Source organism: Nocardioides sp. WG-D5, assembly GCF_054031175.1.
This window is the reverse complement of record NZ_CM132928.1, coordinates 5588921-5646591: the sequence shown is the minus strand read 5'-3', so window position 1 is coordinate 5646591 and position 57671 is coordinate 5588921. Positions and strand designations below refer to the sequence as shown.

Sequence of the window (57671 nt, the reverse complement as noted above, 5' to 3'; positions counted from 1 at the left end):
GCCTCCACACCGGACACGAAGGCGTCTGTGAACTCAGCCGCGACGGCCTCGCTGACGATGAACCGCTTCGCGCACACACAGCTCTGACCGGTGTTGTGGAACCGTGCGCGTACGGCGGCAGCCGCGGCTGCAGGCACGTCGGCGTCGTCCAGCACGACGAAGGCGTCCGAGCCGCCGAGCTCGAGGACCGACTTCTTGGCGGCCCTGCCCGCCGCCGCCCCGACGGCAGCACCGGCGCGGTTGCTCCCCGTGAGGGTCACCGCGGCGATGCGGTCGTCCGCGATCAGGGCCTCGGTTGTCACAGGGACGTCCGGCTCAGCGATCACGAGCGTGCTCACCAGACCCTCGGGGAATCCCGCGCGCACGAAGAGATCCTGGATCGACAGGGCGCACCCGGTCACGTTCGGCGAGTGCTTGAGGAGCACCCCGTTACCGGCGGTGACTGCGGGAATGGCGAAACGCATGACCTGCCACAGCGGGAAGTTCCAGGGCATGACCGCGAGGAGCAGCCCGAGCGGCTCGTAGGACACCCAGGCCTGGGCGCTCCCGACTTCGACTCGCTCCCGCGCAAGGATCGCCGGGGCGTTCGCGGCGTAGTACTCCGCGGTCAGCGCCGACTTGTCAACCTCACCGACCGCCTCGGCGACCGGCTTGCCCATCTCCCTCACGATCTGCCCGGCGAGCTCGGCACGATCGGCGCGGAGCTGCTCCACGAGCCGCTCGACCACATGGATCCGGTCCGCGAGCGGCACGTCTCCCCAGACCGCAGCGACCTCCGAGCCCGTCGCCACCAGGACCTCGACCTCCTCGGTGGTGTGCGGCCGGTAGGTCGCGAGGATCTCGTCGGTCGCGGGGTTGCGGACCGTGATGGTGTGCTGTTCGGCGTTCACTGGTCGCGAGCCCCCTTGTCGTTCTCCGAGAGGTGCTCGAAGGTCTCCCCCGTCTCGGTCATGGTGCGGGTGACGTACCGCCCGCCGTAGACCCAGTAGATGCGCATGACGTCGTCGCCGCGATTGAAGAAACGGTGCGGCACCCCGGCAGGCACCCAGGAGGCGTCTCCGACCTCCATGTCGAAGGTCTCCTCGCCGATCTGCGCTGTGGCCTGTCCCTCGAGGATCAGCACCGATTCCTCGACGTTGTGGCTGTGCAGCGGCAGGCCGCGGCCGACCTGGAAGACGGTCTGGCCCGTGGTGACCAGGTTCCGGTCACTGTTCCACTTCCCGACATACGGGATGGTGACGACTCCCCCGCCACGGTCGAACGGCTCGACCTCGTTCGGGCGGATGATCATGTTCGGGGCTTCGGGATGCTTACACATGAGGGTTCCTTCGGAGCGGATCAGGCGTGGTGGAAAAGCCGGTCAGCGAGGCAATTCACCTGCGAACCGGGGACGACGTAGGACTCGGCGGCCGCACGCCAGGCCTTGAAGTGAGGCGCCGCCCGGTGCGCGTCGACAGCTGCCGCGTCGGCGTACAACTCGTAGAAGAAGAAGTGATGGTCGTCATTCTGGTCGCAGACGACATCGAAGTAGAGGCAACCCGGCTCGTCAGAGAAGGACGCGTGGGCGTTCGCCTCGATGGCGGCAAGGAAGTCCCGGCGGGCTCCAGGCTTGACCTGGACGGAGACGACGAGAGCGATCATGCAAGCTCCTGGGAGTACGGGCGAGACTGATTTGTGTACATGTATACATGCACGCAGGCAGTATTGCCAAGGCGAAGTCGAGGGTTCTGGGACCCCGAGTCGGGTAGCCTCGACCCCGAATCGCCATGACTGAGAAATCCATGGCTCGCCAATCGGGCGGGCAATACGCCTATGAAGAGCTCAAACGACGCATCCTCGAGCTCGAGCTCGAGCCCGGGACACGGCTCTACGAGCCGCAGCTCGCCACAGAGCTCGATATCTCGCGAACACCTCTACGCGAGGCCCTACGGCGCCTGATCGCCGAGAACCTGCTGGACCAGCACGCCACCGGCGGCGTCTTCGTCCCCAAGCTCGACGCACGCGACATCGCCGAGCTCTACGAGGTCCGAGCGGCGCTCGAGTCAATGATGGCGGCCGCCGCGAGCACCAAGGCGACACCCGAGGACATCACCGAGCTCGAAGGCATCGTGGCGCGAAACGCCGCGCTTGTGAGCTTTGCCGACGACGCGATGAACCTCGGCAAGGCACTGCACGCCAAGGTCGGCACCATCGCCGACAATTCCTGGGCGCTCCGCCTGCACGACCAGGTGGCGAACCAGATGACGCGCTACCGCCTGTTCACGAACCACACCCAGGAACGACGAGACCAGGCCCTCGCCGACCACCGGACGATCTTCGAGGCCATCCGCGATGGCGACGCCGAGCGCGCCGCCGCCATCGCCCACTCACACGTCCTGGACGCCAGAGACGAGGCACTGCGAGCGATCGGCACCAGGTTGGCCTGACGTCCGGCCCAGACCTCGCGAAGGGTTTCAAGCCCTCCCCCGGCGACCTCGCCGGGTACTGTCAGCGTCGGGCCCCGATCCGACCTCGGCAGAGGCCGGATCAAAGCCAGCGCGAGCCCCCGGCCGTCGACACTCGCACACGGCGTTTCACTACGCCCACCTAAGGGACGGCACAATGGCGGTGTGAGCCACGACTATCTGCCCCCTGAGGCCCTCGAGCGTCCTGCTGGTCGGCGTAAGGTCGATGAGCAGCGTCGCCTCGACCTGCTGGCGCAGATCGAGGCGATCCTGCTCGAGGAGGGCTTCGCCAAGCTCAGCATGGACGAGCTGGCCACGCGGCTGCGTTGCTCGAAGTCGACGCTGTACGGGGTGGGTGGCTCGAAGAACGATCTGGTCTCGTTGGTGGTCAAGCGGTTCTTCGAGAGCGCAACGGCGCGGATCGAGGAGGAGTCCGCGGCCGAGAGCGACCACCGACGCAAGATCAAGGTCTATCTCCACGGAGTCGGCCGGGAGATGGGGCGGCACTCGGCCGCCTTCTATGACGACATGGTCACCTACCGTGCAGCGGCCGACATCTACGCCTTGAACTCCGCCGCCGCCGCACGCCGCGTGCACGAGATGATCGAGGATGGCGTACGTGTCGGCCAGTTCCGCGCCGTCGACGCCGCCCTCGCCTCCGAGCTCGTAGTCCTCGCGATCGATGGCGTCCGCTCGGGTCGGCTGCTGCGACGCACCGGCCTGAGCGCCGGCCAGGCGTTCGCCGAGATCGGCGACATCTTGCTCGACGGACTCCAGTACCAGTCGGAGTAGCCGCAATTCCTGTGCGCCTGCCTCACGGCAGGCGCACAGAACCCGTGCTCAGCGCTCGATGATCGGCAGCACCAGGCGGCTGGGCCGCGCGCCGCCGTGGTGGACGGTGTTGTCGGCGACGATCATGTCCTCCAGGGCCTCGGAGGAGATCACTCCGCCGGTGTTGGAGTTGCGGTCGTAGTGGGGGAAGTTGCTGCTGGAGATGTCCAGCCGGATCCGGTGGCCGGGCAGGAACACGTTGGAGGTCACCGACATCGGCACAGTCACCTCATAGACCTCGCCGGGGGTCATGAGCTCCGGCTCGGAGAGGCTGTTGCGGTAGCGCAACCGCAGGATGCCGTCGCACAGGTTGATGGCACGGCCGTCGGGGAAGACGTCGACCAGCTTGGCGGTGATGTCGGTGTCCACCGCTGTGGAGGAAACGAAGACCTTGAGCTCGACGAATCCGGTGACCTCGACCGGCTCGGTCAGGACGGGGCCGGTGTAGCACAGGACGTCGTCACGACCGTCGACCACGCTCTGGTCGACCGGACCGATGAACCCGGGCACCGCGGGCAGGAGCGCGCCGCCCGCGGTGGGGGCCGGGTTGCGCGGGTCGTACCGGAACCCGTCGCTAGCCTCGGCTGACGGCACATCGAGCTCGAGGGTGCCATCGCCGTCGCGCGTGTTGGCCGAGCCGCCGCTGGCCAGGTGGTAGTCGGTGTAGCGGGTGTCGGGCAGCGGCCAGTCGGTTTCGTCACGCCACTGATCGATGCCCATGACGAAGATCCGCACCCGCGGAGTGGGGTCTGCCGGCGCCACGCCCTTGAGGTGCTGGTCGAAGAACTCCACGTGCGAAGGGGTCAAGTCGCCGGCGGCCTGGATACCGAAGTATCGGTCGGGGTACTCCCCGGTCAGCTTGGTGTGGTCCCATGGGCCGATCACGAGCCGGGATCCGTCACGAGCGAGCTCTGAGCCGCCCTGGGTCCGGACCCGGACGAAGTCGGCGACCTGCTCATGGACCTTCAGGTCGTACCACGCTGTCGAGGCGAGCACCGGAACGGTGACTGACGACATCGACTGCGACCAGTCCTGGGCCTGCCAGTAGTCATCGAAGTCGGGGTGGGCGAGCCAGTCGTCGAACCAGCGGCCCTTGCCGTGCACCGGCAGGTCAGCGACGGGCGTCGCATCATTGACAGGCAGAGGATCCATCAGCGCTGCCCCGAGCCGCATCAGCGATGAGGCGTCCGACGACTCGCCCCGCTGTAGCGCCCGCTGCTCCTCGGCGGCGTACATCATGGAATTCCAGAGGGTCGTCAGACTCAGGCACAGTGCACCGCCCTGGGAGTACCAGAGTCCCGAGTACCAGTTCGCCGAGGCCACGGCGGGGGCGATGGCCCGCAGACCCGGGGTGTCAGAGATGGCCAGCGCCCACTGGGTCATGCCCAGGTAGGAGGCGCCGTACGTCCCGACGGTCCCGTCGCTCCAGGCCTGCTCGAGGATCCAGGCGACGGCGTCCTGGCCGTCGTCGATCTCGTTGACTTTGGGAGTGAACGAGCCCTCGGAGGTGTAGGTGCCTCGGACGTCCTGCCAGACCACCGCGTAGCCGGCGTTCAAGAAGGCGATCACGGAGGGCAGCGGCTGGCCGGCTCCGCCTCCAAAGGCGGTGCTCGCCTTGTCGTAGGGGGTACGCATCAGGAGGGTAGGCGCCTGCCCCTCCAACGGTCGCCAGACGTCGGCGTGCAGGATCACTCCGTCCCGGGTCTTCATGGGGACGTTGCGCTCGTAGACATGCTTCATTGGTGTCTCCTAGTTGTGATGTTAAGTGACGCCCGGGGATGGCTCGCCGTGCGGGTCTCAGCTCTGCGGTACCCGCAGGATCAGCGCGTCTCCTTGGCCGCCGCCGCCGCACAGTGCCGCCGCTCCGAGACCGCCGCCGCGGCGTCGGAGCTCGTGGGCGAGGTGGAGCACGATGCGGGTTCCGGAGCAGCCAAGTGGGTGGCCGATCGCGATCGCGCCGCCGTTGACGTTGACCTTCTCCTCCGAGAGTCCGAGGGCGCGCATGGACTCGATGCCGACGGCGGCGAAGGCCTCGTTGAACTCGACCAGGTCGAGGTCGGCGGCGGTGATGCCCTCCTTGTCGAGGGCCTTGGCGGTGGCGTTGGCCGGTTGCAGCTGGAGGGTGGAGTCGGGGCCGGCGACCATGCCGTGGGCGCCGATCTCGGCGAGCCAGTCCAAGCCGAGCTCTTCGGCCTTGGACCTTGCCATCACGACGACGGCGGCGGCGCCGTCGGAGATCGGTGAGGCGGATCCCGCGGTGATCGTTCCGGTGCTGGAGAAGGACGGGCGGAGCTTGGCGAGGGTCTCGGTCGTGGTGTCGTCGCGTACGCCTTCGTCGGCGGTCATGACGATCGGGTCGCCCTTGCGCTGCGCGATGGCGACCGGGACGATCTCATCGTCGAAGAGGCCGTTCTTCCGAGCCGTGGCGGCACGCTGGTGGGAGCGGGCAGCGAAGGCGTCCTGTTCCTCTCGGGTGACGGCCAGGTCGCGATCGGCGTTGACGGCCTCGGTCAGGCTGCCCATCGCCTGCGCGGTAGCCTGGTCGTAGAGCCCGTCGTAGGCCATGTGGTCAACGAGGGTCATGTCGCCGTACTTGGTGCCTTCTCGGCTTCCCGGCAGCAGCCGCGGAGCGTTGGTCATCGACTCCATGCCGCCGGCGACGATGATCTCGGCCTCGCCGGCGCGGATCATCTGGTCGGCGGTCGCGATCGCGTTGAGACCGGAGAGGCAGACCTTGTTGATGGTGATCGAGGGGACGTTGCCCGGAAGCCCGGCATTGAGTCCGGCGGTTCGCGCAGGGTTCTGGCCGGCACCGGCCTGGAGGACCTGGCCCATGATCAGGTAGTCGACTCGCTCCGGCGAGACACCTGCCTTCTCGAGGGCGCCCTTGATGGCGATGCCACCGAGGTCGGTGGCCGTGAGCGATCGCAGGCCACCGAGGAGCTTCCCGATCGGCGTACGGGCGCCCGCGACGATGACGGTCGGCTCTGTTGACATTCGGGGAGTGTTCATCGGATCGAGGATCCGATCCCGATGCCGCCATCGACGTCGAGCACGACACCGGTGATATAGCGGGCCTCCGGCGATCCAAGGAAGGCCGCGGCTGCGGCGATGTCCTCGGGTTCGCCCGGGTGCTTGACCGGGACCTTGCCGATCAGCAGCTCACGCGCGGGGCCGTTCATCGAGGCGAGCATCGGGGTCTGGATCAGGCCGGGCGCGATCGCGTTGGCGGTGATCCCGTGCCGCGCGCCCTCCAGGGCGATCGTTCGGGTGAGCCCGACGATGCCGGCCTTGGCCGCGACGTAGTTGGCCTGGCCGAAGTTGCCTCGCCAGCTCATCGAGGAGAACGAGATGATCCGGCCATAGCTGCGGCTCTTCATGTGCGGCATGGCCGCTTGGATGCAGTGGAAGGAGCCGGTCAGGCTCACATCGATGACCGCGTGCCAGTCCTCGACCGAGATCTTCTCGACACGGTTGTCGCGGATGATCCCGGCGTTGTTGACCAGGACGTCGACGCGCCCATCGCTCTCGGCCACGCCGTCGACCCAGGCGGTGACGGCCACGGGGTCGGTGACGTCCACGACGTGCGGCACCGGCGGGACCGGCGCGTCCGCGGCAACTTTCCCGGCTGCCTCCTCGACGGCGTCCGCGTTGACGTCGGCGAGATGGACCCGGGCGCCTTCGGCGGCGAATCGGTGGACCATCGCCAGTCCGAGCCCTTGGGCTCCACCGGTGACGAGGACAGTCTGGTCTGTGAACCGGTCAGGCAACGGTTCGCTCCTTCTTAGCGGTCGACCGCGGTGTGGAGCGGCCGAGGAAACGGATGAGATCAGTGGCCACGTCGGAGCCGTTCCAGTGCTCCTCGAACATGTCCAGCTCCCGTGTCAGCGCGGCCGCGGTCACGGCGGGATCGTTGACGATGAGCCGCTTGTAGCGGTGCTGGGCACCGGCGGGGCGGCTCGTCAGGACGGTGGCCATGGTGTGGGCGGTGTCGAGCAGCGCGTCGGGCGCGACCACGTCATGCAGCCACCCCGTCCTGCGCGCGAGGTCCTCTGCGGGCACGAGCTCGCCCGTCAGCGCCAGCCACGCCGCCATGCCGCTGCCGAGCTTCGGAGGCAGCCTCACACTGGCTCCTCCCCCGGCGATCAGGTTGTTCTTCACATGCCCATCGCCGATCCGAGTGCCGGCCGCGGCGATCACCAGGTCGCACGCCAGCGCGATCTCAAGGCCCCCCGCAACGGCGAACCCATGAAGCGCGGCGATGAAGACGATCGGGCTGGCCTCCATCGCGAGCGTGAGGTCGCAGATGTCGCGCAGGTGCGGACGAGGCGAGTCACCGCTGTGGGCACATTCGAGCAGGTACGCCAGGTCGGCTCCCGCGCAGAAGCCCGCCCCCGCACCGGTGAGGATCACGACCCGGATCCTGTCGTCCTCGGCACGCGAGACCTGCCGGTTCAGCGCGCCCACCAGCTCAGGGTCCAAGGCATTGCGGGACTCGGGCCGATTCAGCGTCCAGGTCTCGATGTCACCGGTCCGCCTCGTATGAAGGACGTCGCTCACCGGGCGCCACCTGCCTCGGCGAGCTGCTTGCGCAGCACCGCGCGCTGCACCTTGCCGCTAGGTGTCTTGGGCAGCTCCGCCACGAACTCGATCTGGCGGGGGTAGGCGTGGGCGGCGTACTCCTTCTTCACCCAGTCCTGAAGCTCCTTCACCAACACATCGGAGCCCTCGCCCCCTGGGCTGAGGACGACGAAGGCTTTGATGATCTCGCCCCGCATCTCGTCCGGCGCGGCCACGACCGCGCACTCGCTCACGGCCGGGTGCGCGCCCAGCGCGCTCTCGACGTCGAACGGGCCGATCCGGTAACCGGCCATCAGGATCACGTCGTCGTCGCGGGAGGAGAAGTGGATCAGACCGCTGGCATCGATCGTGATCAGGTCGCCGCTGAGGTAGAACTCCCCGTCGGCGCTGAACCGGTCACCCCGGTGATCACGGCCCTGGCCGTACCCGGTGAAGGTGAAGAACGGACTCTCCGCGATACGCACCGCCAGCCGCCCGACCTCGCCGGGCTCGGCAGGTACGTCCTCGTCCAGCCTGAGCGCGGTCAGGGACCATCCGGGGAAGCTGCGGCCCATCGCCGCCGGCTCGACCTGGGTAGCCGCCTGGGGGTGGTGGGCGAAGCCGGCAGGCATGCCCAGCTCGGTCTGCCCGAAGTGGTCGTGGATCTCCAGCCCCCACTGCTGCTGCGCCCAGGCGAAGACATCGGGGGTGAGCGGCTCACCGGCGCTGGAGAGACGCCTCAACGCCGGAAGCTCCGTCCGCGTCTTCGCACCCCGCAGGCCCCGGAAGATCGTCGGCGCCGCCGCCAGATCGGTCACCTCGTACTTCTCCAGGATCCGCCAGGTGGTCTCGGCATCGAACTTCGCCGTGCTCACGATGTTCGGAACGCCCACGCACATCGGCGCGACCACCCCGGCATACAGGCCATAGGCCCAGCCCGGATCGGCAGCGTTCCAGTAGACCGCGCTCTCGTCGACGCCCAGCCCGACCTCGAGGTAAGCCTGCCAACCAGCCACGTAGGTGAGCGGGTGGATGACGGTCTTGGGCTTGCCCGTCGTGCCGGAGGTGAACATGTGCGTCAACTCGACCTCGGGCCCGGCAGGCGCCGCCTCGTCCCACAGCGGCGCGGCCTCGGCCGCCGCCGCCAGGTCGACGCCGCCTGCCGGAGGCGCCCCAGCCGCGTCGAGCCCAGCCACCAGCCGGACACGGTCCTCAGGCAGCTTGCCGAACTGGTCGCTGTCGGTGACCACCACACGTACGCCGCCCTGATCCAGGCGGTCGGCCACCGCCGATGCCGCGAAAGCTGTGAACAGCGGCATGTAGACCGCCCCGATGCGCCAGATGGCCAAGATCACCGCAGGCAGGTCGACATCCTTACCCATCAAGGTGGCGACCCGATCGCCGGCCGCCACGCCGTGCTCACTCAGCACCGACGCGATCCGCCGAGACCGATCGGCGAGCTCGCCATAGGTGAGCGACACCCCGTCGAGGTTGCCGTCGACGAATCGGAACGCCACGTCGTCGGAGGGGTGCCGATCGCACATCAGATCAGGCGCACTCGCGGTGGGCGAGTAGAACTCACGAAGGATCTCTGTTACTCGTTCTTGGAGTTTCATGTTCCTGTCTCTCCTGAGAGGGCAATTGGTCTTGGATGGATCAGCGCCATGGGAGGTCGACCCAGGAGCCGATCGCGCCGTTGGCGATCGTCACGGTGCTTCCGGTCGTCGCGTCCGGCAGCAGGAGCGGAACGTCGCCGCTCGTGACCGCGATACGGAGCCGATGCTCCTTCTCGAAGCGCCAATGGGTGGGACGGATCGAGATCTCGTAGTCGTTGAACTGACCCGGTGAGACCTTCACCTCGTGGTCGTGGCCCTCACGATGGCTCGCCTTCAGGTACCCATCGGTCACCGCGACGACCTTCCCGTCAGGTGCGACGTCCTCGACCTTGACCACGAACCGCCCGTCGGCCGCGTTCAGCGCCGCCCGAAGATGGACGCGTGCCGCGCCGGCCAGCTCGGCGTCATCGGTCAACGGATCCGTCGTGAAGGTCAGCCTCTGACGATCCGCGATGCTCTGGTCCGCAGCCGGATCCTCGGGATGGTTGGCCGCGAAGTCTCCGAACCAGGATCGGGCAGGCCCGTCGAGCGGGTTGACCGGGTACTTCGTGACAGCGTTGGCACCACGGTCAGCCGAAAGGCTTCGGTCACCGTTCAGATACATACGCTGGGAGCGGACCGCGGCCGGCGGCCACTGCGAGAGCTCCTTCCACGCACCTCCCGATGTGGGAGCCACGAAGCTGGTGACACGTGCCGAGGGCAGCGGCGCATCCGGCAGCCGCATCAGCCAGTGATCCCACCAGGCCAGCTGTGCACCCATCGGGATCGGCGCCCGCATCTCGAAATGGGGCGGGGTGTGCTGGCCAGGCCCCATCACCAGCCACGTTCGATCCGGGCGCCCGGCAAAGCTCTCGACCGTTCCATTCGTGAACAGGTCCTGCCAGCCACCCATCAGCAGAGTCGGCACGCGGATGTCGTCGAGGTCGTCGGAGATGTCGATCTGACGCCAGTAGTCGTCGTAGAGCGGGTGATCGGCGAAGGTCTTCTCGACCTGGACCGGGTTCACGCGGCCGAGCGATAACGCTGACACCATGGCAGCCCACGTGGCGCCTTGGGTGGACGGGATCCCTCCCGGATAGATCCATTCGTAGATGCTGCTTGGTGCGATCTGGGGGATGATCGCCTTCAGATGCGGCGGGTTCAGCGCGGCCACGCGCTGGGAGGTGAGCGATCCATAGCTGGCGCCGCCCTGCCCGACCCGTCCGTTCGACCATGGCTGACGTGCCAGCCACTCGACCAGGTCGTAGTTGTCTCGTGCCTCGACCGGACGGAACCAGGTCGGGAAGTCACCACCGGAGGCTCCGGTGCCACGTACGTCGCAGACGGCCACGGCGTAACCGCGGCCCGCCAAGTACTCCGCGGGGTACGCGCCCATCCGGACCGCCCACGCCGGGAACGACCTCAGCGTCGTCTCGGTCCCTGGGAAGAAGTCCTCGACGCCGGCGAGAAGGTCCTCGGCCGCAGATTGATGGGTCGCCGCATAAGGGGTGAACTCCCAGATCACGACCGGGAAGCGTCCAGAAGCTACCTTCCCGTCGTGGCCGGGCCGGTAGATCTGGCATCCGAGCTGAGTCCCGTCGCGGGTAGGGACCTTGATGCTGGTCTTCAGCGGTTCGTACGTTGCGGGGCGCTCATAGTCGAACCACGCCGGCGTTCTGGCCGGCTCCTCTGCCGCTGCGGGCACTGCCGGCAGTGCGGCCGCCCCGCTCGCTGCCATGCAGACTCCGAGCAGCTTCGCCACAAACCGTTTGTTGATCCGTTGGCCACGGGCAAACATCGGACCCTCCTCGTCCCCCGGCCCGGGGGCTCGATCGATCGGTGATTGGTGCAAGTGATGGGGGGATGGTGCGTCCTAGTAGCCCACTTCTGGGGTGGGCACCTGGCTCGCTGCGGTACGTCTCCTGCTCGTGAGGCCGAGGCCGACACCGGTCAGGAGGACCAAGCCAGCCAGGTAGGCGAAGTACCAGTCAGCTCGCCCCTGGCCGGCCAGCCAGGTCAGCAGGAACGGCGCGGTGCCGCCGAAGATCGCCGTCGCCAGGTTGTAGGGCGCGCCCACTCCCATGGCACGCATCCGGCTCGGGAACAGGTCCGTCATGATCACGGCCAGCACCGAGAAGATGCATGCGGTCAAAGCGAGGAACGCCAGGTCGACGGCGAGGCTGACGTACCAGCGCTCAGAGAACGCCAGACTCAGCGGGTAGATCGCAACGCCGCCACCGATGGCGAACACAAAGCCCAGCGGACGCCGACCGATGCGGTCGGAGAGCATCCCGAATGTCGGGAGAAGCACCATAAAGATGACCAGGGCGACCGTGTGCAAGCCGAACGTCGTCGCCGGCGCCAGCCCGACGGAGTTGATCAGGTGGGTCGGCATGTAGCTCACGAACGTGTAGAAGGCAGTGGCCGCTCCGGCCATGAGCAGGATCACTCGCAACGTCTCCCGAGGAAACTCCGAGAGCAGAGTGCCGAGTCCCGCGGGTCGCGACGCCGCTGTGCCGTCGACGACGGCATCGCTGGTCTCGACCATCGCGCGCCGGACCCACAGCGAGAGCAGCCCGGCGACACCACCAACCAGGAACGGGATCCTCCACCCCCACTCCCCCATCGCCTCTGCGGCCAGGAGCCGGGTGAGCACGAAGCCGGTGAGACTTGCCAGCACCATGCCCAGCACGACCGTCGTGTACCACAGGCTGCTGTAGAGACCCTTGCGATGCTCGGGCGCGATCTCCGACAGGTACGCCATCGCACCGCCGGCCTCACCGCCTGCCGCAAAGCCCTGCAGCATACGAGCCATGATCAGCACGACCGGTGCGAGGATCCCCACCGCGGCATAAGTGGGCGCGATGCCGATCACGAACGCCGGCGCGGTCATCAGGACAATGGTGAGCAGCAGGGCCTTACGCCGCCCCTGCCGGTCGGCGTACGCACCGATCAGCCAGCCCCCGAGCGGACGGACGAAGAACCCGACCGCGAACACGGCAAACGTCGACAGAAGCGAAGCCGTCGGATCAGCGGACGGGAAGAAGAGCGGCGAGAAGTAGACGGCGAATGTCGCATAGATGGTGAAGTCGAACCACTCGACGATGTTGCCCACGGCGGCTGCCAGCAACGGCCGCAGGCGGGACCGCGAACCGGTCACGAGGGGGGATGTTGCCGACACAGCACACTCCTGGGTACGACTTAGGATACTTACGTACCGTGACTGTAGTCACAAACCGTTGGAGATGGAAGGGGTACACAAGAACCAATTTTTGTACCCGGCTCGAAGGAGGCCCAGGCGGTGCGCACCGGCGAGCGCGGCGGACTCCCGCTCGATGACGCGACGCGCGCTGTCGGCCTGAGCGCTAGGTGTTCTGACCACGGACGTTAGGTACGGCGGGCCGACTGGACGATGACGAAGACCTCCGGGTGAGGTGTGGAGCTACCACGCACCCACATCCACCACGGAGGTCTTCGTGTCCCACGCTAACGCCACCCTCACACCAGCGGGACGTCTGCGCCTAGCCAAACTCGTCGTCGACAAGGGCTGGTCCTACGCCAGGGCCGCTGAGCGGTTCTCCGTCGGTGTCACGACCGCGCGGCGCTGGGCCCAGCGCTATCGCGAGCTCGGCAAGGCCGGGATGGTCGACCGATCCTCGCGTCCGCACCGCTGCCCGAACCGGCTGCCGCAGCGGACCGAGCGACGGATCGTGAAGCTGCGGGTGACGCGGCGCTGGGGACCAGCCCGGATCGCCTACCACCTCGGCCAGAACCCCTCCACCGTTCACCAGGTCCTTCGACGCAACGGCTGCCCGCGACTGAAGTGGACCGACCCGGCCACCGGCGCCCGGATCAAGACCTCCTCACGAGACAAGCACCGCTACGAACACCCAGCACCCGGCGACCTGATCCACGTCGACGTCAAGAAGCTCGGCAAGATCCCCGACGGCGGTGGGTGGAGGGTCTTCGGTCGGGACTCGGCACAGGCGCGAGCAACTCACGCGGCCCGCGACCGGGCAGGCCGAGCCGGTGCCGCGTCCTCGCGCGGCTACGTCTATCTGCACCACGCCGTCGACGACCATTCCCGGCTGGCCTACTCCGAGATCCTCAGTGACGAGCGTAAGGAGACCGCAGCAGCGTTCTGGAAGCGCGCCAAGAGGTTCTTCGCCGCCCACGGCATCACCGTCAAGGCCGTGCTCACCGACAACGGTTCCTGCTACCGCAGCCGGCTCTGGGCCAAAACGCTCGGCCGGCGGGTCAAGCACCGACGCACGCGGCCGTATCGACCACAGACCAACGGCAAGGTCGAACGGTTCAACCGGACACTGCTCGAAGAGTGGGCCTACGCCACGACCTACACCTCAGAAGCCGACCGAGCAGCCACATACCCCGCATGGCTGCATCACTACAATCACCACCGCGGCCACACCAGCCTCAAAGGCAAGTCACCAATCGACCGCGTACCCAACCTCCCCGGCCAGAACAGCTAGGGAGGAGCTGCTTGGAGACGGCCCGCGATTCCAGCGGATGGCATGCGAGCTCGCGCGAATGCTCGAGGGTGACGTCGAACCACTCGCCACGGAGCTGACGCGGTGAGGCTCGGAGAGGTCACCGGTTTCACTCGCTCCCGGGTACCCCGCGGACCTGCTCATCTTGGACGCCAACGCGTTCGAAACCTCGGCATCCTGGATCTCGAACTCGACCTGGTCCGGTACTACGACCGCAGCAATCTACGCGGCGTGTACGTCGACGGTCGCCTCATGGTCGAGTGGGGTCAGCCGACCACGTTCGATGCGGAAGAGTTCATCGCCGCTGAGGCAGTCGCCGGGGCGGCAGCCATCGGCAAACACACCCCTGCACAAGGTGCACGCACCGCACAGGCTCGCGAACGGTCGGGCGTTGACAGTCACAGATGCGTGACCCAACGAAGGGCCCGCGCCCCTGCCCGCGGGCCCTCGTTGTGTCCGAGAGCATGCGTCATCGTCATGGCCACCCCCTGGTCGCGCTATGACCTACCGGTGTCCCTGGGGCTGGGAGTGACGAAGCAGGCGAGGGCACTCCGTCTTCCCTTGCGTCAACGGCTGAAGCCGTTGACAACCGACGGTCCCGCTCCACCCCAAACGATCCGCGGGAAGTTCAACGGTGGTCGACCCGTGCCCGGATGTCGCCCGGGGCAGGACCAGCGGCGTGAGTTCGCCGTGGCGACACATTCAGGGTCGTAGCAACATCGCCGAGCGTCGCGGACACTGCCGGAAATTCCCGACCGACCTGCGCCCCAGCAAGCTTGCCTCGTTCATGGCCCACGCGGGCGGCACAGCGGTCGAGATCATCACACCGCTGGTGCTGCTCTTCTCGACCGACCGCACGGTCACGCTCATTGCGGTGGGCCTGATGGTCGCCTTTTCACCTCGTCATCGCTCCACCTTCCCCATCGCGGTACCGCTGGAGTGGAACACGCTGTTCGCGTTCGCCGTGATCGTGCTGTTCGCCGGCTTCCCCGCCCAGGACGGGTTCGCCGTGACCGACATGAGCTCGCCACTGCTCACCGCGGCGATCATTGCGGGACTGCTCTCCTTCCCGGTACTCGGGAATCTGCGTCCCGATCTCGTCTCGTTCCTGCCCTCCATACGTCAGTACGCCGGCAACTGGGCCACTGCTACGTAGGCCTTCAAGCCGGGAGCGCAGGCCAAGCTCAATGGCGTCACGCGACCGACGACCAACCATGTCGACCAACTGCAGGCTCTCGGATATCCCTACGAGCTCGCAGAGATCACCATGCAGCAGACCATCGCCTGGCGTTCCATGCACTCGCAGGGCAGAGGACTGTCCTCTATCTTCCACCGCTACCTGCCGGACGTGGACAACTGGACCATCCGCGAGGGCGAGTTCGCGTGCAACTCGCTGCTGGGGGTCAACTTCGGCGACGGACACTTCCACGACCAAAACCTGATCGCGGCTCTGCAGCGACACTGCAACTTCGAGCCCGGAGAGTTCATCGTCGCCTGGGTCGAGTCGGAGGCGTTCGGCTCGGGAGTCCAGCACTACAAGGTCATCGATGCGGCGCTGGGTGTCGTCGAGCGTGGAACCTGGAAGGTCAGCGACGCCGTCGCCGAGCAGCCCTGGCTGCCGAACGGCCCCATCCCGCTGAAGGTCACCTGGCGGGATCCGAACTGGACGGTTTCGGCCCCCGGCCGCGATTCCAGCCCACGTTCTTCGCCGATAGCGAGGCCGGCGAGCCCGCCGATGGCAGGGTAGGGGCATGACCTCTGGCGTCGTGGTCGGCAGCGGGCCCAACGGGCTCGCTGCCGCCCTCACCCTGGCCAACGCTGGGGTCTCTCGGTCACAGTGCTCGAGGCGGCAGAAGTACTCGGGGGCGGCACGAGAACGAGTGAGCTCACGCTGCCGGGGCTCCTGCACGACGAATGCTCCGGATTCCACCCGCTAGCTGTGGACACGCCCCTCAGCCGAGTAGTGGACTTGAGAGCCCACGGCTTGGAGTGGCTCCGGCCCGAGGTGCAGTACTCCCACCCACTCGATGGCGGGCGAGGGGCCGCAGCATTTCGATCGGTCGCCGACACGGCGGTCGGCTTGGGCAGTGACGGCCAACGCTGGCAGAGCATGTTCGGCTGGCTCGACGAACGGTTCGACGACATCGCCGAGGACTTTCTGCGGCCGATGCTTCAGGTGCCCTCCCACCCGTTCAAGCTGGCTCGCTTCGGGCTCTACTCCGCTCTCCCGGCAGCGCTCTTGGCCCGACGATTCTCGTCGGCCGAAGCGCGCTTTGTGGGGCGGTGTAGCAGCTCACGCCATGCGGCATTTCCGGAGTCCGATCTCTTCGGCGATCGGGGTGGCGCTGGGCACCGCAGCACACCGTACGGGTGGCCAGTTGCCAAGGGCGGTTCCTCGTCGATCAGCCGGGCCATGATCAGTGCATGCGAGGAACGTGGTGTCCGTTTCGAGACCGGAGTTCGAGTCACCTCGCTCGACCAGGTGGGCGAACCCGACGTGCTGATGCTGGACCTGACGCCCCGCGCAGCCGCCGACCTGATCGGCGATCGCATGCCGAACCGGGTGTCGCGGGCCCTCCGTCGCTATCGACATGGGCCAGGAGCATTCAAAGTCGAATTCGCCGTCGAACGCGGGGTCCCCTGGGAACACGAACCGTCGCGTCGGGCCGGAACCGTGCACGCCGTCGGCGGATTCGCGGAACTGGCCAGCGCTGAACGAGATGTCGCGCGAGGACGGATGCCCGAAGGGCCGTTCGTTCTGGTGGGCCAACAGTCAGTGGCCGATCCGAGTCGTGCGAACGATGGCGCCCATCCGGTCTACTCGTATGCGCACGTGCCTGCCGGCTGGGCAGGCGATGCGACCGCGTCGATCGAAGCCCAGATCGAGCGGTTCGCGCCGGGATTCAAAGACCGAATTCTGGCTCGACACGTCCGCTCGGTCGCCGACATGGAAGGTCACAACGCCAACTACGTGGGCGGCGACGTCGTCACCGGTTCCAACGATCCGCTTCAACTTGTGTTTCGACCGCGAGCTGCACTTGACCCCTACTCGCTCGGGTTGCCGAGGTCTACTTGTGCTCGGCGGCGACGCCACCCGGCGCCGGAGCGCACGGCATGTCGACTACGCGCTCCGCTTGGCGCAGCGCGGGGTCCCCGGCAACGCGCTGGTTCGCGCGTACGCCTTGGGCAAGGATTACTTGGTCTCTACAGTGATTCCGGCCGTTCAAGGTCTCGACTGCAGCGCTGAGCAGAAGTCCGAGACCTTGCAGCCCATGTCCGCACTTGTCGGTGAGTACATCGACTGGATCAGCCAGTTCATCTTCGACGTCTATGAGCGCGAGCGTGAACGCTGGGTCAGCGCGGAAGGCAACGTTCGGGCCACGCTTGTGCACGACCTGCTCGGACTCGGCGCCAGGCCGCGCGAGTTCGAGGCCGGCACAGGTTACCGGCTGGCAGGGCGACACCTCGCTCTGGTGGTGTGGGCGACTTCGACTGACTCGTCGCCAGAGGAACAGCGTCTGCTGAACCGCGTCATCGCTCGCGTGGCGTCAGGTTTGGATGCGTTGACGCTCCATTGGTCAGCGCAGTCGATGTGGCCACCGCCTGGGCATGGCTCCCGCTCCAGGCGAGAGGAGGAGAACCTGACTGTGCCCGGCTGGCGAACTCGGTGATGGACGAAGGCGGATGCCGGGTCGCTGTCGGTCTGACCGGTATCGGCGTCGACGGCTTCCGTCGTAGCCACGAGCAGGCACTGGCTGCCCGCAGAGTCGCTTCATCGGTCGATGTTCCCGTCATGAGCTACGGAGACGAGGGCGTTGCGGTGACCGCCATGCTCAGCACAGATCTCGACGGGACGCGAGCCTGGATCGCGGCTGTGTTGGGCCCACTCGCACGAGATGCGGACCAAGCCGCTGCGCTGCGCGAGACGCTCCGCGGCTTCCACGCCTGCGGAGAGTCGTACACCGCGACAGCTGACATCATGAACATGCACCGCAGCACCGTACGGTATCGCATCAGCCGCGCCCAGAAGTCGCTGGACATTGTGGGCTCGCCAGCACGCACGGACCTGCGATGGCGCTGACAGTGTGCCGCTACCTGGGTAGTGCGGTGCTTCAGACTGAGTGAAGCCGACCGCATGCGACAGTTCCGACAACTGCTGCAATGGTCAGTACTCGATCTGCGCCAAGCCGCGTAACTCCTCGGCGGTGGCGGTCTCGAACCCGAAGAACTCCAAGAGGGCCGGGATCTGTTCGTACAGCATGTCGATGCCGATCTGGGTCTCGCATCCGCGTTCTCGCGCGGCCCGTACGAACGGGGTGATCTCGGTCTTCATCACGACCTCGCCGACGAACGTGGTCGGGGCAACCAGAGCCATGTCGATGGGCAGCGGGTCGCCCTCGTTCATGCCGAGAGGTGTCGCGTTCACGACCAGGTCATAGCCGACAGGGTCGGCCGACCCTGTCCTTATCTCGATCCCGGGGTAGTGGCTGGACAGCCGGTTGGCGAGCGAGTCGGTGAGTTCTGGAGTGGTGTCGACCAGCGCCATCCGGTCGACGCCGGCCTCCGCCAGCGAGGCGGCGATCGCTGATCCTACGCCGCCCGAGCCGACGACCAACGCGCTCGCTCCGTGTAGCTCGCGTCCTGAGCGGCGTACGCCTCTGACGAATCCCGCGCCGTCGAACATGTCGGCGACGAGCCTGCCGTCCTCGCGCAGCACCACGGCATTCGCCGCCCCGGCAATCCGAGCGGTCGGGCTGACCTCGTCAGCCAGGTCGATGACGCTCTTCTTGTGCGGCATCGTCACGAGTGCCCCACGCAGGTTGCCGATCTTGCACAGCTCCGGCAGGACGGTCGGGAAGTCGGCTGCGCTGATGGCCATCGGTACGACGATCGCATCGACGCCGGCCTTCTCGAAGAAGGGGTTGAAGATCATCGGAGACTTGAACGTCTCGGTCGGATAGCCGAGGTGGGCGATCAGCCTCGTCCTGCCGGAGATCATGCGGGGACTCCGTGTCTGCTCATCATGAATGGTCCTTGTCGTTGTCGATCTCGGTTACGCGTACGCCGTTCCACGCGCAGGTTCGCTCACCGTGCTCCGACCAGTACGCGTTCCAGTTGTCTAGTTTCCAGCTGTCCCGCTCCAGACCTCGCTCACGCAGCCGCCGTTGAAGCGTGGCGGGGGAGGTCCGGACCCAGACCACCTCGACAGGCACAGGCGGCCAGGCGAGGCGTTGCGCTGCGCGGGTGATGAAGTCGGGATCGTCGAGGTAGGGGCTGAACGGCGCATCGACGACCACCGGTCGGCCTAGGCGAAGGTTGTCCCCGGAGACGTCGAGGAGCGAGTCGTACTCAAGCGGCAGGATGTGCTCTCGGTAGAACGCATTCGACTCCCGTTCGCTGGGGTCGTAGCCGGCGGCGACCAGGGCGGTCTCGACGAAACGGGCACTCATCGCGTCCTTGTCCAGGTAGGCAGCAGCGTGCTCGCGAGCGAGGCGCTTCGCGATCGTCGACTTCCCGGAACCGGCGGTGCCGATGACGATGTGCAGGCTCGGCTCGGTCACTGGCGCGCTGCTCGCACTGCGTCGAGGAAGTCACGGGCAGCGGCCGTGACCCGGGTGTAGTCGCCGTCGGGCTGCCATGCCTTGGTCACGGCGCTGCCCACGCCGACGCCGGCGACGCCGGCCGCGAACCACTCCGCGACATTCTCCGTCGTCACGCCGCCGGCGGGCATGATCGGCAGATGTGCCAACGGCGCGAGCACGGCCTTGGCGTAGGGAATACCCGCGCCTTCGGTCGGGAAGAGCTTGAGGATGTCGGCCCCTGCCTCGGCCGACTCGAGGAGCTCCGTCGGAGTGAAAGCGCCGCTGATCGTCGGGACCTGGTAGCGGTTGGCGACGCGGATCATCTCGGGGTTGAGCTGGGGGCTGACGAGGAACGACGCTCCGGCCCGGATCGACTCATAGGCGGCGTGTCCGTCCAACACGGTCCCGGCGCCTATCGCGATGCCGTCCGACGTGTACTGACCGGCCAGCCGCCGGATGAGGTCCATGGCACCTGGTGTCGACAGGGTGATCTCCAGAGCGCGAAAACCGCCTTCGATCGCGGCATGCACCACGCGCTCCGCGACCTCCGCGTCTGCTAGCCGCACGATGAGAACAGCACCTGAGTCCTCGATCGTGCGCAGGGTCTGAAGCTTTCCGTACATGCGAACTCCTTCTGAGCGGAACCTGGCTGAAACAACCTGTTGACAGAGCATTGCACCTTGCTTAACGTGTCTGCAATCGATCTCTGCAACCGATCTCAGAAATTTTCCAGCTCGCCAGTTCGTCAGGACGGAGTACTTCATGGACGGCGTCGAGGCGCAGCCCCGTCGAGCGCGCACCATCGTTCTCGGTGCGTCGCACTGGCACGTACCGCTCTACGTCGCGGCGATCGCCGAAGTGCATGAGGTGATCGGGACCTCCGACGACGACCTAGCCGTGGCCGAGCGCCTGACCCAGATGTGGGGCGGCGTTGCAACGGCCGACTGGCGGACGCTCATCGAACGGCCCGACATCGAACTCGCGTACGTCTTCGGCCCCCACGACGGCATGGCTGACACCTGCCAGGCCCTGATCGAGCGTCGCATCCCTTTCGTCGTCGAGAAGCCTCTCGGCACCTCGCTCGAGCAGCTCCAGGCGATACGCCGCGCCGCAGAAGAAGCGGGTGTCCCGGCGACGGTGCCGCTGATCCAGCGCGGCGGACCAACAGACCGCTGGCTCGCGAAGGCCGGGCGGCCCGTGTATCAGCGGCTCTCGTTCGTCGCCGGGCCGCCGGAGCGCTACCACCACAACGGCAATCCATGGATGCTCGACCCTGACCGCGCGGGCGGTGGTTGCCTGGCCAACCTCGGCCCCCACTTCGTCGACCTCTTCCTGAAGAGCAGCGCCCAGCCCGCGGTCCTGAGCGCAGCGACGATGTCACACACCCTCCACGCTGGAAGGGTCGAGGACCACGCGACCCTCGTGTTGACCACGGCAGATGACCGCGAGGCCGTCATCGAGGTCGGCTACGCGTTTCCCCCGTCCAGCCTCAAGCGTTACTGCAGCTACTCCTCGGTCGGCGAGGCCGGCTTCGTCTCGATCGACACCACCGGCGCTGCGACCTTCACGACGACTGACGGCCACACCGAACGGGCCTCTATCGACGTGGACAGCGACCCTCTTTACGATCCGTTCGTGAGGCACGTCGCACGCACGCTCGACGACGACTTTCGTGGCCTACCGACCCTGGGCGAGCTCGAGGACGTCATGCGGATCATCTGGCGTGCCTACCGCGCTAACCGAGAGGCACAACACCATGACTGACCCCAGCATCGACGCCGTCGCCAAGGCGGCGGGTGTGCACCGCTCGACCGTCTCGCGCGCCTTCTCCCGCCCCGAGGCGGTCAGGGCCGAGACCCGGGAACACGTCCTGCGCGTTGCCGCCGAGCTGGGTTACACCATGAACCCGCTCGCTCAGGCGTTACGGTCCAAGACGAGCACTTTCGTACCGCTGATCGTGCCGAACGTCACCAACCCCTTCTACGCCGAGCTTGCGCAGGCCATGACCCGTGCCGCTGGAGACCGCGGCTACCAACTCATGCTCTGCGTCACGAACGGTGACCGGGTCCAGGCGGACGGCTATCTGCGGGCCATGCAATCGCTGTACGCGCCGTTCGGTGTCGTCGCGCCGTCGACCAGGATCGACATCGACAAGCTGTCAGAGTTCGAGTTCGGGCGCCGCGTCGTCGTCACGGATCACCTGGCCCAAGATGCGCCCGTCCCGAGCGTCACCGTCGACAACCGCCGCGGTATCGAGCTCGCCTTCGAGCACCTTCGCTCGCTCGGACACCACAGGATCGGTTACGTCTCCGGAATCTCCGGCACGTACACCTCGCAGGAGCGTATGGACGCGTATCACGACTTCGCCGAGGGTGATCCGATCGTCCTTGACAGCGGTTCCGACACCGATGCCGGCGAGCGCGCCGCCGCCGAGTTCTGTGCCATGACCGATCGCCCGACCGCGATCATCGCAGCCAACGACATGGCCGCGTTCGGCGTTATCTCGGTGCTCACCGCCCGAGGTTTCCGAGTCCCGGAGGACGTCTCGATCATCGGGTTCGACGGACTTGCGCTGGGCGGTCGTTTCAACCCTGCCCTGACCACCATTCGGCAGCCCACCGCCGAGCTGAGCAAGATCGCGATCGACCTCGCGGAGAAGAAGGCGACGAATGGCACCGTCGAGCATCTCGTCCTCGAGCCCGAGCTGCAGGTTCGCGCCTCCACGACCAGGCCACGCTCATGACGGCGCCGAACCATACCCGCAACGAGCTGCCGCGGATCCCCGGAGTCCGGTGGGCCGACCACATCGCCCTCACGGTGCCCAACCTCGACGAGGCGGTTCGCTTCTTCGTCGAGGCGCTGGGAGCAGAAGAGCTCTATCGCTCCACCAGGGGGCCGGACGCAACGTTCATGCCCGAGAACTTCGACGTACCGCAGGACGCCGCCCTCACTCTCGCGATGCTGCGGATGCCGCCGAACCTCAACGTGGAGCTGTTCGAGTGGGCCACCTCGGACCGACGCGTGGAGCACCCGCGACACAGCGACGCCGGTGGCCATCACCTCTGCTTCGTGGTCGACGACGTGGACGAGGCTGTCGCGGTGCTCCGCGAGATCCCGGGGGTTCGACTGCTCGGTGACCGCAAGGAGGTGGCTGGCGACAGCCCTCGAGTTGCTGGCAACCGATGGACCTATTTCCTCACCCCATGGGGGCTGCTCATGGAGATCGTCGACCGATCCCGGGTAGCCAACCCGCCGCGCCTGGTCGGCCCCGCCGACTGGATCTCAGCATCAGACGACCCAATCAGAAAGGACCTGTGACCATGCGCCTTGCGGGCCACACCCTGGGCACTCCAGAGCAGACCGTGACGGAAGCGATCGAACTGTTCGCGACCGCCGGACTCGATGCCGCCGAGGTGATCTACCAAGACGACTACCGCTCGGGCCTGCCCCTGCGCGACCGCCGCGCAGCCAAGGAGGCCAAGCGTGCGTCGGACGCTCTGGGCATCCCGATCATCGGCCTGACTCCGTACACCACGGGAATCAATGCGCTCGACCAGAGCGTGTGGCAGTCAGCAGTCGACGAGTTCCGCGGAGCGATCGAGGTCGCCCAGGTCGTCGGCGCTGACAGACTCCGCGTCTACGCAGGTTCCTGGCATCCGGGGGACCCAGACCACCAGGCGCATTGGGTGCGGCTCGTCGAGGCCTTGAGGACTCTGGCTCCGGAGGCGTCCCAGGCAGGGGTCCGGCTATGCGTCGAGAACCACTTCGGGACGATGACCCAGTCCGCGGATGAGACCGCCCGGCTGGTCCGCGAGGTCGATCACGATGCCGTTCGTGTGCTCTACGACCAGGCGAACCTGACCTTCACCCACGACGAGCCGTTCGACGAGGCACTGCGCATCCAGGGCGACCTGGTCGGCCACGTGCACGTCAAAGACCTCGTGTTCACCGACCCGGACGCGCCGTTCCAGGCATCCGAGACCGCTCGCGTCGCGGCATCCGAACGTGCGGTGCGCTCACGCGTCGTCGGTGACGGCGTCGTACCTTGGAAAGCCATCCTCACGGCCTTGGCGACGCTTGGCTACGACGACGTCCTCTCTCTGGAGTATGAGTATCGCTGGCACCCGCAGGACCTGCCCGACCCTTCGATCGGCTTCGCCCGTTCCGCCGCGGCCATCCGTTCCGCCCTCGCCGAGGTAGCGGTTGTCGGGGGTGCCCGATGAGCACGTCGGCCAGGACACGGGTCGGCGTCGTCGGCGCCGGCAACATCGCATCCATCGCCCAGCTCCCGACGCTGGTCAACCGCGAAGACGTCGAGCTCGCGGCACTGGTCTCGCGTCGGCAGGACTCCGGGCCGTTGGTGCGGCGATGGGGGTTCGGTGCGGCATACCGGACCGTTGAGGAGATGCTGGATGCGGAGCGGTTGGACGCGGTGTTCGTTCTCACTCCGCGCTCGGAGCACGCGCATGCCGTCGAGGCTTGCCTGCGACACGGGCTCGACGTGTTCTGCGAGAAGCCACTCGCCCCGTCCGTCGAGGAGGCGGAACGCTTGGCCGACCTGGCAGAAGAGCACGGCCGCATCCTCATGGTCGACTTCAACCGTCGCTACGCCCCCGCCTACGTCGCCGGCCGAAAAGCATTCGGGGAGGCGGGTGCCACGTTCTGCGTCGCCCAGAAGAACCGGCCTGGTTCGGAATACCGTGCGACCTTCGAGAACGCCATCCACATGGTCGATCTGCTGCGCTGGTACTGCGGCGGCGAACCCGTCGAAGTGTCTGCCCACGCGGCTGGCGACGATGCCTGGGAGGAGGATGGTTCCGCCGCGCTGGTGCGTTTCGACTCCGGCAACACCGGTGTACTGGTCGCTGCACGCACGGCTGGGGCGTGGAACGAGAAGCTCGATGCCTATGGGGCCGGGACTTCGGCCGAGGTGCGAGCACCGGAGTCGGTCGCGGTCACCGTCGACGGCGTCACCACGACCCGCGACCTCAGCTCCGAGGCGTATGGATGGGCCACCGCAACCGAGACTCTTGGCTTCGCCGAGGCGGTGCACCACTTCCTGGACCGCGTATCGGACCGGCAGGCACCCCTGACATCCGCACGCGACGCCGTCGCGACGCAAAGGTTGCTCGATCGCATTCTCGAAGCGGCAGGGCTACCGAATCACGAGCAAGGAGGTCGCCAGTGGTCAAGCCACGCTACTAACACTGCCCCACGATGAATCGATAGGACCCTCGTCCTTTTCACGGGGTTCGAATCAGTCGTCCCAACTGATTCGAAGCCCCGCACTCGGGTGAGCCAACACCCGAGGGAACGCCCCACGCGGTAACCGGGCCTCGGTGTGCCCTGATCCGCCATCTGTCAGTGCGCAAACCGACAAACCGTCACAGTGAGGAACTGTCATGACGAACCCGTACGGCACATCGGCCCCAGCAGGGGCCTCCGAAGTCACGGTCGCGAACCGGCGACCGACCAACATGGTAGCAGGCACGATCGGCCACTTCGTGGAGTGGTACGACTGGTACATCTACGGATTGCTGGCGGCAGTCTTCTCCGCGCAGATCTTCCCGAGCCACTCCGCATTCGCATCCCTGGTCGCTGCCCTGCTGACCTATGCGATCGGGTTCGTCGTACGGCCTTTCAGCGGGATCATTCTTTCGCCACTGGCCGACCGCTACGGCCGCAGAGTCGTCCTGACTCTGGCGATCTCGGGGATGGCCCTCGGGTCCTTGATCATCGCCCTCACCCCTCCGTTCGCGACGATCGGGTATGCAGCGCCGGCGCTCTTCCTGGTGGCGCGCGTGCTCCAGGGGATCTCCGCCGGCACCGAGCAGCAGAGTGCGATCGCCTTCATGGTCGAGCATGCACCGCCCAACAGGAGGGCACTGTTCGGGTCGTTCTCCAACATGGCCAGCGGTCTGGCGACCCTCGCCGCGACCGGGTCCGCGGCAGCTGTGACAGCCGCGTTCTCCCCGAGTGCCGTTGAGGCCTGGGCATGGCGCATTCCTTTTCTGATCGGCGGCCTCCTCGGCGTGGTCGGCCTGATCCTGCGAGCTCGCGCGGACGAGTCTCCCGAGTTCACGGCGAACGCTGCCGTCGACCATGAGCCCGCGCCGGCGAAGCTCAGGAGCCTTCTGCGTGAGCACCCGAAGGCGCTGATCCAGGCCGCAGCGCTTTCTGCCCCCGCCGTCGCCTACTACACCTGGGCCACCTTCCTGCCCACCTACGCGAACCTGACGACCGGCCGCAATCTCTCCTCCACCCTCGCCGGCAGCGTCATCGGACTCGTCCTGCTTGTCATCATCGTGCCCATCTGCGGTGCACTCTCGGACCGGTTCGGGCGACGGAAGATCTTCCCCATCATCGGCGCCACCGGCATGGTCGTGCTCTTCTACCCGCTGCTTCTCCTGCTCAACGTGCCCGGCTTCGGCGTCTACGTCCTGGTGGCCGCGTCCGGATGGGTCGTGCTCGGCGTGTGGCAGGCCGTCTACCCGACCATCCAGGCGGAACTGTTCCCGGCCGCGGTCCGGGTCTCCGGGATCGGCTTCGCACACCAGCTCGTCATCGCCGCCCTCGGCGGCACCGCACCGCTCGTCGCGGCCTCATTCGTCGGATCCGGGCACCCGATGCTCGTGGCGGTCTACATGACGGTCATCGTCGCCATCTGCCTTGTGGTCTACACCACGCTCCCCGAGACCGGCGGCCGAGGCGAGCGAGCCACCGTGGCTCCGACAGACACTGACGTCCTGGACATCGAGCGGTGACCTCCTCGCCCAGGTAAGCGCGCAAGCGCCCACCTGAACGGCCCTCTCAAAGTTGCCCTGGACATTCATCAGTCCGTCGGGCATCTCGACGGCCCATGCCGTCGAAGGGAGGTGGCCCAATCCACACGGGTAGTTGTGTCCTTTCAAGGCGGGGCAACCGAATACCGCGTATGACTGCCGATGGCCGGCCACAGGCTGACTCGCCTGAGGGCCGGTCATCGGCGCGTTCGCCACATGGCACATCGAAGCGAAGCAGGCGACCTGACGGCGCGCGACGACTGAACCGTGCCACGCAGGCCTCTGTCGAGCGGCGGCGAGCGGTCCACCTACCGGACCCCCGACAACCGAGCCGCCACGGCCGTTGCGTGACACACGCTATTGACGTACGCTCCTGTCCTCTTGCGAGTGACCCTGGACACATTTCCATTCCGATGGAGGAGTTCACCATGACCGTTCCACGAAGGACAGGGCTTCGCCGATGAGCCGGCCTCGCATCCCACCGGTGGCATACGACGGGAGGAGGGACCGCCATTCCACGATCCACTGCTCCAGGTGATCGATCTGGAGGCGGTCGAGTCCCGAAGGCCATCGAAATCCCAATCCATGTCATGAGGAAGCCATGAGAAGTCGTCGCAGTCAGTCGAAGCGTTATCTGCCCCGGGCCCTGGTCGCCCCCTTGGTCCTCGGTGCCGCCGCGCTCTGGCCCCCAGGCCCGGCGGTCGCGGGCCCGGCAAGTGACCCGGCCGTCGTCGCAGCCTCTGTAGCACCAGACAACGACCGGGTGTGCCGGACGAGCACCGTGCCCGTCGACCTGCAGCCTGGCGTGACGATCGCGCCCGGAAGCGATCTTGGCATCACCTTCGACAAGGAGCGAAGCCACCAGTACCTTCTGGTGAAGCTGTGCCTGCCAACGGGGCAGACCCCACGCGGCGTGCAGGTGCTCGTCCACGGGATCACCTACGACCACCGTTACTGGAACATCGCAGACCCCCAAGATTCGGACGCGGACACCTATTCTTGGGAGCACGCCGCCATCCGCGCAGGGTATGCGACCGCCGCGGTCGACCGTCTCGGCAGTGGCGACGCCAGCCATCCCCTGAGCACATTCGTCGACATCACGTCCAACGCGACAGCACTCCACAATGTCGTCGAGGCCCTACACGCCGGCGACGTGGCGGCACCGGGCGCTCGTCCGGTTGCCTTCTCCCGCGTCGCATTGGTCGGGCACTCCGGCGGTAGCGTCATCAGCATGATCGAGGCGTCACGCTTCCGAGATGTCGACGCTGTCGTGCTGACCGGGTTCAGCCACAAGATGAACCTTGACGCGATGGTCAATATCCCCGCAAGCTCCTACCCCGCGATGCTGGATCCACAGTTCGCAGGATCTCTGCGCGACCCCGGCTACCTGACCCCGCGACCGGGCACCCACCGCGGCCTCTTCTATGCGCCCGGCACGGACGTGGACCCGCGCATCATCGAGCGCGACGAGGCAACCAAGGGCACCTACACCGTCGAGGAGATCGACAACCTCCCCCTTGCCCTATCCACCCGGCTCCAGGTTGACGTGCCGGTCCTGCTCATGAACGGCACACGGGACGGCATCTTCTGCAGTCAGTCCGTCCTCGATCTGGGCACCGACTGCTCTACTGAGACGCGCGTCGTCGCGCAGGAACGCCCCTACTTCCCCTACGCGCCGACGGTCGACTCGATCCTCGTACCCGGGCTGGGCCATGACCTCAATGCGTTCCGTCAGGCGAGGTCCGCCTTCCGCGGAGCCAACTCGTGGCTCCAGGCGACCATGCCACCTGGATGAGAAGGAGCACGATGGAGCACACCCTTGGGTGTGAGATCTACGTTGAATCGCGGCGGGCGGCCGCGTGCCGCGCACGGATCCGAGGATGCGGCCCGGCTTGCAGGTAAGACGTTCACGGAACTCGGCGGGAGATGGTCCGCGGGTGACTGCGTCGCCGGGCACGCCTCAGGGTCAGCTCGCGACGATGGGCAGGATGATCCGCGACGGGCGGCTGCGATCGTGGAAGATCCGTTGCCGTGCCACGCGGATGGTGATCTGTTCGCCGACAGGTTCGTCTGTGTTCAGGTTGCGGTCCCAGCGGGGGAAGTTGCTCGATGTGACCTGGACCCTCAGGCGGTGGCCCGCTCGGATGACGATGGATGTTGACCACAGATCGATCTCGACCTCGTCGACGCGGTGGGCGTCGGTGTGCACGCGAGTGATGCCGTCGACGATGTTGCGCGAGACACCTGCGGAGTCGACCTCGCACAGTCGCACAATCCAGTCCGTCGACGGGCCGTCGGTCGACGCGAACAGTGTCGCGCGCACTCGGCCGGTGATCTCAAGATCATCCTCGAGCGGCTCCGTCGTGAAAACGAGGACGTCATCACGCTCCTCTGTCTCGCGCTGGTCGAGAGGACCGGCCGGGAACTCCGTCGACAGCAGCATGTTGCCGCCACGTGTGATGACGGGATCAGCTGGGTCGTAGACGAAGGACGAACTCGCGTCGTCGGCGACGGAATTTGACCAGTTGAGCGACCCTTCTACGTCTAGGTAGAGCTCGGTGTCCTTGGCTCGCGAGAGCGGCCACTCACCCTCTTCGCGCCACTGGTTGATACCCATCACGAACAGCAGCACTCCGGACTCGTGATCCTTCGTGGCCGGCTGATCCTTGAGCCAGTGGTCGAACCAGGCAAGATGGATGTCGCCGACGGCTTGTCCGCCGGGCACCATCGCACCCAGTCCGTAGTTCGTGTCATTGACTTGTCCACCCTGCGTGCCCGCAATCGTCCCGTGAGTCCAAGGCCCCACGATGAGTCGCGCGGTATGGCCGCGCTCGCGCATGCCGACGAAGTTGTCGAGCGTGCCTTGAAGGAACAGATCGTTCCAGCCGGCGAAGTTCAGCGAGGGCAGGCTCATCGCGTCATAGTGGGTAGAGACCCTGCATTCGTCGGTCGTGAGCGGATCGGCCAGCGCGCGTGTCACGCCGAGGTCGGGCTGACCGGTGGCTGCGATGGCTGGCAGGCCCGACGGAAGCTGCCAGTAGGTCGAAGTGGCCAAAGAGTCGAGACCGCGGAAGGTGCTCTGCACCCTCTGCATCATCTCGTCCGGAGCCAGCCCTTCCTTGGGGTGTTGGCCCAGGGCAGTCATATGCCCCCACAGCGCGTTCACTCCCAGCTCGATGGCGCCACCTCGGAACATCAAACCGTCCTCGGGATCGCTCCACGTTATGACAGGCGCGATTGCCCTCAGCTGAGGTGATCCCGCGATGGCTGCACTCCACTGGGTGCTGCCGTGGTAGCTCGCGCCGAACATGCCGACCTTGCCATTGCCGTATGGCAGCGATGCAGCCCACTCGACCGTGTCGTAGCCGTCGTCTCGCTCATGCTTCCACGGTGTCCACTCACCATCCGACGCGAAGCGTCCGCGAGTGTCTTGGTAGATGACCACGTAACCTGATCGCGCCGCTCGCTTGAAGTCGATGAAGAGGTCCAGAAGCATGTTCTTGTCGTACGGGCTGCGATTCACCAGGACGGGATAGCTTCCTTCCTCGGCCGGTCGGTAGATGTCCGCGCGCAGAATCGTGCCGTCGCGCATCGGGACGGGGACATCGACCTCGATCTCGATTGTGTGCATCTGGTGCCTTTCTCCATCGGGACTGATGGCCCCGGTCCTCGTTTCTGGCGGTGACGGTAAGTCGGATGATACGGATGTGTCGATGGCCGTACCATCCCCCTTTCGAAGGTACGCCAGCGAGCCCAATGCCCCAGATGGACGAAGGGATCGTCCTGCGATGTCGCGTGCCCGATGGGCGGTGGCGCCTACTCGGTCACCGATCAGAGGGGACCAAGACGCTTGGCCCAGTGGGGATAGTGCATCGTCTAGCCGCTTCTTCCTACTGCCTGATCGGCTCAGCAACAGGTCGTCATCCAGCAGGGCGGTGAAGGCGTTGTTCACCAGCGTGCATTCAGCCGCGAGCCGGCCGACCACCGGCACGGCGACGGCATCGTCCCTGATGTTGACCAGCGCGTCTTTGAGGGTCCCATCAGACCTTGGCTATACGGAGAACGACACCATCAACTGCTTCGGGTGAGCCAGAAGGTCAGACAGGCCCGCAAATCTTCCCGCCAATCCCTTGCGGCGACACAAGCAACAGGGATACGGTTCGGTCACACCAAGGAGGAATCGTGACCACTGAATCGCGTAAGAATCCCCTCGTCGTGTTGATCCACGGCTACCTCGACGACCCCTCTGTCTGGGGAGATGTGGCCGCCGCGCTTGAGGCCGAGGGCTTCCGCACGATTGCCCCGGAGATCGCCCGACGCGACGGTGAACTGACTCTCGGCGCATTTACCGAGGTGGTCTGCACCGCGACAAGGGCGGCGCTGGCGGACGAGGGCCACGACGGGGTCGTGTTCGTCGGTCACAGCATGGGGGCACAGGTCGCCGAGCTGGCGGCGCGGGATAACAGCGATGCCGTTCGCGCCCTGGTCGTACTCTCACCTATCCCCCTCGAGGGGCTCGTCCTACCCGAGGAAGTGGCCGGGCCTCTGCGGGGCTGCGGCGGCAGCGCCGAGATCCAGCGCGCGCTGCGCAGCCAGCTCTCGTCGGCGCTCGACGACAAGGCGGTCGAGGACCTCGTCCGAAGCGGAGTTGAAGTGCCGAAGGAGCGTGTCGAAGCCTGGTTCGATTCCTGGACCGGCGGCGATCCGGCCTCGGCTGAGCAGGCCACGCCGGGCGTGCCGACTATGGTGCTCTCCGGCGCCGATGATCCCTTCGTGGGGAAGGACATCCTGGGGCTGATCGAGGCGCGTTTCCCCGAAGCGATCCAGCACGGCATCTCCGGTGCCGGCCACTGGCCGCATGTCGAAGCACCGGCTGCCGTGGCCGGCGAACTGGTCGCCTTTCTCAACGCCGTGGCCGTCGCGGAAGAGCAAGGTGCAGACGGTGCCGTTGCGGAAGAGCATTGGACCGGGGCTTTCGCGGCAAAGCGGAGCCTCGCCTTCGCCGAAACCTTCGCATCGGACGTGACGCTGCATGCCTCCGCACTGCGCCGGCCGCTGACCGGACGCGACGATGTCGCCTACCTGATGGGCGAGGCCAGCCAGATCTATCAGGACCTCGAGTTCGTACACGAGGCGCAGGGCGGCAGGCTCACCTTCCTCGAATGGCGTGCACAGACCCGCTCGGGAGTCTCGCTCGAAGGCGTCACGGTGCTCGAGCGCAACGAAGCCGGACTGATCTCGCGGGTCGCCATCCATCACCGTCCGCTGGACGGGGTACTGGCGTTCTCCGCCGAGCTGCGCGAGCGCACGCTCGGGCGTTTGGGCGACGGCTACCTCTGGAGCGGCACGCCCCAGGCGTGACCCGAGTCCTTCCGACAACCACCTGAGCGAGGGGAAAGATCATGTCTCTCCAAGACCAACGCGGTCCTTTCGACGTACGTGTAGAGCGTGGCGCGGTCATGCTGACACGGGACGGCAAGCGGCTCTACGCCGACATCTACCAGCCGCACGGCGACGGCGAGGTCCCCACGCTGCTGCGCAGGACCCCGTACGGAAAGACCCAGAACGACCTCGCCGAGCCGTTCAACGAAGCCCACTACTTCGCGTCCCACGGCTACCTCGTCGTCGTGCAGGACACCCGCGGACGCCATGGTTCTGAGGGTGTGTGGCACCCGTTTGTCTACGAGGCGCAGGACGGCTACGACGCCGTCGAGTGGGCCGCCTCGCTCCCCCGGTCGAACGGCCGGGTGGGAACCTTCGGACAGTCGTACGGCGCCATCGCGCAGTACCTCGCCGCAGCCCAGCGGCCGCCGCATCTCGTCACGGCAGTGCCCGTCTCCGCCTACCTGGGCGCGTTCGAGAACTACTGGTACAACCATGGAGCACTCGAGCTGAGCTGGACGCTCAGCTACTTCATGAACATGGCCACCGACGTGCTCACCAAGCTCGGCGACGGAGGTCGCCTTGCCGATCTGGAGGCGATGAAAAGCGATCCCGCCGTGCGGTTCGCCCCACTGACCGACGCCGCTCTCCGGCACCTGCCGCTCGAGGACTGGATCGACCGGTTCGGCCCGGGCGCGCCGTTTCTGTCAGACATCCTTCACCACGACAAGGACGACGCCTACTGGTGGGCGGTCGACCTGAGGCGGCAGCTGCACAATATCGACGTGCCAATGCTGCATGTCGGGTCCTGGTACGACATCGCCAACGGGGACACCCCTCAATACTTCCTCGGCATCCGTGACCAAGCCATGTCCCCGACATCGCGCGAGAACCAGGCGCTCTTCATGGGTCCATGGGCCCATCTGTTGCCCTACAGCCAGCCCACGTCGAGGGGCACGGGCGACATCGACTTCGGCCCCGAAGCGGCTTTCCCCGTGCTGGAGATGCAGCTCGAGTGGTTCAACCACTACGTGCGGGACGGCGGCACGTCCCTCCCCCGGCCACCCGTGACCATCTTCGTCATGGGTGAGAACGCCTGGCGTCATGAGAGCGAATGGCCTCCCAAAGCAGCGCAGTCGACGTCGTGGTACCTCCACAGCAACGGTGATGCCAACGGCGCGGACGGAGGGGGCGTCCTCGACCTCGAAGACGCCAGGCCCAACGAACGGCCCGACACCTACATCTACGACCCGGACAACCCGGTGCCCAGCGCCGGTGGCCGGCATGTGGGGGGCGGGGTGCGCGACCAGCGCTCCAAGGCGTCGCGGCAGGACGTGCTGCATTACACCTCAGCGCCAATGGCCCACGCGCTCGAGGTCACCGGCGCCTTGCAGCTGGAGTTGCATGCGTCGACCGACGCCGTCGACACGGACTTCATCGCGATCCTCTGCGACGTCCATCCCGACGGGTTCGTCCAGAACCTTGCAGAGGGCCTCGTCCGTGGCCGGTTCCGCGATAGCTACGACGAACCGTCACTGCTGACCCCGGGGAAGGTCTACCCGTTCACGATCTCCATGGGGAACATCAGCCATGTCGTCAAGCCAGGTCACGCGCTGAGACTGCTCGTGACCTCCAGTGACTTTCCTCGGTGGGATCGCAACACCAACACCGGCGACCGTCCGGCGGCCGCCACCCAAGTCCGACCCGCACGGCAGACCATCCTCCACGACCAGGATCACCCTTCGCGGCTGGTCCTCCCGACGCTCGCGGCCGAGCAAGGAGAACCGAGCAGATGACCGATCGACAGCCTAAGGACGTGACGAGTTTGGATGCCCTGGTGGAGAAGACGCGCGAGTTTATCCGGGCGGAAGTGCTCGAGATCGACGATCAACACGACGGCGACTTCGAGGCGGCCGGCGGCGATGAGCTGCGCGTAAGGCTGCAGGATCTCGCCTCCAAGGCCGGACTGCTGGCTGTCCATGCGCCTGTCGACTGTGGGGGCCTCGGCCTCGGGATGGTCGATCGGGCCGCTGTGTTCGAGGAGGCTGGCTACTCGCTCTTCGGCCCAACGGCTCTCAACATCGCTGCACCTGACGAAGGCAACATCCATCTCTTGGACCACGTGGCCTCCGAGGGACAGCGAGACCGTTACCTACGCCCGATTGTCTCCGGCCAGCAGCGGTCGGCGTTCGCGATGACTGAGCCGAGTCCCGGCGCGGGGTCCGACCCGGCGGCACTCATGACGAGGGCGAAGCGCGTCGACGGCGGTTGGCTGATCAACGGCCGCAAGCACTTCATCACCGGGGCTGACGGTGCCGGGGTGTTCATCATCATGGCGCGCACGAGTGGCGAGCCCGGTGACCTCGGTGGGGCCACGATGTTCTTGACGCCAGCTGCCCGCCCGGAGATCCAGGTCGTCCGCCACATCGGCACTATGGACAAGTCGATGCTGGGCGGACACTGCGAGGTCGTCTTCAACGATCTCTTCGTCGCCGACGAGGACGTTCTCGGCGAGGTCGACGAAGGCTTCCGCTACGCGCAGGTGAGGCTCGGGCCAGCCCGGATGACCCACGTGATGCGATGGACTGGAGCAGCGCGGCGAGCACACGAGGTCGCCATCAGGTATGCCAGCAACCGCCGCGCGTTCGGGTCACCGGTGGCCGAGCTCGGCATGGCGCAGCAGATGATCGCCGACAACGAGATCGACCTCGCCGCGACTCGCGCACTGCTGCTGCGGGCGTGCGAGGAGCTGGACGCGGGAGGGCGAGCCTCACTCGCGACCTCGATCGCCAAGACGTTCGCGGCAGAGGCCCTGAACCGGGTTGTCGACCGCGCTGTCCAGCTCTGCGGCGGTCTGGGTGTCTCTGCCGACCTTCCAGTGGCCAAGATCGCCCGGGAGATCCGGCCCTTCCGCATCTACGACGGACCGTCCGAGGTGCACCGTTGGTCCATTGCTCGACGGGCCGTCGCCAGGGTCACGAAGGCCGACCTGTGACAGTTCCCGCACAGTCCGTACGCTCGCAGCCGCTGTCCGATGCCGAGCTCAACGGCGTCGCCGAAGTGATGCTGGCCGCTGGTATCAGCCTCGACAACAAGGAGTTGAAGGCGACCCTTATCGCTGGGGGCCGGTCGAACCTGACCTGCCGACTCGACGGCGGGGGTACGTCCTGGGTGTTGCGGATGCCGCCACGCACCGGGCGGACGCCGTCGGCGCACGACGTAGCCCGTGAGTTCCGCGTCACGAAGGCGCTCGCCAACTCGGTCGTTCCCGTCGCGCGCCCCTTGCTCCTGTGCGAGGAGGACAGCGTCCTCGGGGCACCGTTCACCATCGTCGAGTACGTCTCCGGGACGACGATCCGAACCTCGGCGGAGCTCGATGAACTCGACGACGGCGCCGTGGCAACCATCTCCCTGCGGCTCGTCGAGACACTCGCTGCGCTGCACCGGGTCGACCCGGAAGCCGTCGGCCTCGAGAACTATGGACGGCCTGACGGCTACGCGGCTCGACAGCTCCGGCGATGGACCGGCCAGTGGGAGCTGGTCGGCTCAGCTGACAACGCCGCGGCCGCGGCCGCGGCCGAGCTCTCCAGGCGCCTCGGAGCAGCCGTTCCCGCGCAGGGCGCGACAGGCATCGTCCACGGCGACTTCCGTATCGACAACGTGATCCTGACGCTTGGCGCCGGCCGCCCACCGGCGGTGGCTGCAGTCGTGGACTGGGAGCTTTCCACACTGGGCGACCCCGTCGCCGACGTGGCGATGATGTGTGCCTACCGCGACCCGGTCTTCGACCTCATCGTCGGCGAGCCGAGCGCTTGGACCAGCACACGAATCCCCGACGTACCCGCGTTGGCACGAACCTACACGGAGGCCGGCGGCGTCGCCTTACGGGACTGGGAGTTCCACCTCGCGCTCGCCTATTTCAAGATCGCCGTGATCGCAGCGGGCATCGCACACCGCGCCCGTGTCGGGGCCGCCACCGGCCAGGGGTTCGACAGCGCGGGCGAAGCCGTGTCCAGGTACCTGGCGCTTGGCCTTCAAACGCTCGACGTGGCACGAGGTGGACGTTGAGGACGGCGCTGATCACCGGCGCATCGCGCGGCATCGGACGAGGGATCGCCCTCGACCTCGCCCGCCAGGGCTTCGGGATCACGGCCACCTCGCGCCGCGAGGAGGACCTGGCGGCGCTGGCTGCGGAACTGAGCGCCGCTGGGGCAGCCCATGTCGTGACAGTCGCCGCCGACCTCGACGACCGAGCCGTTCTCGGGACGGTCGTCGAACGCCATGCAGCGGCATACGCAGGCATGGACGCGCTGATCCTCTCCGGCGGCGTCGGGACGGGCGGGTCGCTGGAGACGTTGTCCCCGAGCCGCGTCGACAAGACGATCGCGGTCAACCTGACCTCCGCAATCACCATCGTCCAAGCCGCGTTACCGCTCCTGCGCGCCGCCGCTGTCAATAGTCAGTACGGGGCCCGCGTCGTCGCACTCTCCTCCATCACAGGGGTGTACGCCGAGCCAGGACTCGCCGTCTACGGCGCCTCGAAGGCAGCACTGATATCGCTGATCGAGACGCTGAACGCCGAGGAGTCGGGCAACGGCGTCATGGCAACCGCAATCGCCCCAGGGTACGTCGCCACCGACATGTCCGCTTGGACAACGGACACCATCCCTGCCGAGACCATGATCCCCGTCGAAGACGTCGTCGCCGTTGTTCGCATGCTGCTCGGCCTTCGCGCGGTCACCTCGTTGACGAAGATCGTGCTGTCCCGCAGTGGCACCTCAGGGTTCACCGCCTGAAACAGATACCGGTGTGGCGGAGGCGAGTCATCGCCTCCGCCACACCGGTGTTCGACATGCTCATGACGTCATCACGACGCGGGGTTCTCGACCAGGCCGTAGGTCGTGGTCCGCTGACGGGCGGGGCGTCCGGCCGCGAGGGCCATGGCCTCGAGCTCGGCGCGGTCTTTGCGCGACCCGTTGGTCGAGCCCGCCATCCTGGAGATGGTCTCCTCCATGAGCGTGCCCCCGAGGTCGTTCACGCCTCCGTTGAGCAGTTTCACGCACTCGTCCGGCCCGAGCTTCACCCAGGAGCACTGGATGTTGTCGATGAGACCGTGGAGCATGATGCGTGCCACGGCGTGCACCGCGATGTTGTCACGAACCGTCGGCCCCGGTCGTGCCACGCCGGCCAGGTAGATCGGTGACGATTGATGGATGAACGGGAGTGGCACGAACTCGGTGAACCCGCCGGTCTCGCGCTGGATCTGTGCGATCGTCTGCAGGTGTCCCACCCAGTGCCCGGGATGATCGACGTGGCCGTACATCATGGTGCTTGTGGTCGGCAGCCCGACGCGGTGCGCCGTGGTGATTACCTCGATCCATTGACTGCTCGGCAGCTTGCCCTTGGTCAGCACCCAACGAACATCATCGTCCAGGATCTCGGCCGCCGTACCTGGGAGGGAGTCGACGCCGGAGTCCTTGAGAGCCACAAGGTACTCACCGATCGGCATCCCGGTCCGGATCACGCCGTTCATGACCTCCATCGGCGAGAAGGCGTGCACGTGCAGGGACGGTTCCGCCCGCTTCACGGCAGCGGCGATGTCGAAGTAGGCGGTGCCGGGCATCTCGGGATCGATGCCGCCTTGCATGCAGACCTCCGTCGCGCCGACCGAGACGGCGATGCGAGCCCGGTTCGCTATCTCGTCCAGAGAGAGCGTGTAGGCGTCCGTGTCGGTCTTGCGTTGAGCGAAGGCGCAGAATCGGCAGCCGGTGTAGCACACGTTGGTGAAGTTGATGTTCCGGTTCACCACGTACGTCACGTCGTCACCCACTGCGTCCTTGCGCAGTTGGTCGGCGAGCCGGACGACGGCGTCGAGGGCCGCCCCCTCCTCCGCAGCCATCAGCGCTAGCGCATGTCCGGTCGATAGGCCAGACGGGTTGGCCTCTGCTGCGCGCAGTGCCGCCGACACGTCCGACGACAGTCGCTGAGGGCGCGACTCGGACGCAACCTTCTCTCGCAGCATCCCCCAGTCCCCGTAGACGTCCGCGAAGTCGCCGCGCCTGTCACCTGTCCGTCCTTGCGTGTCGACCGATGTGTGCAGGTCGGAACGGCCGGTGGTGACGTCGAATCCCCCCTCGGGCTCCTGCCACGGCAGACCCGACGGCGTCGCCTGCGGGTGGGCGAGCCCGTCTGGCCCCTGCAGAGCCCCGACATGACGGGCCAGGCGCGGATCGAGCCATGGAACGTCCAGATACCCGGGGTGGGCAGTCAGGCGTTCGCGCAGTTCGAAGCCGGCGTCCGCGGACAAGGACGTGAGTTGGTCAATCTGTGGCCAAGGTCGTTCGGGATTGACGTGGTCCGGGGTCAGTGGACTGACCCCGCCGAAGTCGTCGACGCCAGCGTCCAGCAGCGCCCGGCACTCCGCGAGATCGACCAGGTTCGGCGGTGCCTGGATCCTCATAGCGGGCCCGAGCAGCACCCGGCTGGTGGCTATGGCGCTGAGGTACTCCTCGAGGCCGAGGTCACCGGCAGTCCGCATCGCCGTGCCCGGCTTGGCGCGGAAGTTCTGCACGATCACTTCCTGGATCGAGCCATACTTCCGCGAGATCCGGCGCAGCTCGAGGATGCTCTCGGCCCGTTCTCGCAGATCCTCACCGATCCCGATAAGCAATCCCGTCGTAAACGGGACATTCAGCCGTCCCGCGTCCTCCAGCACCCGCAGCCGGACAGCGGGGTCTTTGTCCGGGGAGTTGTGGTGGGCCTTCCCTTTCGTCTCGAAGAGACGGCGCGAGGTGGTCTCCAGCATCATCCCCATCGAGGGCGCCACCGACTTCAGCCGTAACATCTCGGCCCAGGACATCACTCCGGGGTTGAGGTGCGGCAACAGACCTGTCTCCTCCAGCACCAGGATGCTCATCGCCCGGAGGTACTCCAACGTACTGTCGTAGCCGGCAGCCTCGAGCCAAGTTCGCGCCTCGGGCCACCGATCCTCCGGCCGATCACCCAGCGTGAACAACGCCTCCTTGCATCCCGCCGAGGCACCTTCACGGGCGATCGCCAGGACTTCGTCGGCGGACAGGAACGGCGCTTCTCCTCGTCTGGCCAACTGCGCTGGTGTCGAGACGTAGGTGCAGTAGTGACATCTGTCCCGGCACAGCCGCGTCAACGGGATGAAGATCTTCTTGCTGTAGGTCACGACCCCCGGGCGACCTGCCTCCAGGAGGCCGGCGTCTCTGATCCGGCGAGCCACAGCCATCAGGCGGTGGAGGTGCTCGTCCCGTGCTGCCAGAAGGGCCACCGCCTCGTCGGCATCGATGGGCTTGCCCGCCTCGACCCGTGCGAGGGCACGGGCAACCTGGCGTTGGTCGGGCACGTCGGCCAGCACGAGCTACACCTCGATCCCGGTCACCGCGACGCCGGAACGTGTCTTGTACCGCTTGTTGACACTGATCAGTACGGCCGTCAAGGGCTCAAGCTGGCGGGCGAGACGTAGCGCGCCAGCGTCGAGCCCACGCTTACCCGTCACCGATACTGCCAGGTCTCGCACGACGCCCTTTGCTTCGTCGTCATCGCCGCACACCAGCACGTCCTCGTGGGACATCGGATCAGCCGTCCGCCACAACGACAACGCCGCCACGTGGTGAAACGCCCCGACAACCCGGGCCGTCGGCACGAGCCGTTGGACCTCCTGAGCCGCCGACTCCTCGAGCACAAGACCGAACGGGCCGTCCGGGTCGAACCCGAGCGGGTTCACACAGGAGATCACGATCTTTCCCGCCAGCTCATCGGCAAGCGAGGCCACCAGGTCGGTGTGCCCTTCCCACGGCACCGCCAGCAACACAAGATCGGACCGCCGAACGGCCTCTGCGTTGGTCGCCCCGTGGACCCGTGGCTCAGGCAGCCTCGCGTTGATCTCGTCAGCCATTGCCTGCGCGCGACCAACCTCACGCGATCCCAGGATGACCTGCTCACCCGCCAGCGCGAAGCGATAGGCCAAGCCACGCCCCTGCTGCCCAGTCCCACCGACAACCGCGATGGTTCGGTCAGAGTCTCCGCCGTCCAGGTGGAGCTGGGCAAGGCCCATGGGCTTGCGCGTCTGCAATGTAGTCATGCTTCTCGTTCGCCTGTCTTCAGTCGCTCGTGCGAGGGGTTGAAAGGCGTCACAGATAGAACCTGTGGGCTCTGGTCGGGGATTGGCCAGCACGGACCACGCGCAACTTCGACCCCGAGGGTCGCCTTCCGGTCTTGACGCCGGCAGATCTGCGCGTTCTGTCTGATGGCCCTATCTGCTGGGCGCCCTCTTCGTTGCCCTCGCCTTGATCGACAGAACCATATTGGTTTTACATATGTCGGTCAAGGGTTGAAAATCCACACAAATGAGCTCAGGAGGGATGGTCGAGGCCGAGTAGACGCCGGATTGCAGACGAGGCGTGACCACCGTGGTGTCCACTGGAATCTGCCTGACCATGCGTGTGGCGACCGTGATCGCGCAGTGGGAGCGCGACCCCTCGTTCAGGAAGCGCCGCGCATTGAAGCCGTGGCTGCCTCCGCCGCCGCCTCAGGTACAGCCTCACCCAGGAGCCTTGTGACGGACTCGCGATCACGGCGCGCGAACGACGTTTGGACAACGAAGGCGACAACGGCCGTTGCTAGCACCACGACGGCATACCCCTCCACGGTGCCGAGCAGGCCGACACGGATTGCGAGCTGGCCGGCGACGATGGCAGGGACGCCGAACGAGAGATACGCCACCGTATAGACGCCGGCGAAGACGCCGGCGCGTTGATGAGGCTCGACATAGGGGCCGAGAAGCCGCAGGTGGCCAGCAAAGGATGCCCCGAAGCCGATCCCACCAACGATGCCGCCAAGCCAGACGAGACCGAGCCAGCCAACAGTGACACCGACCATGACCGCCGTCATCCCCGTGAGCACCAGAGAGACGCCGATCAGGGTGTTCCGGCGCGGGACGACACGGCCGAATGCCAGGGTTCCGACCGCTGCGGAGAACGGCGCGACGAACGCCGTGAAGCCAGCGACCAGGCCCCCGCTCAGGCCGAACTGGATGCGCACAACCGCTGGCGCGAGCGCCATGAAGAACGCGGCCAGCATCCAGCCCGCAGCATGCACCGGCAGGCCACCGAGGAACTCGCGCCGGACGGGGGCCGGCAGGCTGATCCGCGGGTTGAGCGAGCGGACAGCACCAGGCCGCGTGACGCCGGTCTCATCGGCGAATGCGACGATCCCGAAACCGACGACCATCACCACAGCAAGGACTCCGAAGACGAGGGAGTTGGCGTCCGAAGCGAACTGAACAGCTGCCCCCGTGAGCAGCGCGCCGACGCCGAGTCCGCCCGCAGAGGCGGTTCCGGCGAAGCTGGTGCCGAACTGCTTGAGGTGGCTGGGTGCGTGCTCGATGAGCGCAGCGCTGAATGCGCTGGTGGCAAAGCCGGTTGCGACGCCCTGGACGACACGGGCCACCATGATCCAGGCGATGTCATCGGCCACAAGGAAGAGGACCATCGCCGCGAGCTCGCCGACGAGGGCGCCGAGAAGGACTGGTCGTCGGCCGACATGATCGGAGAGCGAGCCGCCGACCAGCACCGCCCCGAGCATGGCGAGGGCGTAGACAGAGAACGCCAGCGTATAGGTGCTGGCCGAGAAGCCCCACTCCTGCTGACGAAGGGACAGCAAGGGGATCGGCGCGCCGGCAGCGAGGAAGAACGAGGCGAAAACGGCGGCAACTCCGGCGAACACTGCGGTCGACGGGACAGTGCGGGTCATAGATGGCCTCTCTTAGACAGATCTGTCTATTCGTCCTCGACGCTAGACGGTTCGGCTCAAGTAGCGCAAGGTCGTTTTAGACAGATCTGTCTGATACCGTTGTGATCATGACCACCAAGCGACCGTCCGCTCGCGAGCGGCTGCTCGACGCCGCCGACCGGCTCTTCTATGCCGAGGGCGTACACACGGTGGGGATCGACCGGATCATCGACGAGGCCGGGGTGGCCAAGGGGTCGCTGTTCTACAACTTCTCCGGCAAGGATGATCTGGTCAGCGCATACCTCGCGGGCCGCGAGGAGCGACGCCGCCTACGGATCGCGCGGCACTTCGAGGGACTCACCGACCCTATCGAGAAGTTGCTGGCGATCTTCGACGCACTCCAGGAGGCGGTCACATCGCCCAGCTACAACGGCTGCGCCTTCGCGAACGCCACAGCCGAGGCTGCGCCCGACAGCATCGAGGCTGTCGCGCTTCGCAATGTCCGCGGCTGGCTGAGCGAGCTCATCCTTGGGCTGACCACCGAAGCAGGCTTCGTTGACCCGAGCGCCGTGGCGGACCGACTGCAGCTGCTGTACGACGGTGCGGTGTCAAACTCCCAGCTCGACACCCATCCCGCCGCGGTGCGGGTCGCGAAGGAGATGGCTGAACTGGTCCTGGAGACGGGTCTTCGGGCCTGACCAGGGACGGCGGCCCGCGATCTGCCGGCGGCGCCCTTGATCCGCCGAGGGGTCCGATCTGAGAGCAAGCAGACCCAACCACACTCCGAGCGGTCGTCCACCGCGAGTCCGCACGGCACAGGAGCGGGAGCTCCCCACCGGATGCAAGCGAGCGGTACCGCTTCAGCGGCGGTGTCCAGCTCCGGAGGCAGTGGCCAGCGCCTTTCGAACTGCCGCCTCGACGACGGCCGTCGAGACACCCTCCGGCAACACGATGAGCCCGATCGACCCTTCGTTTTCCTCAGCGAAGGTTCGCTGCACCGCAACAAGAGCCTGTTCCACCTCTCGTTGCGGGTCCGAGGACTCGCCGCGAAGCCACCGCCGCAGCACCCGGTTGTGCGCGGCAACCACGGCCGCAGCCGTTACCTCTGCACGCAGCTCGGCTTCAGGCGTGCTATCCGCCCAACGACTCAGGTAGCGCCTGAACAGCCGCTGATACCGGGCACCGCTGACCAGCTCGCGCTCGCGGAGCGCCGGCACTGTGGACGTCAGGCGGTATCGCTCTCGCGCCCGCTCACCCTCCGCCACATAGTGGAACAACACGATCTTGACCGCGTCCGTCACGGCCGCCAAACCACCATCCGAGGGGGACGTACGCAGTCGCTCTTCCACGCTCTTCAGCAGCACATCATGATCAGGGAAGATGACCGCTTCCTTGGACCCGAATGAGCGGAAGAACGTGCTCCGGCTGACTCCCGCCTCAGCGGCGATGTCCTCGACGGCGGTGGTCTCGTATCCGCGGGTCGCGAACAGGCGGAACGCCGCATCGGCGATCTCCTCACGTCCGGTTGCCATCTCTCACCTTTCACTCGAGGGTAGACATAATGCCCGATGAGACTTAGTCTCATTCATCGACACTCCGATTCACATAAGAAGGAGCCGATCTGTTGAGCATCCTGCCTGACGAGCCGGTCATCGACCTGCACACGACCGCCGGGAAGCTGGCCGAGCTGGAGCGTCGTCTCGACGAGGCCGTCCACGCCGGCTCCGCGAAGGCTGTCGAGAAGCAGCACGCGAAGGGACGCCAGACCGCACGCGAGCGCATCGACATGCTGCTCGACGAGGGGTCCTTCCAGGAGGTCGACGAGCTGGCCCGCCACCGCAGTACCGCGTTCGGGCTGGAGAAGAACCGCCCCTTCGGTGACGGCGTGGTGACCGGCTACGGCACCATCGACGGCCGCCAGGTCTGCGTCTTCTCCCAGGACTTCACCGTCTTCGGTGGGTCGCTGGGCGAGGTCTACGGCGAGAAGATCACCAAGATCATGGACCTCGCGATCAAGACCGGCTCCCCGCTGATCGGCATCAACGAGGGCGCCGGCGCCCGCATCCAGGAGGGCGTCGTCTCCCTGGGCCTCTACGGCGAGATCTTCAAGCGCAACGTCCACGCCTCCGGCGTGATCCCACAGATCAGCCTGATCATGGGCAACTGCGCCGGCGGCCACGTCTACTCCCCGGCCGTCACCGACTTCACGATCATGGTCGACAAGACCTCCGCCATGTTCATCACCGGCCCCGACGTCATCAAGACCGTCACCGGCGAGGACATCACCATGGAGGAGCTCGGCGGCGCGCTCGCCCACAACTCCAAGTCCGGCGTGGCCCACTACATGGGCTCCGACGAGGAGGACGCGATCGACTACGTCAAAGCGCTGCTCTCCTACCTCCCCTCCAACAACATGGAGGAGCCGCCGGCCTACGACGAGGTCGCCGACCTGGAGATCACCGACCTCGACCGCGAGCTCGACACCTTCATCCCCGACGGCGGCAACCAGCCCTACGACATGCACGAGGTCATCTCGCACATCGTCGACGACGAGGAGTTCCTCGAGGTCCAGCCGCTGTGGGCGCCCAACATCATCATCGGCTACGCCCGCATCGAGGGCCGCCCGGTCGGCATCGTCGCCAACCAGCCGATGCAGTTCGCCGGCACCCTCGACATCGACGCCTCCGAGAAGGCCGCCCGGTTCGTACGCACCTGCGACGCCTTCAACGTCCCGGTCATCACCTTCGTCGACGTCCCCGGCTTCCTGCCCGGCACCGACCAGGAGCACAACGGCATCATCCGCCGCGGCGCGAAGCTGATCTACGCCTACGCCGAGGCGACCGTCCCGCTCGTCACCATCATCACCCGCAAGGCCTACGGCGGTGCCTACGACGTCATGGGCTCCAAGCACCTCGGCGCCGACATCAACCTCGCCTGGCCCACCGCCCAGATCGCGGTCATGGGTGCCCAGGGCGCAGCCAACATCGTCCACCGCCGCACCCTGGCCGAGGTCGAGGCCGCCGGCGGCGACGTCGAGGCCAAGCGCGCCGAGCTCATCGACGAGTACGAGACCACCCTCGCCAACCCCTACATCGCCGCCGAGCGTGGCTACGTCGACGCCGTCATCCCGCCGCACGAGACCCGCGCCGAGGTCACCCGCGCGCTCCGTCTCCTGCGCACCAAGCGCGAGACCCTGCCCGCGAAGAAGCACGGGAACATCCCGCTGTGACCGGTATGTCTGTCCGCGATCGCGTAGGTCCTCCCAAGTCCCCCGTAGCGTCGGGACCCCCGTGCCCGGCGCTGCGGGTTACCAGCCCCGACGCAGCACATGTCAGCACGGATGAGATCGCCGCACTTGTCGCTGTCTTCTCGGCGCTCGGCACGTCGACATCAGCGCCGCGCGAGGCCAGATCGGCGTGGTCAACGCCGCAGCTTCGCCGCCCAGTTCACCCCGGCCCGGGCGCCTGGCGCTCCAGCGCACTCCCCCGCTGACCCTCCGACACACAGCCAGCCCACGAGAGAGCACAGATCGTGAACACGTTGAGCAAGCCACTGACAAAGGTCCTGATCGCCAACCGCGGTGAGATCGCCGTCCGAGTGATCCGCGCGTGCAAGGACGCCGGAATCGGCTCCGTAGCGATCTACGCGGACCCCGACCGTGACGCGCTCTTCGTGCGCCTGGCCGATGAGTCCTACTCACTCGGCGGAGCCACGCCGGCGGAGTCCTACCTGTCCATCGAGAAGATCATCGATGTGGCGCGCCAGTCCGGTGCTGACTCGGTCCACCCGGGCTACGGCTTCCTCGCGGAGAACGCCGACTTCGCCCAGGCCGTGATCGACGCCGGCCTGACCTGGATCGGTCCCTCGCCCGAGGCGATCGACGCGCTCGGCGACAAGGCGAAGGCCAAGCAGATCGCGCTGAAGGCGGGCGCCCCGCTGGCCCCGGGCCTCAAGGACCCGGTCAAGGACGCCTCCGAGATCGTCTCCTTCGCCGAGGAGTACGGCCTCCCGGTCGCCATCAAGGCGGTCTTCGGTGGTGGTGGTCGCGGCCTCAAGGTCGCCCGCACCCTCGAGGAGATCCCCGAGCTCTACGAGTCGGCCGTGCGCGAGGCCGTCGGTGCCTTCGGTCGTGGCGAGTGCCTGGTCGAGAAGTTCCTCGACAAGCCGCGCCACGTCGAGACCCAGTGTCTGGCCGACAAGCACGGCAACGTGGTCGTCGTCTCCACCCGCGACTGCTCGCTGCAGCGTCGCCACCAAAAGCTGGTCGAGGAGGCCCCCGCGCCGTTCCTGACCGACGAGCAGAACAAGCGCCTCTACGAGTCCTCCAAGGCGATCCTGCGCGAGGCCGGCTACGTCGGCGCGGGCACCTGTGAGTTCCTCGTCGCCGCCGACGGCACCATCTCCTTCCTCGAGGTCAACACCCGCCTCCAGGTCGAGCACTGCGTCTCCGAGGAGGTCACCGGCATCGACCTCGTCCGCGAGATGTTCCGCATCGCCGCAGGTGAGGAGCTGGGTTACGACGACCCCGAGGTCCGCGGCCACTCCATCGAGTTCCGCATCAACGCCGAGGACGGCGGCAACAACTTCATGCCCGCCCCCGGCACCCTGACCGAGTGGGCCCCGCCGGCCGGCCCGGGCGTACGCCTCGACGGTGGCTACGAGAAGGGTGAGACCATCCCCGGCTCGTTCGACTCGCTGATCGCCAAGCTGATCGTCTCCGGCCGCGACCGCACCCAGGCACTCGAGCGCTCGCGCCGCGCGCTCGACGAGTTCAAGGTCGACGGCATGCCGACCGTCATCCCGTTCCACCAGGCCGTCGTCACCGACCCGGCCTACACCGCCGAGAACGGCTCCTTCGACGTCTACACGACCTGGATCGAGACCGACTTCGACAACCAGATCCAGCCGTACGCCGGCGCTGCCGGTGTGGCTGAGGAAGCCGGCGAGCGCCAGACCGTCGTGGTCGAGGTCGGCGGCAAGCGCCTCTCCGTCTCCCTGCACGCCGGACTCGGCGGCCTCGGTGGGCTCGGGGCCGGCGGCACCGGTGCCCCCAAGAAGCCCAAGCGCTCCGCGAAGAAGGCCGGCGCGGCCGCCTCCGGCGACTCCGTCACCTCGCCGATGCAGGGCACCATCGTCAAGATCGCCGTCGAGGAGGGCCAAGAGGTCGCCGAGGGCGACGTCGTCGTGGTCATCGAGGCCATGAAGATGGAACAACCCCTCAAAGCCCACAAGGCCGGCACCATCACCGGCCTGAGCGCCACCGTGGGCGAAACCGTCGCCAACGGGGCAGTCATCGCCGAGATCAAAGACTGAAGGGAACCGTGATGACACTCGCAAGCCTGGCAACGCTCCAGCCGTCCGGCAACGCATACACGCAGTGGCTCGCGACGGCACCTCAGACGCAGCCCCGGCACACTCGCGACCGATTGCCATGGGGGACCGTACATCTCCGGAGGAACGACTCCCAGCGAACGGCATGCGGAGAGCCGACAGCGCTCTGGTACACGTTCTGGGATCTTCACGTCGACATGGCGTCCCCACAGACATGTCAGGCCTGCGCCCAACGCGCCACGAGCCAGCGCAGGACCAGGGGGGACCGCTGATGCGGATCGTCATCATGGGCCCGCCGGGAGCCGGCAAGGGCACCCAGGCCAAGCACCTCGCCGAGCACTTCGGCATCCCGGCCGTCTCCACCGGCGACATCTTCCGCACCAACGTGTCGCAGGCCACTCCCCTGGGCCTGGATGCCCAGCGCTACCTGGACGCCGGCGAGTATGTGCCGGACGACATCACCAACGGCATGGTCCGCGACCGGCTCGACGAGCCCGATGCGGCCGACGGCTTCCTTCTCGACGGCTATCCACGCACGCTCGCACAGGTCGAGCAGCTCGACGAGATGATCAGATCCACCGGCCACAAGCTCGATGCCGTCATCAGCCTCCTTGTCGATGACGACGAAGTCGTCGAGCGGCTACTGCAACGGGCCCAGATCGAGGGTCGCGCCGACGACACCGAGGACATCATCCGCCGCCGCCAGCAGGTCTACCTCGAGGAGACCAAACCGCTCATCGAGGCGTACAACGAGCGGGGTCTCCTAGTGGAGACCGATGGCATGGGAGAGGTCGACGAAGTCACCGAGCGAATCCTCAACGCGTGGCGATGAGTCGCTTACCCTAAGTCGGCAACTCGGACATCGGCGGCCGCCGTGCGGGCGACGGACAGCACGCACCACGTGTCCGTGATCGTCATGATCCGGACCACGACGCCAAGGCTGACGGGCGCATGTTGGCCTCGAATGATCAGCTCGCCGACGAAGGTGCCTGCATTCCTATGTCCACGTCGCTCCCCAGTGATTCGCCCGGTGACAGCGAGAGCGGAACGGACCTCGTCCACGGCGACCAAGGGCCAGCTTCAGGACACGGTTCGGCCGAGCGCTGCCGGCTACCAGGGGTGCAGGCGAGCTGGCTCGGCGTAGAGCTGGTTCGACGCTTGGAGCTAGACGGTGATCTCCACGGCGGTGTCGCTCGCGAAGCACTGGACGGCTGCCCCGAAGGGCACCCGTGGTCGATGGTCAGTAGTGGTAGAAGCCGCGGCCGGTCTTGCGGCCCAGCAGACCGGCGTCGACCATCCGCGCGAGGAGCGGGGGCGGGGCGTAGAGCGGCTCCTTGAACTCCTCGTAGAGCGACTCGGCCACCGCCTTGGTCGTGTCCAGCCCGATGAGGTCCGCGAGCGCAAGTGGTCCTTGGGGGTGGGCCGCGCCGCGTACGAGGCCCTGGTCGATGTCCTCGGCGGTCGCGAACCCGGACTCCAGCATCCGGATCGCGGAGAGCACGAACGGGATCAGCAGCGCGTTGACCACGAATCCCGCCCGGTCTTGGGAGTCGATGGGGTGCTTGCCCAGGTCCTGCTCGACGAACGTACGCACGCGGTCGGTGGTCTCCGGCGCGGTCAGCAGGCTGGGCACGAGCTCCACCAGGGAGAGCACGGGGACCGGGTTGAAGAAGTGCAGCCCGATCACCTGCGCAGGCCGCTCGGTGGCGACGGCGAGCTTCATGATCGGGATGGAGGAGGTGTTGGAGGCAAGGACGGCCTCGGGGTCGGTGACGAGGGCGTCGAGCCGGGTGAACAGCGCAGTCTTGGCGGCTTCGTCCTCGACGATCGCCTCGATGACCAGGTCGCGGTCGGCGAGCGCCTCGAGGTCGCTGCTGATGGTGATGCGCTCCAGCACCTCGGTGGCGTCGCTGATCTTGCCGCGCTGCTCGGCCCGTTCGAGGGAGGCCCGCAGCCGGGCACGGCCCGCGTCCGCCGCTTGGGGGTTGGTGTCCACGAGAACGACGTCCTTGCCAGCCCGGGCGCACACCTCAGCGACCCCGGCGCCCATCAGACCCGCGCCGACAACTCCCGTTCGGGTGAAACCTTCCACGTCTATACCCTTCTCATAGTTCGTGCTGCGTGGCGTACTTCCGAGCGGCGTCCGGAATCACCAGACGGTGAAGGTCTCCGCACCGGCCCAGTGGCGGGCGACGGTCACGGCTGGACACACACCCTCGCTGCGGAGACGGTTGCGACGTCCGCCTTCTCCACGACCGGGTGTGCCTCCGCCACACGTCCCCGGAACGCCGCGCTCGGGGCCGCGCGGACAGGGATCAGCGTCCCCGGAACTCGAAGGCGGGTCGCGGCGCCCCTGATACGTAGGCGTCGACCGCGGCAGGCAGGACCGTTCGTACGTCTTCGGTCTCGAACAACGGCATCGCGATGTCGAACATGGCGTCGTCGGCGCCCAGTGCACCGGTAGCCTCCCACGTCCTCACCAGGGCCTTGTGGGCTGCATGGGCACGAGTCGGACCGGCGGCCAGGCGGGCCGCGAACTCTCGCGCGCGCTCCTCTACCTCTTCATCGGGCGTTACGTAGTTGACGAGTCCAGCTTCCGCCATTCGCTGCGCGCTGACCTGCTCGGAGGTCATGACCCATTCGAGGGCGCGTGCCCGCCCGACTCGCGCTGCGACGCGATACACGCCGCCGAGGAGGGTCACGATTCCGATCGTCTGCTCCGAGTGCGCAAAACGCGCCGACTCGCCCGCAAAGATGATGTCCGTTCGCAGGGCCAGCTCGAAACCTCCCCCCGAGCACATCCCGCGCACAGCCGACACAACCGGCATGGAGACGCGCTCGAGCCGGTTGAAGGCGGACATGTACGCCTCAAACCTGCCGCGCAGCTCCGTAACGTCCATGTCCGGCCAGGGACGAATGTCACCGCCGTAGCTGAAGTTGTCTCCGGTCGAACGGACCAGGATGGCCCGGGCCCCGTCTGCGTGCGCTCGGTCGATGGCCGCAACGAGGTCCTCACAGAACTGATCGCCGATGCGGTTCTGAGGGGGATTCTCGATGACGAACTCGGCGACCGCGTCTTTGATCGAGTAGTGCAGGTGCGGCATGACTGGCTCCTTCGCGGGCTCGCGCCCTTCTGTCGGATAGGTTGCGTCACCGCATTCAGGAGCCGTCGCAGCTCCGCGAGACACATGTAAGACAGTACCAAACGCACTTTGCATATGTCGATAGATCCCTTGCCATGGTCCGCGAGACCCTGGCCTACGACATATGCATATGGTATATGTATCTGTCATGACGGACAGACCTTCATCGCTCGGAACGCCCCTGGCGCCCGCTGATTTCCTGACTCGCACCGCGTCGGTCCACGGAGACCGCGTAGCGGTCGAAGGACCAAGCTTCACGCTGACGTACGCCGACCTTGCCGCCCGCGCCGCCGCGGGTGCCGGCATGCTCGTGGACCTCGGCCTGGAACCAGGAGAAAGGGTCTCGGTGCTCGCGCCGAACTCATTGACGAGCCTGGACGCACACTTTGCAGTTCCGTGGGCAGGCGGCGTCCTCAATACTCTCAACACCCGGCTGAGCCCTGCCGAGCTGAACTACATCCTCGAGCATGCCGGAACGAGTGTCCTGATCGTCGACGAGTCGCTGCGTAGCGTTGCCGCAGAGGCCGTCCAGGGCCTCGCCGCACCACCTCGGATCGTGATGGCAGGAACATCCGACAGTGAGTATGAGAAGCGCCTCTCCTCGGCGACACCGACACACGTCGACGTCACCGATGAGTTGGGGATGCTCTCGCTCAACTACACCAGCGGGACCACCGGCCGCCCCAAGGGGGTCATGTACTCCCATCGCGGGGCCTACCTGCAGGCACTGGCCATGACGATGCACATGGACCTCGACGCAAGGTCGTCGTACCTGTGGATCGTGCCGATGTTCCATTGCAACGGATGGACGTTCCCGTGGGCGGTCACCGCAGCCGGCGCCCGTCACGTGCTGGTGGACCGCCCAGAGCCCGAGGCCATCTGGCGAGCTCTGACCGACGGCGTCACCCACTTCAGCGCTGCCCCTACCGTTCTGGCGCGACTTGCCGCATTCGCCGAAGGGAAGAAGCTCGAGCACCCGGTGACCGTCGCGACCGGCGGGTCGCCGCCGTCCCCCGCGCTTCTCGATTCACTCGGCGCCCTGGGTATCGACGTGCTGCACGTCTACGGTCTCACGGAGACGTACGGGCCGGCCGCGATCTGCGACTGGCGCCCCGAGTGGGACTCACTTCCGGGAGACGAGCGTGCCCGACTCAAGGCACGCCAAGGCGTGTCGAACGTCGTGAGCCAGCCCCTTCGCGTCCGGGCTGATGGTCAGGATGTGCCGGCGGACGGCGTGAGCATCGGCGAGATCCAGTTCCGTGGTAACAGCGTCATGCTTGGCTATTACAACGACCCGGAGGCCACCGCGAAGGCCACCGACGATGGCTGGTTCCGGAGCGGGGACCTCGGCGTCCTGCACCCTGACGGATACGTCGAGGTCCGCGATCGAGCCAAGGACGTGATCATCTCCGGCGGAGAGAACATCACCTCGATCGAGGTGGAACAGGCGCTGGATTCCCACTCGGCGGTCCTCGAATCGGCGGTCGTCGGCGTACCGGACCCCGATTGGGGCGAAACGGTCGTCGCGTACGTTGCCCTGCGGCCCGGCGCAAGCGCAACAGAGTCCGAGCTGATCGACCACGTCAAACAGCGCATCGCCCGATTCAAGGCGCCACGACATGTCGTCTTCGGCGACCTTCCGAAGACTGCGACAGGGAAGATCCAGAAGTTCAAGTTGCGCAACGTCCGACTGCGCCAAGGTCCTCCGGAGGCGCCCGTGGCCGAGATGTCACCGGCTTGAAACATAGGCGAACCGCGTTAGCTACTGTCGCAATGTAAAGTGGGTCCCATGACCTGGATAGCGACCACACGATATGGACTGGACGTCGCACCTGATGGGCTGGCGCTCGTCCACGACTTCCTCAACACCGCCGCCGCCGATCGGCCACGCAAGGCCGACCTGCTCTCGGATGCCGAACTGGCTACCGAGTGGATGAGGGAGGCGTTGGCGACATGGGCTGAGCAGTGGGGTAGCCCTGTCCTTGAGGGCGTCGCGCTCGACGAACTCACCGAGCGCGATCTGGCCACGCTCCGGCGGGCACGGGCCGGGCTGATCGATACCATACGGACCCGCGACTTTGACGCCGACGCCCCTTCACACGGCGCAAGCGCGGCCACCACGCTGGCGGACCTCGACGTCGCCGTGGAAGCTGGCTTTGGACCCGACGGCACAGTGCACTTCAAGCCCAAGGGCCGAGGCTGGAAACTGTTGCTCGGGCCCGTCGCCCTCGAGATCCGACGGGCCCAGGACGCCGGCGCCTGGGCCCGCCTCAAGACGTGCAAGAACAACTATTGCCGTGGCGCTTTCTACGACCGCTCGCGTAACAACAGCGGCGTGTGGCACGACGTTCGCACGTGCGGCAACGCGGCCAACCTCCGCGCATCACGTGAGCGGCGCCGTCGTGCCGCTGAGCAGCCAGAGCGTCGCTCAACCAGGGCGAGTTAGCTCTTGTGACGCCACGCGCGCAGTGGCACGAGCCCCTGCTTCTCCAGGACCGCGGACGCATCGCGAGTCGGCTCACCCAAGGCAACTGGCGATGCGTCCCCGTGGCGGGAGCCACACGTACGCTCTATCCGAGTGGAGCTTCCTCAGCAACGCGGATCAGGAGCTTTCCGAAGTTCTCTCCGCGGAGCATTCCCAGGAAAGCCGATGGGGCGTTCTCGAGGCCGTCCACGATGTCCTCGCGGTACCGCAGGACACCGTCACGGACCCATCGGGATGCCTCCTCAAGGAACGTCGCCTGGTGCCGGGCGATGAACTCGGTCTGGATAAAGCCCCTCACCGTGAGGCTCTTGCGGAGGATGTTCGCCATCAGGATGCTCGCGCTGTCCGAGCTGCCATGAGCCACGTTGCCGTTGTACGTCGACACGAGTCCGCAGACCGGGACGCGTGCGAACGTGTTCAGACGCGGTAGGACATGGTTCCATACTCGCCCGCCGACGTTCTCGAAATACACATCGACGCCATCCGGGGTGGCAGCCTCGAGCATCCGGGCGAAATTGGTGGCCCGATGATCCAACGCCTCGTCGAAGCCGAGCTCCGTGATGTACGCAGCCTTGCGCGGTCCGCCAACGATGCCGACCACGCGCGCGCCAGCGATGCGTGCGAGTTGCCCAACCGTTGCCCCCACAGGACCGCTGGCCGCCGCAACGACGACAGTCTCCCCAGCTGCGGGTCGCCCGATCTCCCTGAGGCCGGCATAGGCCGTGAATCCCGGCATCCCGAGCACACCCAGTGCGGTCGAGTACGGAGCGACGGCCGAGTCGAGCTTGCGCAGCTGATCACCTGCTTGGACACCGAGGGTTTGCCACCCGGTGTGAGCCAGGACGACGTCGCCCGGGACGAAGTCCGGGTGCCTGCTTTCGAGGACTTGGGCGACCGTCCCGCCCGTCATCACGGATCCAACCTCGACAGGCGCAGCGTACGAAGCCCCGGCGTTCATGCGAGCCCGCATGTAGGGATCCAAGGATAGGAAGAGCGTACGTAGCAGCACCTCTCCCTGCACCGGCCGGGGGCTCGGAGCGCGGGCCACGCGAAAGTTCGAAACGGACGGCTCGCCATCTGGCCTCGACGCTAGCACGATCTGGATGTTCTCGTTGGGCATCAGCTTCCGCCACCTCACTTGTTGGACATAACCGTAGGATATTAGCGTATGTCTAACCAAGTGTGACCGACCCAACAAATCCCGGAGCGTGACCGATGGAACCAAGAATCCTGATTGTCGCCGGCAACGGACGGATCGCCCGCCGCGTGGCAGGTACGTTGAGCGCGGCCGGCAGTCCGCCCGATGTGCTGGTTCGCGACGCAACCAAGGCACAGCAGGTGCTCACAGACAGGAGCGGCCAGCCGAACTATCGCAAGTTGTTCGTTGGCGAGCTTGCCAACGACTCGACGATGCGCAACGCCATGTCGATGGCCACTGTCGCGTTCCTTGCAGTCGGGAGCGGTCCCCACCAAGCGGATCTGGAACGGAGCGTCATTGATGCCGCTCGCGAGGTTTCATTGGGACACCTCGTGAAACTGTCGGCCGCTCACGCGGCTCACGACGCGGTCTCGTCCGTACTTCGCGTCCACGCCGAGATCGAGGACCACCTCGCGGCGAGCACGGTCCCCCACACGCTTGTCAGCCCTACGTCCTTCATGGACCTCGCCTTGATCGATGCGACCTCGATCCAAGAGCGCGACCACTGGATTGGCACAGCGCCCGACGGCGTCAACGCCCTCATCGACTCCGCAGATGTCGTCGACGTCGTCGTCCAGGTACTGCTCGACCCCTCCAAGCGAGGCGGGACACATCTACTCACAGGGCCTGAAGCTCACAGCTGGACCGACGTCGCCCGAACGATGTCATCGATCGCCGGACGCACGATCAGCTACAACGCGGTAACTACTGGCGAACGCCGAGCACAGTTGGCGGAAGCCGGACTGGCGGAGTGGCGTATCGACCTGCTCCTTGGCATCGACGAGCTGAACCGACACTCGGTCTACAACGCCCCGAACGACGCAGTCCTGCAACTCACGGGTCATCCCGCCAGCAGCCTCGAAGCCTTCCTTCGCCGACACCAGGCTCTCCTCGGCTCCTGACAGTCGAGAACCGATTCGCCACGGATCAGCCTCTCCAGAATTTGACGCACACAAACCTGGTACACCTCTGTCGCGGCGTGTATGGTGCCCATAGATGGGCACTGTGCCCCACGTCACATCAGGCGGACCCCGGCGAGCACGGGGGTCAACGAAGAGGAGTCCTAGGTGCAGCACATCGCAGCGGTCGAGGGGTCAGGAGATCACAAGGTCTTGGTCCTGCACGGATGGGTGATGGACGCGAGCGTGTGGTTGCCGACGCGGGCGTTGTCCGATGTCGCGACGTATACCTTCGCCTACGTCGACTTCCCGGGCTATGGCTCCAACCGACCGGCGCCAGAACTGCCCGACAGTATCGATGCGATGGCCCAGTTCGCACTCAGTGCAGTCGCGGAGCTCGGTTGGAGCAACTACTCCGTCGTCGGTCACTCCATGGGGGCCACGACGGCGCTGCGTGTGGCCACGCTGGCGCCCGAAGCAGTGACTTCCGTGGTCGCCATCTCACCAGTCAGCCCGGCAGGTACGCCGTTGGACCAAGCGACGCTCAATGTCTTCAAAGATGCGTGGAACGATCCGGCGGGCGCGGTCCGCGCCTTTCTGTCGCCGACCATGAGCGACTCCGACCTCAGGCGGCTTGCCGCCCGCAACCGGGCCAGTCTCGACAAGGTCGTCTGGGATCAGTACCTCCAGAACTGGGTCGGCCCCGACTTCTTCGACGACCTGAAGTCGTACCCAGGACGCGTCACCCTTCTCGCCGGTGAGCACGACCCATTCGTCACCCAGGACGCACTCGCCGCAATCGACGTCGGCCTGCCCAACTCGAGCACTGGTGCCATCCACAGCGCCGGACACTATCCGAGCATCGAGGCGCCGCAGGCAACATGCGACGCCATCGAAACCGCACTCAGCGACGCCTAACCCGGTAGCAGGACCCGCGACCCCTCAGGAACACCTCGAAGAAACGGACCAGCAAATGAAGCTCTCATGCGTCTTCGCGCCCACGATCGACACACCCGAACACATCGCCATCGCTGAGGACCTCGGCTACGAGCGGGCGTGGACGTTCGATACTCCGCAGCAGAGTCCCGACGTCTTCATGACGCTGGCTCGTGCAGCCGAGCGAACCAACACCATTGGTCTCGGCCCGGGCGTCTTGGTGCCGAGCCTGCGCCATCCGATGGCAGCAGCGGCGGCGACCGCGACCCTCGCCCGATTGGCGCCGGGACGGGTCGCGGTCGCCTTCGGAACCGGGTTCACGGGTCGCAGGGCGATGGGTCAAAACGCGCTCTCATGGGACTTCGTAGGTCGGTACATCTCCGTCTACCGCAATCTCCTCAAGGGAGAGGTGGTGGAATGGGACGGCGCGAAGATGAAGATGTTTCCCTGTCCGGATGACCTCGCCCATGCCGCTTCGACAGTGCCGATCCTGCTCTCGGCCATGGGCCCCAAGGGCGAAGAGATCGCCCGTTCACTCGACGTTGACGGGCTGATGTCCTTCGGCTCAGCGGTTCCGGGCATGGCGAGCTTCGATTGGAGCGTCCTCCAGGTCGGCGGCACAGTCCTCGAAGCCAACGAGGACACGGGTTGTGAGCGCGTCCGCGCAGCGGCGGGTCCGGCCTGGGCGATCAACTACCACGCAGTTCACGATTTCCAAGGCGGACTCGACGCGGTGCGGACCATGCCAGGCGGAGACGCCTGGGCAGACGTGATCCAGAAGTTCCCCGAAGCTGACCGACACTTCGCGATCCATGAGGGTCACCTGATGCATCTGAACGAGGCTGACAGCGCCGCCTGGGCGAATGGCGGGAGCGCGATCGTCACAAGCGTGAGCTTCACTGGCGACGCCGGGGCGCTCCGAGCGCAGGTCGAGAATCTTTCCCATCAGGGGGTCACCGAACTCGGAATCATGACCTCCGGAACGGACATCCCGCACGAACTCGAGGCCTACATCAAGGCCCTGGCCTGAGGCCTTCCTCCGCCCTGCGGGCCATGTGGCATGAACCAGACAGCACCACCACGTCCGATCAACGGAGTGGTGCGGGCCCCTCGATAACCGACTGCCCAGTTATCCAAGCTTGGAGGGTCGCGGGCCCGCAAACGGATTTGCCGCAGCCCTTCACATCGAGGAGACGGATCATGCTGAGCATTCCAAAGCTGGGCTCCGACTACGGCGCCCATCCTAGTGGCGGCCATCCTCCCATGACGGCCGCCCGAGCAAGTGTCATCAACGAAATGTGACAGACCGACGCCTATGCGGCGTTGTAGACGCACGAACCAACGAGGGATATCAATGCACACGATCAATTTCCGAGCGACGCGCTCGATGACACTCCTCGCGGCGCTCGTCGCGTTGAGCAGCACATTCGCCGGGGCCGCCCAGGCCGTACCGGGGACGCATAGCAGGCTCACACCGGTCGGCGGCGGCAGCGGCGGCGGAACGATCGGGATCTCGCCCACTGCACACGACGTAGTCGGCGCCGACACCTTCGACGGCCAGGGGACGGTTAACGTTCACGGCCTCGCACCCAATACGGACTACAAGATTCTGCGCTGGGTCGACCTCGACCCCGATGGTGTATGCACGGGCACCTCGGCTTTGTCGCTCCCGGGCGATCCGACGCTGACAACCTCGAACGGCGGTGCGGGCGCGCTGCACTTCCAGATCAGCCGCGGCGCCCCGTTCGCCGACGGCATGCGCTATGACGTCATCGCTCGTGTCGTCGACCTCGCCGGCAACACCGTCCTCCAAAGCGATTGCCTCACGTCCCTGGTGAAGTAGCCGTACATCGCCCGCTCGCCCATGCTGTGGCATGGGCGAGCGGCTGGCAATCCGTGCGTTCCAAGGACGTGAATCGCCGGGACGTGATCGAAGCTCTCAGACCGATTCGAGGAAGGGGTAGTCGGTGTACCCTTCAGCGCCCGGTCCGTAGAACAGCTCCGGCCGAGCCTCGTTCTCGGGGTGCCCGCCCCGCCAGCGCTCGACCAGGTCGGGGTTGGCGATGAGGGACCGGCCCACGACCACGGCGTCGGCGTGATCAGCCTCGATCAGCTGCATCGCGTCCTCCCGGGTGGTCGGCTCGACGAAGCCATTGTTGACGAGCACCTTACCGTCGAAGCGCCGCCGCAGTTCCTGTACCAGTTCGTCGCCCGGCTCGGCGTGCAAGATGGAGAG

At 66.5% G+C, this 57671-nt stretch carries 51 protein-coding genes and 1 pseudogene (2 of these 52 running past the window's edge); 30 read left to right on the top strand and 22 right to left on the bottom strand.

The genetic code is table 11. From position 1 onward, the window contains the following. The 3 genes in view from ACWZJV_RS27195 to ACWZJV_RS27185 are tightly spaced (at most 20 nt apart) and all read right to left on the bottom strand, a layout consistent with a single transcriptional unit that may run on beyond the window. Window positions 1-890: the 5' portion of an aldehyde dehydrogenase family protein gene (locus ACWZJV_RS27195; protein WP_457179597.1), read on the bottom strand. The gene continues 505 nt to the left of window position 1, outside the view; only the first 890 of its 1395 coding nucleotides appear in the window; it begins with the start codon at window positions 888-890; its stop codon lies off the left edge, out of view. Continuing rightward, window positions 887-1318 (bottom strand): cupin domain-containing protein, encoded by a 432-nt coding sequence (locus tag ACWZJV_RS27190; protein ID WP_457179596.1) that lies wholly within the window; start codon window positions 1316-1318, stop codon window positions 887-889. Before ACWZJV_RS27190 ends, ACWZJV_RS27195 begins: the two co-directional genes overlap by 4 nt. A 20-nt stretch (window positions 1319-1338) precedes the next feature. After that, window positions 1339-1641 (bottom strand): putative quinol monooxygenase, encoded by a 303-nt coding sequence (locus ACWZJV_RS27185; RefSeq protein WP_457179595.1) that lies wholly within the window; start codon window positions 1639-1641, stop codon window positions 1339-1341. 140 nt (window positions 1642-1781) lie between these two features. Between ACWZJV_RS27185 and ACWZJV_RS27180 the strand changes: the two genes are divergently transcribed. After that, window positions 1782-2426 (top strand): GntR family transcriptional regulator, encoded by a 645-nt coding sequence (locus tag ACWZJV_RS27180; RefSeq protein ID WP_457179594.1) that lies wholly within the window; start codon window positions 1782-1784, stop codon window positions 2424-2426. Between the two features lie 183 nt (window positions 2427-2609). Continuing rightward, a complete protein-coding gene (locus ACWZJV_RS27175) occupies window positions 2610-3236 on the top strand; it encodes a TetR/AcrR family transcriptional regulator (RefSeq protein ID WP_457179593.1) in 627 nt (208 codons plus the stop codon). Window positions 3237-3284: 48 nt separating this feature from the next. On the opposite strand, the gene ACWZJV_RS27170 is transcribed toward ACWZJV_RS27175, so the two are convergent. From ACWZJV_RS27170 to ACWZJV_RS27140, 7 genes are all read right to left on the bottom strand, one after another. Beyond that, complete coding sequence (locus ACWZJV_RS27170) at window positions 3285-5015, bottom strand: CocE/NonD family hydrolase (RefSeq protein WP_457179592.1); 1731 nt, start codon at window positions 5013-5015, stop codon at window positions 3285-3287. A gap of 57 nt (window positions 5016-5072) precedes the next feature. Further along, window positions 5073-6272, bottom strand: a complete 1200-nt coding sequence (locus tag ACWZJV_RS27165; RefSeq protein WP_457179591.1) for an acetyl-CoA C-acetyltransferase — start codon at window positions 6270-6272, stop codon at window positions 5073-5075. 11 nt (window positions 6273-6283) lie between these two features. Further along, window positions 6284-7045, bottom strand: coding sequence for an SDR family oxidoreductase (locus ACWZJV_RS27160; RefSeq protein ID WP_457179590.1), 762 nt, complete (start codon window positions 7043-7045; stop codon window positions 6284-6286). Continuing rightward, entirely contained in the window at window positions 7038-7835 is a 798-nt protein-coding gene (locus ACWZJV_RS27155) for an enoyl-CoA hydratase/isomerase family protein (protein ID WP_457179589.1), read from the bottom strand. Before ACWZJV_RS27155 ends, ACWZJV_RS27160 begins: the two co-directional genes overlap by 8 nt. Beyond that, window positions 7832-9379 carry an AMP-binding protein gene (locus tag ACWZJV_RS27150; RefSeq protein ID WP_457179588.1) on the bottom strand — a complete coding sequence of 516 codons (1548 nt, stop codon included), beginning with the start codon at window positions 9377-9379 and terminating at the stop codon, window positions 7832-7834. Before ACWZJV_RS27150 ends, ACWZJV_RS27155 begins: the two co-directional genes overlap by 4 nt. Window positions 9380-9491: 112 nt before the next feature. Beyond that, window positions 9492-11168 (bottom strand): CocE/NonD family hydrolase, encoded by a 1677-nt coding sequence (locus ACWZJV_RS27145; RefSeq protein ID WP_457179587.1) that lies wholly within the window; start codon window positions 11166-11168, stop codon window positions 9492-9494. Between the two features lie 135 nt (window positions 11169-11303). After that, window positions 11304-12590 (bottom strand): MFS transporter, encoded by a 1287-nt coding sequence (locus ACWZJV_RS27140; protein ID WP_457179586.1) that lies wholly within the window; start codon window positions 12588-12590, stop codon window positions 11304-11306. A 316-nt stretch (window positions 12591-12906) separates the two neighbouring features. Here ACWZJV_RS27140 and ACWZJV_RS27135 point away from each other — a divergent pair, with 316 nt between their 5' ends. The 5 genes and pseudogenes from ACWZJV_RS27135 to ACWZJV_RS27115 all read left to right on the top strand — a co-directional run bounded on the left by ACWZJV_RS27135 (window position 12907) and on the right by ACWZJV_RS27115 (window position 18019). Beyond that, window positions 12907-13920 carry an IS481 family transposase gene (locus ACWZJV_RS27135; RefSeq protein ID WP_457179585.1) on the top strand — a complete coding sequence of 338 codons (1014 nt, stop codon included), beginning with the start codon at window positions 12907-12909 and terminating at the stop codon, window positions 13918-13920. 652 nt (window positions 13921-14572) lie between these two features. Continuing rightward, window positions 14573-15685 (top strand): annotated as a pseudogene (locus ACWZJV_RS27130) (DUF3556 domain-containing protein). A gap of 90 nt (window positions 15686-15775) precedes the next feature. Then, complete coding sequence (locus ACWZJV_RS27125) at window positions 15776-17185, top strand: phytoene desaturase family protein (RefSeq protein ID WP_457179584.1); 1410 nt, start codon at window positions 15776-15778, stop codon at window positions 17183-17185. A gap of 25 nt (window positions 17186-17210) precedes the next feature. Next, window positions 17211-17609, top strand: coding sequence for a hypothetical protein (locus tag ACWZJV_RS27120; protein ID WP_457179583.1), 399 nt, complete (start codon window positions 17211-17213; stop codon window positions 17607-17609). Then, a complete protein-coding gene (locus ACWZJV_RS27115; RefSeq protein ID WP_457179582.1) occupies window positions 17531-18019 on the top strand; it encodes a PucR family transcriptional regulator in 489 nt (162 codons plus the stop codon). Before ACWZJV_RS27120 ends, ACWZJV_RS27115 begins: the two co-directional genes overlap by 79 nt. A gap of 84 nt (window positions 18020-18103) precedes the next feature. Here ACWZJV_RS27115 and ACWZJV_RS27110 read toward each other — a convergent pair whose 3' ends face one another. Genes ACWZJV_RS27110 through ACWZJV_RS27100 form a run of 3 tightly spaced genes read right to left on the bottom strand, consistent with a single transcriptional unit; the run spans window position 18104 to window position 20143 of the window. Next, window positions 18104-18937: a shikimate dehydrogenase family protein gene (locus ACWZJV_RS27110; protein ID WP_457179581.1), complete on the bottom strand. Its 834-nt coding sequence runs from the start codon at window positions 18935-18937 to the stop codon at window positions 18104-18106. A gap of 22 nt (window positions 18938-18959) precedes the next feature. Continuing rightward, entirely contained in the window at window positions 18960-19499 is a 540-nt protein-coding gene (locus tag ACWZJV_RS27105; RefSeq protein ID WP_457179580.1) for an AAA family ATPase, read from the bottom strand. Then, the gene (locus tag ACWZJV_RS27100) at window positions 19496-20143 is read right to left on the bottom strand and encodes a bifunctional 4-hydroxy-2-oxoglutarate aldolase/2-dehydro-3-deoxy-phosphogluconate aldolase (protein WP_457179579.1); all 648 of its coding nucleotides are present in this window, start codon (window positions 20141-20143) and stop codon (window positions 19496-19498) included. The genes ACWZJV_RS27105 and ACWZJV_RS27100 overlap by 4 nt, the downstream gene beginning before the upstream one ends. A gap of 139 nt (window positions 20144-20282) precedes the next feature. Between ACWZJV_RS27100 and ACWZJV_RS27095 the strand changes: the two genes are divergently transcribed. The 7 genes from ACWZJV_RS27095 (at window position 20283) to ACWZJV_RS27065 (ending at window position 28097) form a co-directional block, all read left to right on the top strand. Continuing rightward, window positions 20283-21284 (top strand): Gfo/Idh/MocA family protein, encoded by a 1002-nt coding sequence (locus ACWZJV_RS27095; RefSeq protein ID WP_457179578.1) that lies wholly within the window; start codon window positions 20283-20285, stop codon window positions 21282-21284. Beyond that, window positions 21277-22263: a LacI family DNA-binding transcriptional regulator gene (locus ACWZJV_RS27090; RefSeq protein WP_457182002.1), complete on the top strand. Its 987-nt coding sequence runs from the start codon at window positions 21277-21279 to the stop codon at window positions 22261-22263. Before ACWZJV_RS27095 ends, ACWZJV_RS27090 begins: the two co-directional genes overlap by 8 nt. Further along, the gene (locus tag ACWZJV_RS27085; RefSeq protein ID WP_457179577.1) at window positions 22260-22838 is read left to right on the top strand and encodes a VOC family protein; all 579 of its coding nucleotides are present in this window, start codon (window positions 22260-22262) and stop codon (window positions 22836-22838) included. The genes ACWZJV_RS27090 and ACWZJV_RS27085 overlap by 4 nt, the downstream gene beginning before the upstream one ends. A 2-nt stretch (window positions 22839-22840) precedes the next feature. Then, window positions 22841-23743 (top strand): sugar phosphate isomerase/epimerase family protein, encoded by a 903-nt coding sequence (locus ACWZJV_RS27080; protein ID WP_457179576.1) that lies wholly within the window; start codon window positions 22841-22843, stop codon window positions 23741-23743. After that, window positions 23740-24741, top strand: coding sequence for a Gfo/Idh/MocA family protein (locus ACWZJV_RS27075; protein WP_457179575.1), 1002 nt, complete (start codon window positions 23740-23742; stop codon window positions 24739-24741). Before ACWZJV_RS27080 ends, ACWZJV_RS27075 begins: the two co-directional genes overlap by 4 nt. A gap of 181 nt (window positions 24742-24922) precedes the next feature. Continuing rightward, the gene (locus ACWZJV_RS27070; protein ID WP_457179574.1) at window positions 24923-26284 is read left to right on the top strand and encodes an MFS transporter; all 1362 of its coding nucleotides are present in this window, start codon (window positions 24923-24925) and stop codon (window positions 26282-26284) included. Between the two features lie 799 nt (window positions 26285-27083). Continuing rightward, on the top strand, window positions 27084-28097 hold the full coding sequence (locus tag ACWZJV_RS27065; RefSeq protein WP_457179573.1) for an alpha/beta hydrolase: 1014 nt from the start codon (window positions 27084-27086) through the stop codon (window positions 28095-28097). A 171-nt stretch (window positions 28098-28268) separates the two neighbouring features. On the opposite strand, the gene ACWZJV_RS27060 is transcribed toward ACWZJV_RS27065, so the two are convergent. Further along, complete coding sequence (locus ACWZJV_RS27060; RefSeq protein ID WP_457179572.1) at window positions 28269-29933, bottom strand: CocE/NonD family hydrolase; 1665 nt, start codon at window positions 29931-29933, stop codon at window positions 28269-28271. 551 nt (window positions 29934-30484) lie between these two features. On the opposite strand from ACWZJV_RS27060, the gene ACWZJV_RS27055 reads away from it, so the two are divergent. The 5 genes from ACWZJV_RS27055 to ACWZJV_RS27035 all read left to right on the top strand — a co-directional run bounded on the left by ACWZJV_RS27055 (window position 30485) and on the right by ACWZJV_RS27035 (window position 36480). Beyond that, window positions 30485-31663, top strand: coding sequence for an alpha/beta fold hydrolase (locus ACWZJV_RS27055; protein WP_457179571.1), 1179 nt, complete (start codon window positions 30485-30487; stop codon window positions 31661-31663). 98 nt (window positions 31664-31761) lie between these two features. Then, window positions 31762-33480 carry a CocE/NonD family hydrolase gene (locus ACWZJV_RS27050; protein ID WP_457179570.1) on the top strand — a complete coding sequence of 573 codons (1719 nt, stop codon included), beginning with the start codon at window positions 31762-31764 and terminating at the stop codon, window positions 33478-33480. Further along, window positions 33477-34679: an acyl-CoA dehydrogenase family protein gene (locus tag ACWZJV_RS27045; RefSeq protein WP_457179569.1), complete on the top strand. Its 1203-nt coding sequence runs from the start codon at window positions 33477-33479 to the stop codon at window positions 34677-34679. Before ACWZJV_RS27050 ends, ACWZJV_RS27045 begins: the two co-directional genes overlap by 4 nt. Continuing rightward, window positions 34676-35752, top strand: coding sequence for a phosphotransferase family protein (locus ACWZJV_RS27040; protein WP_457179568.1), 1077 nt, complete (start codon window positions 34676-34678; stop codon window positions 35750-35752). Before ACWZJV_RS27045 ends, ACWZJV_RS27040 begins: the two co-directional genes overlap by 4 nt. Further along, a complete protein-coding gene (locus tag ACWZJV_RS27035) occupies window positions 35749-36480 on the top strand; it encodes an SDR family NAD(P)-dependent oxidoreductase (protein WP_457179567.1) in 732 nt (243 codons plus the stop codon). The genes ACWZJV_RS27040 and ACWZJV_RS27035 overlap by 4 nt, the downstream gene beginning before the upstream one ends. 71 nt (window positions 36481-36551) lie before the next feature. Here ACWZJV_RS27035 and ACWZJV_RS27030 read toward each other — a convergent pair whose 3' ends face one another. The 3 genes from ACWZJV_RS27030 to ACWZJV_RS27020 form a co-directional block, all read right to left on the bottom strand. Next, window positions 36552-39065, bottom strand: a complete 2514-nt coding sequence (locus ACWZJV_RS27030) for a bifunctional FO biosynthesis protein CofGH (RefSeq protein WP_457182001.1) — start codon at window positions 39063-39065, stop codon at window positions 36552-36554. Between the two features lie 6 nt (window positions 39066-39071). Then, window positions 39072-39794, bottom strand: coding sequence for an NADPH-dependent F420 reductase (npdG, locus tag ACWZJV_RS27025; RefSeq protein ID WP_457179566.1), 723 nt, complete (start codon window positions 39792-39794; stop codon window positions 39072-39074). 401 nt (window positions 39795-40195) lie between these two features. Continuing rightward, the gene (locus tag ACWZJV_RS27020) at window positions 40196-41464 is read right to left on the bottom strand and encodes an MFS transporter (RefSeq protein ID WP_457179565.1); all 1269 of its coding nucleotides are present in this window, start codon (window positions 41462-41464) and stop codon (window positions 40196-40198) included. Between the two features lie 107 nt (window positions 41465-41571). Here ACWZJV_RS27020 and ACWZJV_RS27015 point away from each other — a divergent pair, with 107 nt between their 5' ends. Beyond that, a complete protein-coding gene (locus ACWZJV_RS27015) occupies window positions 41572-42141 on the top strand; it encodes a TetR/AcrR family transcriptional regulator (RefSeq protein ID WP_457179564.1) in 570 nt (189 codons plus the stop codon). 162 nt (window positions 42142-42303) lie between these two features. Here ACWZJV_RS27015 and ACWZJV_RS27010 read toward each other — a convergent pair whose 3' ends face one another. Further along, window positions 42304-42975 carry a TetR/AcrR family transcriptional regulator gene (locus ACWZJV_RS27010; RefSeq protein WP_457179563.1) on the bottom strand — a complete coding sequence of 224 codons (672 nt, stop codon included), beginning with the start codon at window positions 42973-42975 and terminating at the stop codon, window positions 42304-42306. A 101-nt stretch (window positions 42976-43076) separates the two neighbouring features. On the opposite strand from ACWZJV_RS27010, the gene ACWZJV_RS27005 reads away from it, so the two are divergent. From ACWZJV_RS27005 to ACWZJV_RS26990, 4 genes are all read left to right on the top strand, one after another. Further along, on the top strand, window positions 43077-44672 hold the full coding sequence (locus ACWZJV_RS27005; RefSeq protein WP_457181999.1) for an acyl-CoA carboxylase subunit beta: 1596 nt from the start codon (window positions 43077-43079) through the stop codon (window positions 44670-44672). Window positions 44673-44677: 5 nt separating this feature from the next. After that, on the top strand, window positions 44678-44935 hold the full coding sequence (locus tag ACWZJV_RS27000) for an acyl-CoA carboxylase subunit epsilon (RefSeq protein WP_457181998.1): 258 nt from the start codon (window positions 44678-44680) through the stop codon (window positions 44933-44935). 48 nt (window positions 44936-44983) lie between these two features. After that, the gene (locus ACWZJV_RS26995) at window positions 44984-46756 is read left to right on the top strand and encodes an acetyl/propionyl/methylcrotonyl-CoA carboxylase subunit alpha (protein WP_457179562.1); all 1773 of its coding nucleotides are present in this window, start codon (window positions 44984-44986) and stop codon (window positions 46754-46756) included. A 289-nt stretch (window positions 46757-47045) separates the two neighbouring features. Continuing rightward, window positions 47046-47606: an adenylate kinase gene (locus ACWZJV_RS26990; protein ID WP_457179561.1), complete on the top strand. Its 561-nt coding sequence runs from the start codon at window positions 47046-47048 to the stop codon at window positions 47604-47606. A gap of 408 nt (window positions 47607-48014) precedes the next feature. Here the strand turns inward: ACWZJV_RS26990 and ACWZJV_RS26985 are convergent, their stop codons facing one another. Next, window positions 48015-48866 carry a 3-hydroxybutyryl-CoA dehydrogenase gene (locus ACWZJV_RS26985; protein WP_457179560.1) on the bottom strand — a complete coding sequence of 284 codons (852 nt, stop codon included), beginning with the start codon at window positions 48864-48866 and terminating at the stop codon, window positions 48015-48017. 223 nt (window positions 48867-49089) lie between these two features. Next, window positions 49090-49878, bottom strand: coding sequence for an enoyl-CoA hydratase/isomerase family protein (locus ACWZJV_RS26980; protein ID WP_457179559.1), 789 nt, complete (start codon window positions 49876-49878; stop codon window positions 49090-49092). Between the two features lie 187 nt (window positions 49879-50065). Here ACWZJV_RS26980 and ACWZJV_RS26975 point away from each other — a divergent pair, with 187 nt between their 5' ends. Together ACWZJV_RS26975 and ACWZJV_RS26970 are read left to right on the top strand one after the other, a co-directional pair. Continuing rightward, complete coding sequence (locus tag ACWZJV_RS26975) at window positions 50066-51658, top strand: AMP-binding protein (RefSeq protein ID WP_457179558.1); 1593 nt, start codon at window positions 50066-50068, stop codon at window positions 51656-51658. Window positions 51659-51706: 48 nt separating this feature from the next. Then, a complete protein-coding gene (locus ACWZJV_RS26970) occupies window positions 51707-52363 on the top strand; it encodes a CGNR zinc finger domain-containing protein (protein WP_457179557.1) in 657 nt (218 codons plus the stop codon). A 124-nt stretch (window positions 52364-52487) separates the two neighbouring features. Here ACWZJV_RS26970 and ACWZJV_RS26965 read toward each other — a convergent pair whose 3' ends face one another. Then, complete coding sequence (locus ACWZJV_RS26965) at window positions 52488-53522, bottom strand: NADP-dependent oxidoreductase (protein WP_457179556.1); 1035 nt, start codon at window positions 53520-53522, stop codon at window positions 52488-52490. Window positions 53523-53617: 95 nt separating this feature from the next. On the opposite strand from ACWZJV_RS26965, the gene ACWZJV_RS26960 reads away from it, so the two are divergent. From ACWZJV_RS26960 to ACWZJV_RS26945, 4 genes are all read left to right on the top strand, one after another. Beyond that, entirely contained in the window at window positions 53618-54502 is an 885-nt protein-coding gene (locus ACWZJV_RS26960) for an NmrA family NAD(P)-binding protein (protein WP_457179555.1), read from the top strand. Window positions 54503-54667: 165 nt separating this feature from the next. Then, entirely contained in the window at window positions 54668-55417 is a 750-nt protein-coding gene (locus ACWZJV_RS26955) for an alpha/beta fold hydrolase (RefSeq protein WP_457179554.1), read from the top strand. 55 nt (window positions 55418-55472) lie between these two features. After that, the gene (locus ACWZJV_RS26950; RefSeq protein WP_457179553.1) at window positions 55473-56465 is read left to right on the top strand and encodes an LLM class flavin-dependent oxidoreductase; all 993 of its coding nucleotides are present in this window, start codon (window positions 55473-55475) and stop codon (window positions 56463-56465) included. Between the two features lie 324 nt (window positions 56466-56789). After that, window positions 56790-57278, top strand: a complete 489-nt coding sequence (locus tag ACWZJV_RS26945; RefSeq protein ID WP_457179552.1) for a hypothetical protein — start codon at window positions 56790-56792, stop codon at window positions 57276-57278. A gap of 96 nt (window positions 57279-57374) precedes the next feature. On the opposite strand, the gene ACWZJV_RS26940 is transcribed toward ACWZJV_RS26945, so the two are convergent. Continuing rightward, window positions 57375-57671 carry the 3' portion of an alkene reductase gene (locus ACWZJV_RS26940; RefSeq protein WP_457179551.1) on the bottom strand. 813 nt of this gene lie beyond the right edge of the window, so 297 of the gene's 1110 nt are visible here — the last part of the coding sequence; its start codon lies beyond the right edge, outside the window; it ends in the stop codon at window positions 57375-57377.

Coding starts and splice junctions, on each gene's coding strand:
- ACWZJV_RS27190 (WP_457179596.1), bottom strand. CDS start 1,318: ATGTGTAAGCATCCCGAAGCCCCGAACATGATCATCCGCCCGAACGAG.
- ACWZJV_RS27185 (WP_457179595.1), bottom strand. CDS start 1,641: ATGATCGCTCTCGTCGTCTCCGTCCAGGTCAAGCCTGGAGCCCGCCGG.
- ACWZJV_RS27180 (WP_457179594.1), top strand. CDS start 1,782: ATGGCTCGCCAATCGGGCGGGCAATACGCCTATGAAGAGCTCAAACGA.
- ACWZJV_RS27170 (WP_457179592.1), bottom strand. CDS start 5,015: ATGAAGCATGTCTACGAGCGCAACGTCCCCATGAAGACCCGGGACGGA.
- ACWZJV_RS27165 (WP_457179591.1), bottom strand. CDS start 6,272: ATGTCAACAGAGCCGACCGTCATCGTCGCGGGCGCCCGTACGCCGATC.
- ACWZJV_RS27150 (WP_457179588.1), bottom strand. CDS start 9,379: ATGTGCGATCGGCACCCCTCCGACGACGTGGCGTTCCGATTCGTCGAC.
- ACWZJV_RS27145 (WP_457179587.1), bottom strand. CDS start 11,168: ATGGCAGCGAGCGGGGCGGCCGCACTGCCGGCAGTGCCCGCAGCGGCA.
- ACWZJV_RS27120 (WP_457179583.1), top strand. CDS start 17,211: ATGTCCGCACTTGTCGGTGAGTACATCGACTGGATCAGCCAGTTCATC.
- ACWZJV_RS27110 (WP_457179581.1), bottom strand. CDS start 18,937: ATGATCTCCGGCAGGACGAGGCTGATCGCCCACCTCGGCTATCCGACC.
- ACWZJV_RS27100 (WP_457179579.1), bottom strand. CDS start 20,143: ATGTACGGAAAGCTTCAGACCCTGCGCACGATCGAGGACTCAGGTGCT.
- ACWZJV_RS27095 (WP_457179578.1), top strand. CDS start 20,283: ATGGACGGCGTCGAGGCGCAGCCCCGTCGAGCGCGCACCATCGTTCTC.
- ACWZJV_RS27090 (WP_457182002.1), top strand. CDS start 21,277: ATGACTGACCCCAGCATCGACGCCGTCGCCAAGGCGGCGGGTGTGCAC.
- ACWZJV_RS27085 (WP_457179577.1), top strand. CDS start 22,260: ATGACGGCGCCGAACCATACCCGCAACGAGCTGCCGCGGATCCCCGGA.
- ACWZJV_RS27080 (WP_457179576.1), top strand. CDS start 22,841: ATGCGCCTTGCGGGCCACACCCTGGGCACTCCAGAGCAGACCGTGACG.
- ACWZJV_RS27075 (WP_457179575.1), top strand. CDS start 23,740: ATGAGCACGTCGGCCAGGACACGGGTCGGCGTCGTCGGCGCCGGCAAC.
- ACWZJV_RS27070 (WP_457179574.1), top strand. CDS start 24,923: ATGACGAACCCGTACGGCACATCGGCCCCAGCAGGGGCCTCCGAAGTC.
- ACWZJV_RS27060 (WP_457179572.1), bottom strand. CDS start 29,933: ATGCACACAATCGAGATCGAGGTCGATGTCCCCGTCCCGATGCGCGAC.
- ACWZJV_RS27050 (WP_457179570.1), top strand. CDS start 31,762: ATGCTGACACGGGACGGCAAGCGGCTCTACGCCGACATCTACCAGCCG.
- ACWZJV_RS27045 (WP_457179569.1), top strand. CDS start 33,477: ATGACCGATCGACAGCCTAAGGACGTGACGAGTTTGGATGCCCTGGTG.
- npdG (WP_457179566.1), bottom strand. CDS start 39,794: ATGACTACATTGCAGACGCGCAAGCCCATGGGCCTTGCCCAGCTCCAC.
- ACWZJV_RS27020 (WP_457179565.1), bottom strand. CDS start 41,464: ATGACCCGCACTGTCCCGTCGACCGCAGTGTTCGCCGGAGTTGCCGCC.
- ACWZJV_RS27015 (WP_457179564.1), top strand. CDS start 41,572: ATGACCACCAAGCGACCGTCCGCTCGCGAGCGGCTGCTCGACGCCGCC.
- ACWZJV_RS27010 (WP_457179563.1), bottom strand. CDS start 42,975: ATGGCAACCGGACGTGAGGAGATCGCCGATGCGGCGTTCCGCCTGTTC.
- ACWZJV_RS27000 (WP_457181998.1), top strand. CDS start 44,678: ATGTCTGTCCGCGATCGCGTAGGTCCTCCCAAGTCCCCCGTAGCGTCG.
- ACWZJV_RS26990 (WP_457179561.1), top strand. CDS start 47,046: ATGCGGATCGTCATCATGGGCCCGCCGGGAGCCGGCAAGGGCACCCAG.
- ACWZJV_RS26980 (WP_457179559.1), bottom strand. CDS start 49,878: ATGCCGCACCTGCACTACTCGATCAAAGACGCGGTCGCCGAGTTCGTC.
- ACWZJV_RS26975 (WP_457179558.1), top strand. CDS start 50,066: ATGACGGACAGACCTTCATCGCTCGGAACGCCCCTGGCGCCCGCTGAT.
- ACWZJV_RS26970 (WP_457179557.1), top strand. CDS start 51,707: ATGACCTGGATAGCGACCACACGATATGGACTGGACGTCGCACCTGAT.
- ACWZJV_RS26965 (WP_457179556.1), bottom strand. CDS start 53,522: ATGCCCAACGAGAACATCCAGATCGTGCTAGCGTCGAGGCCAGATGGC.
- ACWZJV_RS26960 (WP_457179555.1), top strand. CDS start 53,618: ATGGAACCAAGAATCCTGATTGTCGCCGGCAACGGACGGATCGCCCGC.
- ACWZJV_RS26950 (WP_457179553.1), top strand. CDS start 55,473: ATGAAGCTCTCATGCGTCTTCGCGCCCACGATCGACACACCCGAACAC.
- ACWZJV_RS26945 (WP_457179552.1), top strand. CDS start 56,790: ATGCACACGATCAATTTCCGAGCGACGCGCTCGATGACACTCCTCGCG.